The 52,685-nt window shown below is 66.9% G+C and carries 61 protein-coding genes and 2 pseudogenes; 21 read left to right on the forward strand and 42 right to left on the reverse strand.

Translation table 11 applies throughout. From position 1 onward, the window contains the following. Window positions 1-432: 432 nt before the first annotated feature. The gene (locus EZE58_RS01205) at window positions 433-1,125 is read right to left on the reverse strand and encodes an SOS response-associated peptidase (RefSeq protein ID WP_009379303.1); all 693 of its coding nucleotides are present in this window, start codon (window positions 1,123-1,125) and stop codon (window positions 433-435) included. A gap of 34 nt (window positions 1,126-1,159) precedes the next feature. Between EZE58_RS01205 and EZE58_RS01210 the strand changes: the two genes are divergently transcribed. The 5 genes from EZE58_RS01210 to EZE58_RS01230 all read left to right on the forward strand — a co-directional run bounded on the left by EZE58_RS01210 (window position 1,160) and on the right by EZE58_RS01230 (window position 5,991). Next, window positions 1,160-1,675 (forward strand): MarR family transcriptional regulator, encoded by a 516-nt coding sequence (locus EZE58_RS01210; RefSeq protein WP_040342047.1) that lies wholly within the window; start codon window positions 1,160-1,162, stop codon window positions 1,673-1,675. 151 nt (window positions 1,676-1,826) lie between these two features. Further along, window positions 1,827-2,993, forward strand: a complete 1,167-nt coding sequence (locus EZE58_RS01215) for an acyl-CoA dehydrogenase family protein (RefSeq protein ID WP_063249822.1) — start codon at window positions 1,827-1,829, stop codon at window positions 2,991-2,993. A 1-nt stretch (window position 2,994) separates the two neighbouring features. Next, complete coding sequence (locus EZE58_RS01220; RefSeq protein ID WP_167559649.1) at window positions 2,995-4,044, forward strand: enoyl-CoA hydratase/isomerase family protein; 1,050 nt, start codon at window positions 2,995-2,997, stop codon at window positions 4,042-4,044. Beyond that, on the forward strand, window positions 4,041-4,817 hold the full coding sequence (locus tag EZE58_RS01225) for an enoyl-CoA hydratase (protein WP_063249825.1): 777 nt from the start codon (window positions 4,041-4,043) through the stop codon (window positions 4,815-4,817). Before EZE58_RS01220 ends, EZE58_RS01225 begins: the two co-directional genes overlap by 4 nt. A gap of 157 nt (window positions 4,818-4,974) precedes the next feature. Continuing rightward, window positions 4,975-5,991 (forward strand): nitronate monooxygenase family protein, encoded by a 1,017-nt coding sequence (locus EZE58_RS01230; RefSeq protein ID WP_009379293.1) that lies wholly within the window; start codon window positions 4,975-4,977, stop codon window positions 5,989-5,991. 15 nt (window positions 5,992-6,006) lie between these two features. On the opposite strand, the gene EZE58_RS01235 is transcribed toward EZE58_RS01230, so the two are convergent. After that, entirely contained in the window at window positions 6,007-6,642 is a 636-nt protein-coding gene (locus EZE58_RS01235; RefSeq protein ID WP_063249826.1) for a helix-turn-helix domain-containing protein, read from the reverse strand. A gap of 184 nt (window positions 6,643-6,826) precedes the next feature. Between EZE58_RS01235 and EZE58_RS01240 the strand changes: the two genes are divergently transcribed. Beyond that, complete coding sequence (locus tag EZE58_RS01240; RefSeq protein ID WP_167559651.1) at window positions 6,827-7,783, forward strand: DMT family transporter; 957 nt, start codon at window positions 6,827-6,829, stop codon at window positions 7,781-7,783. Here EZE58_RS01240 and EZE58_RS01245 read toward each other — a convergent pair. Together EZE58_RS01245 and trpS are read right to left on the reverse strand one after the other, a co-directional pair. Continuing rightward, window positions 7,767-8,816 carry a phosphatase domain-containing protein gene (locus EZE58_RS01245; protein ID WP_009379290.1) on the reverse strand — a complete coding sequence of 350 codons (1,050 nt, stop codon included), beginning with the start codon at window positions 8,814-8,816 and terminating at the stop codon, window positions 7,767-7,769. The genes EZE58_RS01240 and EZE58_RS01245 overlap by 17 nt on opposite strands. Before the next feature lie 79 nt (window positions 8,817-8,895). Next, entirely contained in the window at window positions 8,896-9,894 is a 999-nt protein-coding gene (gene trpS / locus EZE58_RS01250) for a tryptophan--tRNA ligase (RefSeq protein WP_009379289.1), read from the reverse strand. 245 nt (window positions 9,895-10,139) lie between these two features. On the opposite strand from trpS, the gene EZE58_RS01255 reads away from it, so the two are divergent. The 4 genes from EZE58_RS01255 to EZE58_RS01270 all read left to right on the forward strand — a co-directional run bounded on the left by EZE58_RS01255 (window position 10,140) and on the right by EZE58_RS01270 (window position 13,417). Then, on the forward strand, window positions 10,140-12,362 hold the full coding sequence (locus tag EZE58_RS01255) for a carbon starvation CstA family protein (protein WP_009379288.1): 2,223 nt from the start codon (window positions 10,140-10,142) through the stop codon (window positions 12,360-12,362). Continuing rightward, window positions 12,359-12,601, forward strand: coding sequence for a YbdD/YjiX family protein (locus tag EZE58_RS01260; RefSeq protein ID WP_009379286.1), 243 nt, complete (start codon window positions 12,359-12,361; stop codon window positions 12,599-12,601). The genes EZE58_RS01255 and EZE58_RS01260 overlap by 4 nt, the downstream gene beginning before the upstream one ends. Window positions 12,602-12,713: 112 nt before the next feature. Then, a complete protein-coding gene (locus tag EZE58_RS01265; RefSeq protein ID WP_009379284.1) occupies window positions 12,714-13,091 on the forward strand; it encodes a multidrug efflux SMR transporter in 378 nt (125 codons plus the stop codon). Beyond that, window positions 13,088-13,417, forward strand: coding sequence for a multidrug efflux SMR transporter (locus tag EZE58_RS01270; RefSeq protein ID WP_009379282.1), 330 nt, complete (start codon window positions 13,088-13,090; stop codon window positions 13,415-13,417). Before EZE58_RS01265 ends, EZE58_RS01270 begins: the two co-directional genes overlap by 4 nt. Here the strand turns inward: EZE58_RS01270 and EZE58_RS01275 are convergent. Beyond that, the gene (locus tag EZE58_RS01275) at window positions 13,392-14,222 is read right to left on the reverse strand and encodes an exodeoxyribonuclease III (RefSeq protein WP_009379280.1); all 831 of its coding nucleotides are present in this window, start codon (window positions 14,220-14,222) and stop codon (window positions 13,392-13,394) included. The genes EZE58_RS01270 and EZE58_RS01275 overlap by 26 nt on opposite strands. An 84-nt stretch (window positions 14,223-14,306) precedes the next feature. Here EZE58_RS01275 and EZE58_RS01280 point away from each other — a divergent pair, with 84 nt between their 5' ends. Beyond that, window positions 14,307-14,792 (forward strand): GNAT family N-acetyltransferase, encoded by a 486-nt coding sequence (locus EZE58_RS01280; protein ID WP_009379278.1) that lies wholly within the window; start codon window positions 14,307-14,309, stop codon window positions 14,790-14,792. Window positions 14,793-14,873: 81 nt separating this feature from the next. On the opposite strand, the gene EZE58_RS01285 is transcribed toward EZE58_RS01280, so the two are convergent. Continuing rightward, entirely contained in the window at window positions 14,874-15,545 is a 672-nt protein-coding gene (locus EZE58_RS01285; protein ID WP_009379276.1) for a LysE family transporter, read from the reverse strand. Window positions 15,546-15,617: 72 nt separating this feature from the next. Here EZE58_RS01285 and EZE58_RS01290 point away from each other — a divergent pair, with 72 nt between their 5' ends. Continuing rightward, the gene (locus EZE58_RS01290; RefSeq protein WP_009379275.1) at window positions 15,618-16,550 is read left to right on the forward strand and encodes a LysR family transcriptional regulator; all 933 of its coding nucleotides are present in this window, start codon (window positions 15,618-15,620) and stop codon (window positions 16,548-16,550) included. Window positions 16,551-16,650: 100 nt separating this feature from the next. Here EZE58_RS01290 and EZE58_RS01295 read toward each other — a convergent pair whose 3' ends face one another. Beyond that, window positions 16,651-17,532 (reverse strand): bifunctional methylenetetrahydrofolate dehydrogenase/methenyltetrahydrofolate cyclohydrolase, encoded by an 882-nt coding sequence (locus EZE58_RS01295; protein WP_009379273.1) that lies wholly within the window; start codon window positions 17,530-17,532, stop codon window positions 16,651-16,653. Beyond that, the gene (glyA, locus tag EZE58_RS01300; RefSeq protein WP_009379272.1) at window positions 17,532-18,806 is read right to left on the reverse strand and encodes a serine hydroxymethyltransferase; all 1,275 of its coding nucleotides are present in this window, start codon (window positions 18,804-18,806) and stop codon (window positions 17,532-17,534) included. The genes EZE58_RS01295 and glyA overlap by 1 nt, the downstream gene beginning before the upstream one ends. A 159-nt stretch (window positions 18,807-18,965) precedes the next feature. Between glyA and purU the strand changes: the two genes are divergently transcribed. The 5 genes from purU to putP all read left to right on the forward strand — a co-directional run bounded on the left by purU (window position 18,966) and on the right by putP (window position 26,525). Further along, window positions 18,966-19,817: a formyltetrahydrofolate deformylase gene (gene purU / locus EZE58_RS01305; protein ID WP_040342043.1), complete on the forward strand. Its 852-nt coding sequence runs from the start codon at window positions 18,966-18,968 to the stop codon at window positions 19,815-19,817. A 187-nt stretch (window positions 19,818-20,004) separates the two neighbouring features. Next, window positions 20,005-21,651: a phenylacetate--CoA ligase family protein gene (locus EZE58_RS01310; RefSeq protein ID WP_009379269.1), complete on the forward strand. Its 1,647-nt coding sequence runs from the start codon at window positions 20,005-20,007 to the stop codon at window positions 21,649-21,651. Then, complete coding sequence (locus EZE58_RS01315; protein ID WP_009379265.1) at window positions 21,638-22,060, forward strand: hypothetical protein; 423 nt, start codon at window positions 21,638-21,640, stop codon at window positions 22,058-22,060. The genes EZE58_RS01310 and EZE58_RS01315 overlap by 14 nt, the downstream gene beginning before the upstream one ends. A gap of 2 nt (window positions 22,061-22,062) precedes the next feature. Continuing rightward, the gene (locus EZE58_RS01320) at window positions 22,063-24,723 is read left to right on the forward strand and encodes a hypothetical protein (RefSeq protein WP_009379264.1); all 2,661 of its coding nucleotides are present in this window, start codon (window positions 22,063-22,065) and stop codon (window positions 24,721-24,723) included. Window positions 24,724-25,004: 281 nt separating this feature from the next. Further along, window positions 25,005-26,525 carry a sodium/proline symporter PutP gene (putP, locus tag EZE58_RS01325; RefSeq protein WP_009379262.1) on the forward strand — a complete coding sequence of 507 codons (1,521 nt, stop codon included), beginning with the start codon at window positions 25,005-25,007 and terminating at the stop codon, window positions 26,523-26,525. Between the two features lie 46 nt (window positions 26,526-26,571). Here putP and EZE58_RS01330 read toward each other — a convergent pair. Next, window positions 26,572-26,958 (reverse strand): annotated as a pseudogene (locus tag EZE58_RS01330) (transposase); the annotation flags it as partial. A 438-nt stretch (window positions 26,959-27,396) separates the two neighbouring features. Here EZE58_RS01330 and EZE58_RS01335 point away from each other — a divergent pair. Together EZE58_RS01335 and EZE58_RS01340 are read left to right on the forward strand one after the other, a co-directional pair. Beyond that, window positions 27,397-27,582 (forward strand): hypothetical protein, encoded by a 186-nt coding sequence (locus tag EZE58_RS01335; protein ID WP_009379259.1) that lies wholly within the window; start codon window positions 27,397-27,399, stop codon window positions 27,580-27,582. Window positions 27,583-27,627: 45 nt separating this feature from the next. Then, the gene (locus EZE58_RS01340; RefSeq protein WP_009379256.1) at window positions 27,628-28,068 is read left to right on the forward strand and encodes a hypothetical protein; all 441 of its coding nucleotides are present in this window, start codon (window positions 27,628-27,630) and stop codon (window positions 28,066-28,068) included. An 87-nt stretch (window positions 28,069-28,155) separates the two neighbouring features. On the opposite strand, the gene EZE58_RS01345 is transcribed toward EZE58_RS01340, so the two are convergent. The 9 genes from EZE58_RS01345 to EZE58_RS01385 form a co-directional block, all read right to left on the reverse strand. Continuing rightward, complete coding sequence (locus EZE58_RS01345; RefSeq protein WP_227007192.1) at window positions 28,156-28,389, reverse strand: SDR family oxidoreductase; 234 nt, start codon at window positions 28,387-28,389, stop codon at window positions 28,156-28,158. A 344-nt stretch (window positions 28,390-28,733) separates the two neighbouring features. Then, on the reverse strand, window positions 28,734-29,324 hold the full coding sequence (gene rplQ / locus EZE58_RS01350; protein WP_040342040.1) for a 50S ribosomal protein L17: 591 nt from the start codon (window positions 29,322-29,324) through the stop codon (window positions 28,734-28,736). 23 nt (window positions 29,325-29,347) lie between these two features. Continuing rightward, window positions 29,348-30,346, reverse strand: coding sequence for a DNA-directed RNA polymerase subunit alpha (locus EZE58_RS01355; protein WP_009379253.1), 999 nt, complete (start codon window positions 30,344-30,346; stop codon window positions 29,348-29,350). A gap of 155 nt (window positions 30,347-30,501) precedes the next feature. Next, on the reverse strand, window positions 30,502-30,906 hold the full coding sequence (rpsK, locus tag EZE58_RS01360; protein WP_009379251.1) for a 30S ribosomal protein S11: 405 nt from the start codon (window positions 30,904-30,906) through the stop codon (window positions 30,502-30,504). 51 nt (window positions 30,907-30,957) lie between these two features. After that, window positions 30,958-31,326, reverse strand: a complete 369-nt coding sequence (gene rpsM, locus EZE58_RS01365) for a 30S ribosomal protein S13 (RefSeq protein ID WP_009379249.1) — start codon at window positions 31,324-31,326, stop codon at window positions 30,958-30,960. Window positions 31,327-31,515: 189 nt separating this feature from the next. Beyond that, window positions 31,516-31,629: a 50S ribosomal protein L36 gene (rpmJ, locus tag EZE58_RS01370; protein WP_009379247.1), complete on the reverse strand. Its 114-nt coding sequence runs from the start codon at window positions 31,627-31,629 to the stop codon at window positions 31,516-31,518. Between the two features lie 63 nt (window positions 31,630-31,692). Further along, entirely contained in the window at window positions 31,693-31,914 is a 222-nt protein-coding gene (gene infA, locus EZE58_RS01375) for a translation initiation factor IF-1 (protein WP_009379245.1), read from the reverse strand. A 432-nt stretch (window positions 31,915-32,346) separates the two neighbouring features. Then, window positions 32,347-33,579, reverse strand: a complete 1,233-nt coding sequence (locus EZE58_RS01380; protein WP_009379243.1) for an MFS transporter — start codon at window positions 33,577-33,579, stop codon at window positions 32,347-32,349. A gap of 157 nt (window positions 33,580-33,736) precedes the next feature. Continuing rightward, the gene (locus tag EZE58_RS01385; protein ID WP_009379241.1) at window positions 33,737-36,706 is read right to left on the reverse strand and encodes an alpha/beta hydrolase; all 2,970 of its coding nucleotides are present in this window, start codon (window positions 36,704-36,706) and stop codon (window positions 33,737-33,739) included. Window positions 36,707-36,904: 198 nt separating this feature from the next. On the opposite strand from EZE58_RS01385, the gene EZE58_RS01390 reads away from it, so the two are divergent. Continuing rightward, window positions 36,905-38,056 (forward strand): aminotransferase class I/II-fold pyridoxal phosphate-dependent enzyme, encoded by a 1,152-nt coding sequence (locus tag EZE58_RS01390; RefSeq protein WP_167559653.1) that lies wholly within the window; start codon window positions 36,905-36,907, stop codon window positions 38,054-38,056. Window positions 38,057-38,129: 73 nt separating this feature from the next. Here EZE58_RS01390 and EZE58_RS01395 read toward each other — a convergent pair whose 3' ends face one another. After that, window positions 38,130-38,975, reverse strand: coding sequence for a PaaX family transcriptional regulator (locus tag EZE58_RS01395; RefSeq protein ID WP_167559655.1), 846 nt, complete (start codon window positions 38,973-38,975; stop codon window positions 38,130-38,132). Window positions 38,976-39,120: 145 nt separating this feature from the next. Between EZE58_RS01395 and EZE58_RS01400 the strand changes: the two genes are divergently transcribed. After that, window positions 39,121-39,366 carry a hypothetical protein gene (locus tag EZE58_RS01400; protein ID WP_009379229.1) on the forward strand — a complete coding sequence of 82 codons (246 nt, stop codon included), beginning with the start codon at window positions 39,121-39,123 and terminating at the stop codon, window positions 39,364-39,366. 63 nt (window positions 39,367-39,429) lie between these two features. On the opposite strand, the gene map is transcribed toward EZE58_RS01400, so the two are convergent. The 23 genes and pseudogenes from map to rpsJ all read right to left on the reverse strand — a co-directional run bounded on the left by map (window position 39,430) and on the right by rpsJ (window position 52,019). After that, window positions 39,430-40,266, reverse strand: coding sequence for a type I methionyl aminopeptidase (gene map / locus EZE58_RS01405; RefSeq protein WP_167559657.1), 837 nt, complete (start codon window positions 40,264-40,266; stop codon window positions 39,430-39,432). Then, window positions 40,263-40,829, reverse strand: a complete 567-nt coding sequence (locus tag EZE58_RS01410) for an adenylate kinase (RefSeq protein WP_009379223.1) — start codon at window positions 40,827-40,829, stop codon at window positions 40,263-40,265. The genes map and EZE58_RS01410 overlap by 4 nt, the downstream gene beginning before the upstream one ends. A gap of 90 nt (window positions 40,830-40,919) precedes the next feature. Continuing rightward, the gene (gene secY / locus EZE58_RS01415; RefSeq protein ID WP_009379221.1) at window positions 40,920-42,221 is read right to left on the reverse strand and encodes a preprotein translocase subunit SecY; all 1,302 of its coding nucleotides are present in this window, start codon (window positions 42,219-42,221) and stop codon (window positions 40,920-40,922) included. A gap of 314 nt (window positions 42,222-42,535) precedes the next feature. Beyond that, window positions 42,536-42,988 (reverse strand): 50S ribosomal protein L15, encoded by a 453-nt coding sequence (gene rplO, locus EZE58_RS01420; RefSeq protein ID WP_009379220.1) that lies wholly within the window; start codon window positions 42,986-42,988, stop codon window positions 42,536-42,538. 1 nt (window position 42,989) lies between these two features. After that, complete coding sequence (rpmD, locus tag EZE58_RS01425) at window positions 42,990-43,172, reverse strand: 50S ribosomal protein L30 (protein ID WP_009379218.1); 183 nt, start codon at window positions 43,170-43,172, stop codon at window positions 42,990-42,992. Continuing rightward, on the reverse strand, window positions 43,172-43,840 hold the full coding sequence (gene rpsE, locus EZE58_RS01430; RefSeq protein WP_063249168.1) for a 30S ribosomal protein S5: 669 nt from the start codon (window positions 43,838-43,840) through the stop codon (window positions 43,172-43,174). The genes rpmD and rpsE overlap by 1 nt, the downstream gene beginning before the upstream one ends. After that, window positions 43,837-44,217, reverse strand: a complete 381-nt coding sequence (gene rplR / locus EZE58_RS01435) for a 50S ribosomal protein L18 (protein WP_009379213.1) — start codon at window positions 44,215-44,217, stop codon at window positions 43,837-43,839. The genes rpsE and rplR overlap by 4 nt, the downstream gene beginning before the upstream one ends. Before the next feature lie 2 nt (window positions 44,218-44,219). Then, window positions 44,220-44,756: a 50S ribosomal protein L6 gene (gene rplF / locus EZE58_RS01440; protein ID WP_009379212.1), complete on the reverse strand. Its 537-nt coding sequence runs from the start codon at window positions 44,754-44,756 to the stop codon at window positions 44,220-44,222. Between the two features lie 17 nt (window positions 44,757-44,773). Further along, window positions 44,774-45,172, reverse strand: coding sequence for a 30S ribosomal protein S8 (rpsH, locus tag EZE58_RS01445; RefSeq protein ID WP_009379210.1), 399 nt, complete (start codon window positions 45,170-45,172; stop codon window positions 44,774-44,776). A gap of 70 nt (window positions 45,173-45,242) precedes the next feature. Further along, window positions 45,243-45,812, reverse strand: a complete 570-nt coding sequence (gene rplE / locus EZE58_RS01450; protein WP_009379209.1) for a 50S ribosomal protein L5 — start codon at window positions 45,810-45,812, stop codon at window positions 45,243-45,245. Continuing rightward, window positions 45,812-46,180: a 50S ribosomal protein L24 gene (gene rplX / locus EZE58_RS01455; protein WP_009379207.1), complete on the reverse strand. Its 369-nt coding sequence runs from the start codon at window positions 46,178-46,180 to the stop codon at window positions 45,812-45,814. The genes rplE and rplX overlap by 1 nt, the downstream gene beginning before the upstream one ends. A 2-nt stretch (window positions 46,181-46,182) precedes the next feature. Further along, window positions 46,183-46,551: a 50S ribosomal protein L14 gene (gene rplN, locus EZE58_RS01460; protein ID WP_009379205.1), complete on the reverse strand. Its 369-nt coding sequence runs from the start codon at window positions 46,549-46,551 to the stop codon at window positions 46,183-46,185. A 151-nt stretch (window positions 46,552-46,702) separates the two neighbouring features. Next, entirely contained in the window at window positions 46,703-46,990 is a 288-nt protein-coding gene (gene rpsQ / locus EZE58_RS01465; RefSeq protein WP_063249169.1) for a 30S ribosomal protein S17, read from the reverse strand. Window positions 46,991-47,025: 35 nt separating this feature from the next. Continuing rightward, window positions 47,026-47,241 (reverse strand): annotated as a pseudogene (gene rpmC, locus EZE58_RS01470) (50S ribosomal protein L29); the annotation flags it as partial. Window positions 47,242-47,243: 2 nt separating this feature from the next. Next, entirely contained in the window at window positions 47,244-47,660 is a 417-nt protein-coding gene (rplP, locus tag EZE58_RS01475) for a 50S ribosomal protein L16 (protein ID WP_009379199.1), read from the reverse strand. A gap of 3 nt (window positions 47,661-47,663) precedes the next feature. Next, window positions 47,664-48,479: a 30S ribosomal protein S3 gene (rpsC, locus tag EZE58_RS01480; protein WP_009379198.1), complete on the reverse strand. Its 816-nt coding sequence runs from the start codon at window positions 48,477-48,479 to the stop codon at window positions 47,664-47,666. Then, entirely contained in the window at window positions 48,479-48,865 is a 387-nt protein-coding gene (gene rplV / locus EZE58_RS01485) for a 50S ribosomal protein L22 (RefSeq protein ID WP_009379197.1), read from the reverse strand. The genes rpsC and rplV overlap by 1 nt, the downstream gene beginning before the upstream one ends. Window positions 48,866-48,905: 40 nt before the next feature. Continuing rightward, entirely contained in the window at window positions 48,906-49,187 is a 282-nt protein-coding gene (gene rpsS, locus EZE58_RS01490) for a 30S ribosomal protein S19 (RefSeq protein WP_009379196.1), read from the reverse strand. A gap of 15 nt (window positions 49,188-49,202) precedes the next feature. Then, window positions 49,203-50,039, reverse strand: a complete 837-nt coding sequence (gene rplB, locus EZE58_RS01495) for a 50S ribosomal protein L2 (protein WP_009379195.1) — start codon at window positions 50,037-50,039, stop codon at window positions 49,203-49,205. Between the two features lie 30 nt (window positions 50,040-50,069). After that, entirely contained in the window at window positions 50,070-50,369 is a 300-nt protein-coding gene (gene rplW, locus EZE58_RS01500; protein ID WP_009379194.1) for a 50S ribosomal protein L23, read from the reverse strand. Next, complete coding sequence (gene rplD, locus EZE58_RS01505) at window positions 50,366-51,019, reverse strand: 50S ribosomal protein L4 (RefSeq protein ID WP_009379193.1); 654 nt, start codon at window positions 51,017-51,019, stop codon at window positions 50,366-50,368. Before rplD ends, rplW begins: the two co-directional genes overlap by 4 nt. Before the next feature lie 5 nt (window positions 51,020-51,024). Next, the gene (gene rplC / locus EZE58_RS01510) at window positions 51,025-51,699 is read right to left on the reverse strand and encodes a 50S ribosomal protein L3 (RefSeq protein ID WP_009379192.1); all 675 of its coding nucleotides are present in this window, start codon (window positions 51,697-51,699) and stop codon (window positions 51,025-51,027) included. Window positions 51,700-51,710: 11 nt separating this feature from the next. Further along, a complete protein-coding gene (gene rpsJ, locus EZE58_RS01515) occupies window positions 51,711-52,019 on the reverse strand; it encodes a 30S ribosomal protein S10 (RefSeq protein WP_009379191.1) in 309 nt (102 codons plus the stop codon). Between the last annotated feature and the right edge of the window lie 666 nt (window positions 52,020-52,685).

Consider the following 52,685-nt stretch of genomic DNA (forward strand, 5'->3'; position numbering starts at 1 on the left):
ATTTCTGGCATCACATTGTTCAAACAAACACGCTATTGGATTCTCAAACCACAAACACACACCCACACCACACACGAGAGGACTCGCGTGCTCGTTGGGGGCATCCACAGATTTCGCACTTTTCGCCTTGCGGCCCGCCGTACCAGCGGATGTCTACTCTACAGTGTCTTTCCGAACCGTGCAACTCGAAGTTCATCTTCGCGTCACTCGGATTCGTCATCGAACTGAAGCGTTCGCTGCCTCAGCAGCTCGATCTACTCTACACGAGTGCGATCCGCTCAGGCAAGGCCGAGAAGGGCCTTGCAGAGGTGATCTCGCTCACCGCGATCCCGGCGCCGGCCGCTGAGTGCCGGAACCCCGGCGAATTCATTCAGCTCCGCGCCTGCGTTCTCACGCCACCGGCGCGACGCCACCGATGCGACGGCAGCAGCCTCACGCCACCGGCGCGACGAGCTCGGGCGAGTCGTTACGGACGTTGCCGACGGCCCGGCCCACCTTGTGCCGCGTCACCGAGGCCGGGTCGACCTGGGCCAGGGTCGAGGCGAGCAGATCGGGAACCTCACCGCTCGGCACCGCCGGGTCGATCCAGTCGTCGAGGTGCTCCCGGGAGAGGAACACGGGCATGCGGTCGTGAACCTCGCGCAGGTGCCCGGCGGATTCCATCGTGAGGATCGAGGTGGAGACGAGCCACGCATCGTCCGGCTGCTTCCAGAACTCGAAGAGTCCGGCCATGAACAGCGGATCGGCTCCGGCCGCTGACATCATCCACGGCTGCTTACCGTCCTCGGTGACCTCCCACTCGTAGTAGCCCGGGATCGGCAGCGCGCAACGGCGGCGTTTGATCGCCTGGCGGAACATCGGCTTCTCGAGCACGGTCTCCGACCGCGCGTTGAAGGCCTTGAAGCCGATTCCCGGATCCTTCGCCCAACTGGGGACGAGACCCCAGTGAGCGGTCTCGAGGCGCCTCGTCACCTCCCCTTCGTCGTCGAGGCGTTCGACGACGATGGGGATGTCGGCTCCCGGAGGCACGTTGTAGCGCGGGGTGTAGTCATAGGAGACGACGTCGAGTCGCAGCTCGTCGGCGAGGTCCGCCGGATCCGAGGACAGATTGAGTCGACCGCACATGCGCCAATCCTCTCACTTCACTACACTGTCGACAATGGCGGCGGAGAAGAGCACAGCGTTGAGATTCGATCCCATCGAGGAGTCTCGGAAGCAGTGGCTCGCCCACGGGTGGGACGAGGCGACCGACGGAATGAACACCGTCATCTCGGTCATGCGCATCCATCAGCTCTTCCTCGCCATGGTCGACTCCGCGCTCAAGCCCTTCGCACTGACCTTCTCGCGGTACGAGGTCCTCACCCTCCTCTCCTTCACACGCGCGGGCACCCTGCCGATGTCGAAGATCTCCGCCCGGCTCCAGGTCCACGCAACGTCGACGACGAACTCCGTCGACCGGCTCGAGAAGGCCGGACTCGTCCGCCGCCGCAGCCACCCCGACGACCGCCGGACCACTCTCGTCGACCTCACAGAGGCCGGGCGGGAACTCGCCGCACGGGCCACCTCGGCGCTCAACGACGAGGTCTTCACGTCCCCGGCCTTCGCCGGCACCGACCTCGGCGAGCTCCTCCCCCACCTCGAAGCGCTGCGCACCAGCCTCGAACCCCGTCCCTGAACCGCGGGCACGGCAGACACCTGCTGCCACGGGACCGGACTCCCCCATTTAGTTGGACGTCCAAGTAAATCCTCCGTATCCTGGTGGAAACGGTGACCGCGGTCACCTCGGAACTGCGCGCTGAGCGCCCATTCGCCTTCCTGGAGGAACCATGTCCCGCAGCACTGCGACTGCCCTGCCGTTCGGACTCACCGAGGAGCAGCAGACCATCTCCGCGATGGTCCGCGACTTCGCCGACACCGAGATCGCCCCGCACGCCCTCGAATGGGACCAGCAGCACCACTTCCCCGTCGACGTCATCAAGCGCAGCGCCGACCTCGGCATGGGCGGCATCTACGTCCGTGAGGAGTCCGGCGGCACCGGGATGGGCAGGATGGACGCCGCCCTCATCTTCGAGGCGATGTCGACCGGCTGTCCCTCGGTCGCCGCCTACATCTCGATCCACAACATGGTCGCGTGGATGATCGACAAGTACGGCAACGAGGAGCAGAAGGAGAAATACCTGCTCCCGCTCGTCTCGATGGAGCACCTCGGCAGCTACTGCCTCACCGAGCCCAATGCCGGCTCCGATGCCGGGGCGCTGCGCACGACCGCCAGGGAGGACGGTGACCACTTCGTCCTCAACGGCGTCAAGCAGTTCATCTCCGGTGCCGGGTCGTCCGAGACCTACCTCGTCATGGCGCGCACCGGGCAGGAGGGGGCCCGCGGCATCTCCGCGTTCATCCTCGAGAAGGGCATGGAGGGACTGACCTTCGGCCCCAACGAGCAGAAGATGGGCTGGCGTGCGCAGCCGACCCGCCAGGTCATCATGGAGAACGTCCGGGTGCCGAAGGAGAACATGCTCGGAGAGCCGGGGCAGGGCTTCAAGATCGCGATGTCCGGACTCGACGGCGGCCGGCTCAACATCGGCGCGTGCTCCCTCGGCGGCGGACAGTCGGCATTGGAGAAGGCGATCGAGTACATGGGCGAGCGCCAGGCCTTCGGCACCGAACTCACCGGTTTCCAGGCCCTGCGCTTCGAGGTCGCCGAGATGCAGACGAAGCTCGAAGCCGCCCGGTCCCTGCTCTGGCGCGCCGCGAACGCCTACGACGCCGGGGATCCGAACACCTCACTGCTCTCGGCCATGGCCAAGCTCACCGCCACCGACTCCGGCTTCGATGTCGCCAATCGCGCCCTCCAGCTCCACGGCGGCTACGGGTATCTGACAGAGTATGGGATTGAGAAGCTGGTCCGTGACCTGCGGGTCCACCAGATTCTGGAAGGCACCAACGAGATCATGCGCGTGATCATCTCGCGCAAGAGCACAGGAGTGGGCTGATATGACGACACAGGCCTCGGCAGAGCCGAGCATCCTCACCTCGGACTCCGGCGGAGTCGGACGCATCGAACTCAACCGACCGAAGCTGATCAATGCGCTCAGCCTCGACATGGTCGCCGGCATCGACGATGCCCTGCGGGCCTGGTATGACGACGACGGCGTCGCGCTCGTCCTCGTCACCGGTCGCGGCGACCGCGGTCTGTGCGCCGGCGGGGACATCAAAGCCGTGTACACCGACATCGTCGCCGGCAGCGACGAGAACTCCCGGTTCTGGAACCGCGAATACCGGATGAACGCGGCCATCGCCGAATACCCGAAGCCCTACGTCGTCATCATGAACGGCATCACGATGGGCGGCGGCGTCGGGATCTCCGGGCACGGCTCCCACCGCATCGTCACCGATTCGACGAAGGTCGGCATGCCCGAGACCGGCATCGGCCTCTTCCCCGACGTCGGCGGCACGTACCTGCTCGCCCGCGCCCCCGGAGAGCTCGGCACCCACCTCGGACTCACCGGCACCGCCGTCGGCCCGGGAGCGGCGATCGCGCTCGGGCTGGCCGACCACTACGTGCCCGAGGCCGACATCGCCGACCTCATCACCGACCTTGAGTCCGGCGGGGACGTCGAGACCGTCATCGCCCGGTATGCGGCCGAACCCCCGGAGAGTGAACTCGCCGAGGCGGCCGCCTGGATCGACGAATGCTACCGCGGCGATGACGCCGAGGCGATCGTCGCGGCCCTGGCCGCCCACGACAGCCCCGACGCCCGCGCCGCCGCCGAGCTCATCCTCACCAAGGCCCCCACCTCGGTGAAGGTGACGCTGGCGGCCCTGCGGAAGGCGGCGACGATGACCCTGCCCGAGGTCCTCGAGCAGGACTACCGGACCGCCGTCGAGATGACCCGTCGCCCTGACCTCAGGGAGGGCATCCGCGCGCAGGTCATCGACAAGGACCGCAACCCCCAGTGGTCCCCGGCCACCCTCGCGGAGGTCGACGACGCCACCGTCGAGCAGATCCTCACCACCGAACAGGAAGCCAAGGTGTTCTCATGAGCGAATTCGCAACGATCCTCACCAGCGTCGCCGACGGCGTCGCGACGATCACGATCGATCGGCCGAAGGCCCTCAACGCCCTCAATCTCCAGGTCCTCACCGACATCACGGATGCGGCCACGGCCTTCGACGCCGACGACTCCGTGCGCGCAATCATCATCACCGGCAGCGAGAAGGCCTTCGCCGCCGGTGCCGACATCAAGGAGATGGCCGACCTCGACTTCGCCACCGCGTACCGGGCCGACTGGTTCGCCGGCTGGGAGCGGCTGACCAGCGTCCGCAAGCCGATCATCACCGCCGTCGGCGGCTACGCGCTCGGCGGCGGCTGCGAACTCGCGATGATGGGCGACATCCTCATCGCCGCGACCACGGCGAAGTTCGGCCAGCCCGAGATCAACCTCGGCGTGCTCCCGGGCATGGGCGGCTCGCAGCGTCTCACCCGCGCCGTCGGCAAGGCCAAGGCGATGGACATGTGCCTGACGGGTCGGATGATGGACGCCGAGGAGGCCGAACGCTCCGGGCTCGTCGCCCGGGTCGTCGCTCCCGAGGAGCTGCTGGCGACGGCGAACGAGATCGCTCGGACGATCGCCGGGAAGTCCCTCATCGCCTCGGCGATGGTCAAGGAGGCGATCGACGTCGCCTTCGAGACGACCCTCGAACAGGGTCTGCGCTATGAGCGTCGGCTCTTCCACTCGGCCCTGGCGACGAACGACCAGTCCGAGGGCATGGCCGCCTTCGTCGAGAAGCGCGACCCGAACTTCACGGACTCGTAGCCGCAGCCGATGCCCCGCAGGGCGCGGACGGGAGGCGATCCCGTCCGCGCCCTACGTCGTCTCCAGGCCCGCGAAGAGCGCCCGGATGGTGGGCCCTCACCGCAACCTAACAATCGTTCAGTTAGAGTGGGGCTGTTCGCTCATCCAAGGAGGCATCGTGAACCTGTTCGAGACGCTCGACCTGCGCCTGCGACTCCCCGTCGTCGGCTCCCCGATGTTCATCGCATCGGGCCCCGAGCTCGTCACCGCCCAATGCCAGTCGGGCATCATCGGCGGATTCCCCACGCTCAACGCGCGCCCGGCGTCGATGCTCGCCGACTGGTTCGCCGAGATCACGGAATCGAATGCGAACTGGACCGCCGCGCACCCTGAGCGTCCGGCCGCCCCGTTCGCCGCGAACCTCATCGTCCACCGCTCGAACAACCGCCTCGAAGCGGACCTCGCCGAGGTGGTCCGCCATGAGGTGCCGATCGTCATCACCTCGCTCGGCGCCCGCGAGGAGGTCAACGAGGCCGTCCACTCCTACGGCGGGGTCGTCCTCCACGACGTCATCAACAACCGCTTCGCGCACAAGGCCGTCGAGAAGGGCGCCGACGGCATCATCGCCGTCGCCGCCGGTGCCGGCGGGCATGCGGGAGCGCTCTCCCCCTTCGCCCTCGTCCAGGAGATCCGCTCGTGGTTCGACGGACCGCTGCTGCTCTCCGGGGCGATCGCGCACGGCCAGTCGATCCTGGCCGCGCTCGCGGCCGGCGCGGACTTCGCCTACATCGGCTCCGCGTTCCTCTCCACCCACGAGGCCAACGTCGTCGACGAGTACCGGCAGATGATCGTCGACTCGGTCGCCGATGACGTCGTCTACTCGAACTACTTCACCGGGGTCAAAGGCAACTACCTGCGCGGATCGATCGTCGCCGCCGGCCTCGACCCCGACGCCCTGCCGGAGGCCGACCCGACGAAGATGGACTTCGGCACCGACCCGGAGTCGGGCACGAGCGCGAAGGCGTGGAAGGACATCTGGGGCTCGGGTCAGGGCATCGGCGCCCTCGGACTCCAGTGCTCGACGGCCGACCTCGTCGATCGCCTCGTCGGCGAGTACGAGGCGGCCCAGGCGCAGCTGCGGACCCGCCTCGCCCGCACCCAGTCCGCACCGACGCAGGCGGCCGGCACCCTCTGAGGCAGACTCACGGACTCACGCGCAGTCGATGCCGAGAGCCGAAAACCGTTCGACGCCCAGCGGGGTGATCTCCAACGATCGCCCCGCCGGGCGCCTGCGCACCAGCGCGAGGTCTTCGCAGACGGCGAGCAGACGCCGCCCGAACCGGCCCGAGCAGTGGATCTCCCGCTGCGACCAGTCCATGCACGCTCCGATCCCCCGCCCGCGCCCGGGTGGGAGCTCGAGGCGGACGCCGAACATGTCCTCGAGCACGGCCTCGACCTCGTCGCCGAGGTGCAGGGGGCAGTCGGCACCGGTCACCCGATCGGGATCGTCGGGGTCGACGTCGTCGCGGTCGATGCCGCCGCGTTCGACGAGGACGCCGAGGAGGTCGACGCCGAGGCGACCCGCGAGGTGGTCATAGCACGTGCGTGCCCGTGACAGCGCCGCCAGCTCACGGTTGCTGTTCAGCGATGTCACCGCAGGAGGGGCGCAGAGCGCTCCGAGGTGCTCGATGACGACAGCGATGTCGGCCCGGACGCTCTCGGCGAGCTCGACATAGCGGTAGCGTCCGCTGCGCCGCACACTCACCCATCCGGCCTCCCGGGGCACGGAGAGGTGACCGGTCATCGTCTGCGCGCTCACGCCGCAGTAGCTCGCGAGATAGGACACCGGGGTGCGCGAGCGGTCGAGGAGGAGATCGAGGGCCTTCGCCCGGGTCGGGTCGGCGAGCAGCCGGGCGAGCTCCCAGAACGGCGGGACGACGACCGGGGCGGGAGCTGCGCTTCTGATGGTCGGAGTCTACGCCCAGGACACTTCGGCCGGCTCCGAAGTGTCCCGGACCTAGGCTTCGAGCATGCAGATCCTCGCCTCAGTGACCTTCGTCCTCATCTGGTCGACCGGCTTCATCGTCGCCCGAGCCATCGGCGATGCCCCGCAGACGTTCCTCTTCTGCCGCTTCCTCGGCGCGGCGCTCGTCCTCGGTCTCGTCTGCGTCGTCTGTCGCCACCTCGTCACCCGCTTTCCCCACCGTCTGCGACTGTGGAAGCCGGCGGCCGCTCTCGTCGGTGCCGAGTCCGCGGAGCCGGGTTCAGGAGTGCGCACGGTGTGGACGCTCCTCTTCATCGGTGCGCTGCAGAACGGCGCGTACCTGTGCCTGTCGTACTTCGCCGTCGTCGACGGCTTTCCGGCCGGGATCATGGCCCTCGTCGGCGGCTGGCAGCCGGTGCTCACCCTCGTCGTCACCGCGCTCGTCGTGCGCAGGCGCCCTGATCAGGCCGTTCTGCTCGGCGTCGGGGTCTCGCTGGTCGGCATCGCCTTCGTCCTCGTGCCCGGCGTTCTCGGGACCGCGGGCCCGGTGCGGCCGATCCACATCGTCCTCGCCTTCACCGCGGTCACGTGCCTGTCCGCGGGCACGATCTGGCAGAAGCGCGTCGCCGCCCATCCTCTGCTGCCGACCCTGGCCTGGCAGTCCCTCGGAGCGGCAGGCGTCGCCTTCGTCGCGGCGATCCTCACCGACGAGCGGGGCGCTGACTTCGGCTGGCCCTTCCTCGCCGGACTCGTGTGGTCGGTGTTGGGCATCTCGATCCTCGCGATGCTCATCATGGTCCACCTCGTGCGCGTGCGCTCCGCGGCCTACGTCTCGGCTCTCGTCCTCGGCGCACCCCCGCTGGCCGCCCTCGAGGCGGCGCTGCTCTTCGGTGAGCGGCTGAGCTTCGTCCAGTGGACGGGCACCGTGCTCACCCTCGTCGGGGTCGGACTCGTCGTCCTCGTCCCCCAGGGCAGCCCGCCGGAGCTCAGACGGTCGAGATGATCCCCCGCTCGGTCAGGCGGGACGCGAGACCGGCGCCGTCGGGCGCATAGATCCACGGCACGCCCTGGCCGCGGCCGTGGCGCTTCGAGCGACCGCCCGCCCACACGGCCTCGCCGACGGTGAGCTGGCGGATCGCGACGGCCGCGACGTTGTTCGGGTGGTTCTCGACGAACTCGCCGTAGATCTCTTCGTCGTTCTGCCCGTCGTCGCCGATGAGCAGCCACTTCATCCACGGGAAGTCCCGGGCGAGGCGTTCGAGCGTGTTGCGCTTGTGCTCCTTGCCCGAGCGGAACACGCGCGTCGTCGTCGGCCCCCAGTCGGTGAGCAGGAGCGGCCCGATGGGATAGAGGTTGCGGGAGAGGAAACGTTTGAGCGTCGTCGCCGAGTTCCACGCCCCCGTCGAGAGGTAGAGGATCGGGGTGTTGGGGCGCATATAGGTGATCCGGTCGTAGAGGACCGACATGCCCGCCACGGGTGAGCGGGCGTGCTCGCTGAGGACGAAGGTGTTCCAGGCGGCGAGGAACGGCCTCGGCAGCGAGGTGACCATGACGGTGTCGTCGATGTCGGAGATGATCCCGAACGTCGAGTCCTCCCCGATGATCCGCACCGCCGCGGAGTCGACGAGTGAGCCGTCGGTCCACAGCTCGATCTCCGTCTCCCCCGGGGTGAAATTGCCGGGGATGACCGTGTCGATGATCCCGCCGCGGTCGGAGGTGACCATGTGCTCTTCGTCGTTGATGCGCACCCACGCCGTGTCGTTGGGCAGCGGCACGCTGACGAACGACCGCCAGCCGCGCACGCTCGCCTGCGCGTCGGCCGACGGATGGCCGTCCGGGGTGAGGACGAGTCGGGCGAGGACCCGCACCCAGTCGGTGCCCCCGTACGTGTCGTAGGCGAGCACGGTGCGCTGGTAGTTCTGATCGGTCGCCCGATTCTGGATCCAGCGGTTGAACCGGTCCTCGAGCCGGGCTGCGGTGTGGAGCATGTCGGGTGTGAGGTTGAGCGGTCCCTCGTCGGGCTTCTTCTTGGCCACGGGTGATCCTCCGGCTCGCTGTCGTCAGGGTGTGGTCAGTGCTCTCTGCGACCGCCGGCGCCGATGCGCCGAGGTCGGATCAGATGAAACCGACCTTGTCATAGACTTCGCGCAGTGTCACCTCGGCGATGGCATTCGCCTTCTCCGCTCCGGCGTCGAGGAGGCGCTGCAGCTGGGCCCGGTCCGCGAGGAGCTCGGTGGTGCGCTCGCGCATCGGGGCGAGCGCCTCGACCGCCACCTCGGCGAGGTCGACCTTGAGGTGGCCGTACATCTTCCCCTCGTAGTCGGCGACGATGTCGGCGACGGGGCGACCGGTGAGCGAGGAGTAGATCGTGAGCAGGTTGGACACGCCGGGTTTGGCCTCGGGGTCGAAGCGGATCTCCGTCTCGTCGTCGGTGACGGCGGACTTGATCTTCTTCGTCAGGGCCTTCGGCTCGTCGAGGAGGTCGATGCGCCCGAGCGGGGACGGCAGCGACTTCGACATCTTCGCCTCCGGGTTCTGGAGGTCGTAGATCTTCGCCGTCGCCTTGAGGATCTGCGCCTCGGGCACGACGAAGGTCTGCCCGAAGCGGTGGTTGAAGCGCTCGGCGAGGTTGCGGGTGAGTTCGAGGTGCTGACGCTGGTCCTCCCCGACGGGCACCATCTGCGGGTTGTAGAGGAGGATGTCGGCGGCCATGAGCGCCGGATACGTGAGCAGGCCGAGGGAGACATGGCCCTGCTTGGCGGACTTGTCCTTGAACTGCGTCATCCGCGTCGCCTCGCCCATCGAGGTCGTGCACTCGAGCACCCAGCTCAGCCGGGGGTGCGCGGGGACCTGGGACTGGACGAAGATCGTCGACTTCTCCGGGTCGAGGCCGGCGGCGATGAACTGCGCCGCAGTGGTCAGGGTCCGCTCACGCAGTTCGGCGGGATCCTGCTCGACGGTGATCGCGTGCATGTTCGCGATGAAGTAGAAGGCGTCGTGGGACTCCTGATGGGTGACGAACTGCTGCAGGGCTCCGATGTAGTTGCCGAGATGGAGGGAATCCGAGGTGGCCTGGATGCCCGAGACCGTGCGGGGCAGTGAAGGTGTCGTCATGCCTCTATGATGCCTCTGACCTGCTCACCCCCGCCAATCGCGGGCGTGTGTGCGGCCCGTTCCCCACCGTGTCCGTCCCCTCGCCGAGGCGGGGGTGAGATCCGGACCACACCTGCGAGTACACTGGCGATGAAGGACACATGATTCGCCAAGGCGACTCTCAGGATCGGGTTCGCACCCGCTGCCTGCGACGACGCTGATCGACTTGTGACCGGAAGTGCCCCAAGCTCAATGAGGAGGACCGAGTGTCGGTTGAATACGTCAAGACGGAGGAGAGCCTGCCTCCTGTCGCGGTGGTCGAAAGGCCCCGGTGGACTCCGGCGAAGATCGTGCTGTGGGTGGCCATCGCGCTCATCGCCGGTGCCGGGTGGACGATGGTCGCCTTCGTCCGCGGCGAGGAGATGTCGGCGAGCTGGTTCGTCGCCGCCGCGGTCGGCAGCTACCTCATCGCGTTCCGCTTCTACGCGAAGTTCATCGAATGGAAGATCGCCCGTCCCGACCCCAGGCGGGCCACGCCCGCTGAGCTCAACGACAACGGCCGCGACTTCGCTCCCACCGACCGCCGGGTCCTCTTCGGCCATCACTTCGCTGCGATCTCGGGTGCCGGACCGCTCGTGGGCCCGATCCTCGCCGCGCAGATGGGCTACCTGCCGGGCACCCTGTGGATCATCCTCGGAGTCATCGTCGCCGGCGGCGTCCAGGACTACCTCGTCCTCTTCTTCTCGATGCGACGCAACGGACGCTCGTTGGGTCAGATGACCCGCGACGAGCTCGGCCGCACCGGCGGCATCATCGCCTCGATCGGGATCATCCTCATCATGGTCATCCTCATCGCGGTCCTCGGCGTCGTCATCATCAACGCGCTCGCCGAGAGCCCGTGGGGCGTGTTCTCCATCGCCATGACGATCCCGATCGCGATCTTCATGGGCGTCTACATGCGCTACCTGCGACCGGGCAAAGTTGTCGAGACCTCGGTCATCGGCATCGTCCTCCTCGTCGCGGCGATCGTCGCCGGCGGGTGGGTCAACAGCTCCCCGTACTGGTCGGAGGTCTTCCTCCTCGACAAGGTCACCCTCGCATGGTGCCTGATGATCTACGGCTTCCTCGCCGCAGTCCTGCCCGTGTGGGTCCTGCTCGCCCCGCGCGACTACCTCTCGACGTTCATGAAGATCGGCACGATCGTGCTGCTGGCCGTCGGCATCCTCATCGTCAACCCGACCGTGCAGATGCCCGCGTTCACGGAGTTCGCGTTCAACACTGCGGGCCCGGCCTTCGCCGGCGCACTCTTCCCGTTCCTCTTCATCACGATCGCCTGCGGTGCCCTCTCCGGATTCCACGCGCTCATCTCCTCGGGCACGACCCCGAAGCTCATCGAGAAGGAGTCGCAGGCCCGGCTCATCGGCTACGGCGGCATGCTCATGGAGTCCTTCGTCGCGATCATGGCGCTCGTCGCAGCGATCTGCCTCGACAAGGGCCTCTACTTCGCGATGAACGCCGCCGAACCGCTCACCGGCGGCACCGTCCAGGGCGCGGCCGACTTCATCAACAACTCGCTCGGCATGTCCGGGGTCGAGACGACCCCGGAGTACCTCCAGCAGGCGGCCACCGATGTCGGTGAGGAGAGCATCGTCTCCCGCACCGGCGGTGCCCCGACGCTGGCGATGGGCATGGCGCACATCCTCCACAACGTCTTCGGCGGACCGGCGTGGATGTCGTTCTGGTACCACTTCGCTGTGATGTTCGAAGCGCTCTTCATCCTCACGACGATCGATGCCGGCACCCGCGTCGCCCGCTTCATGCTCAGCGATGCGCTCGGCAACTTCGCCAAGCGCTTCCGGGATCCCTCGTGGACGCCCGGCGCCTGGCTGACGACGGCGATCATGGTCGGCGCGTGGGGTTCGATCCTCCTCATGGGCGTGACCGATCCGCTCGGCGGCATCAACACCCTCTTCCCGCTCTTCGGCATCTCGAACCAGCTGCTCGCCGCGATCGCGCTCGCCGTGATCTTCGCGATCGTGTGCAAGATGGGTCTGGCCCGGTATGCGTGGATCCCGGGGATCCCGCTCGCATGGGATCTCGTGGTGACGATGACGGCCTCGTGGCAGAAGATCTTCTCCTCCGACCCGAAGCTCGGCTACTGGGCCCAGCACTTCACCTACCGTGACGCACTCGCGGCCGGGGAGACCTCGGTCGGAGCCACGCAGGGGGTCGAGGCGATGAACGCGGTCGTGCGCAACACCTTCGTCCAGGGCACGCTCTCGATCGTCTTCGCCCTCCTTGTCGCGATGGTCGTCGTCATGGCGCTGTGGAAGTCGATCGAAGCCATCCGCAAGGGCTCGATGCCCACGAGTGAGGAGCCCTTCACGGAGTCGAAGCTCTTCGCCCCCGCCGGGCTCATCGCCCGCCGGGCCGAGCGCGAGGTCCAGGCGCAGTGGGAGGAACGATCGGGCACGGAGCCACGGCCATGACCGACACGCAGACCCATCCGCTCACCCGCCTCGTCAGGGACCCGTGGGGGTCGCTGCGCCGAGGCGGGGCCTGGCTGCTGTGGTATCTCAAGGAGATCATGGGCGAGAACGCCTACATCCACTACCTCGAGTCCTACGAGCGCAGGCACGGCACCCGGGAGGGAGCGATGGGTGAGCGCGAGTTCTGGCGCGACGTCACCGACGAGCAGGACCGCAACCCGAAGGCCCGCTGCTGCTGAGTCGTCCCCGCGGCTGAGACGACTTCGGCCGCGGGGACAGGGCTCTGTCACAGCAGAGCTCTGCCGCTGAGACGGATTGTCGTCGGCTCCTCCCATCGTCGAAGATGGAGGCATGCGGACGTGGTTGTTTCTTGCGGGGGCGATCCTCGCCGAGGTGACGGGGACGCTGTCGATGAAGGCCGCCCTCGAGCACCCCGCCCTCTATGTCCTCATGGCGCTGGGATACGCGTGCGCGTTCGTCTTCCTCAGCCTCACCCTGCGGTCGGGGATGCCCTTGGGCATCGCCTACGGGATCTGGGGCGCGGCCGGGGTCGCGCTCACCGCCGCCGCCTCGGCGGGCTTCTTCGGGGAGCCGATCACCCCGGTCATGGGCATCGGCATCGTCTGCATCATGGCCGGGGTCGTTCTCGTCGAGGTCGGCCATCGCGGTGAGGAGAAGCCGGCGTCGGCGCGCATCGACCTGCCGCCTCGGCGAGGGGAGGACGCATGATCGTCGGCTGGATCCTCCTCATCGGCGCGATCCTCCTCGAGGTCGCGGCGACGATCTGCCTGCGCATGGCCTCGGTCGGCGGATCGAAGGCATGGTACGCGGGCGTGGCAGGCGGCTACATCGTCTCCTTCAGCCTGCTCAGCCTCACCCTGCGCACCGGGTTCCCGCTCGGGGTCGCCTACGGGATCTGGGCGGCCACGGGCGTCGCCCTCACCGCCCTCGCCGGCCGCGTCCTCTTCCGGGAGCGGCTGACCCGGGTGATGATCGCCGGCATCGCCCTCATCATCGTCGGCGTCCTCCTCATCGAGGTCGGCTCGCAGATCTGAGCTCGGGGATCGCGTAGTCGATGACGAGCGGGGCGTGATCGGACCAGCGCTCGCCCCAGCTGTTCGCCCGGTCGACACTTGCTCCCCTGGCCGTCGCCGCGAGCCCCGGGGTCGCCATGTGGTAGTCGATGCGCCATCCCGCGTCGTTGTCGAAGGCCTGGCCGCGCATCGACCACCACGTGTAGGGGCCGTCGATGTCGCCGGCCAGCTGCCGGTGGACGTCGACGTAGCCGACCTCGCCGAAGAACCGGTCGAAGTAGGCCCGCTCCTCGGGCAGGAACCCGGCCTTCTTCCGGTTCGCCTTCCAGTTCTTCAGGTCCCGTTCGGTGTGGCAGACGTTGAGGTCGCCGGTGACGAGGACATGGTCGGAGGCGGCAGCGAGCTCGGGAAGGCGCTCGGTCATCCGGTCGAGGAACCGGTACTTGTCGTCCTGCTTCGGGGTGCCCGCCTCACCCGAGTGGACGTAGGCGGAGACGAGGGTGAGCACGGTGTCGTCGCCGAGGCGGAAGTCCGTCTCGAGCCACCGCCCGGCTCGGTCGAAGTAGCCGTCGGAGCCGATGCCCTCCCGCGTGGCGAGGGGTTCGGCCTTCGCCATCACGGCGACTCCGGCACGGCCCTTCGCCTCGGCGTCATGGCTGATCGTCGTGTACCCCGCACCTTCGAGGACGCCGAGGGCGATGTCGTTGGCGGCACGGACCTCCTGGAGGGTGATGAGGTCGGGGGCGGAGGCATCGACCCAGGTGGGCATCCCCTTTCGCCATGCTGCGCGGACACCGTTGACGTTGACTGAGGCAATGCGGATCATTCCTCTATGATGGCAGAGCGAAGTACTCTTCCGCGCACCGGCGTTATAGAGTGAGAGCACGAACGAACCACCTGAGGAGGGGCAATGGCTGATGAGAGATTCGATCCGGAAGAGCTGAGCATCAGTCCGCTCGATGAGGTCGACGCCCGCGAGATGCGCGAGTTCCTCCTCAGTGCGCAGGAGAACTTCTGGGGAGACCGCGACCTGCGGGCCGACCACGACGCGTACTGGTTCCGCCAGTTCGTCGCCTCCGGCCTCGTCGCCCGCTACCGCTCGGAGATCGTCGGCTACCTGCTCGGTGAGATCCCCGCCAGAGGGCCTGCCTACATCCATCTCGTCGCCGCCCGGTCGGACTTCCGCCACCTCGGCATCGGCCGTGAGCTCTACCGCGCGTTCTTCGACCACGTGCGCCAGTTCGGCGGCGATACGGTGCAGGCGACGACCGATCCTGAGCAGACCGGAGCGATCTCGTTCCACTCGTCGATGGGCTTCAGCGGCGAACTCGTCGAGGACTACGCGGGCCCCGGCAACCCGCGCGTGTTCTTCGAGCTCAAGCTCAACCAGGACTGAGGCGCCTCCCCCGGAGCGCCGCACGCGGCCCGGTCATCTCCAACGAGGTGACCGGGCCGTCGTCGTCCGTGCTCTCACCGCTCACCCCGAGGCGAACAGCCGCAGCGCCAGACCGGCGATGACCGCCGCGGAGACCATCGCAGTGATCCGCCGGCCGGATCCGGAGAGGAGCGCCTTCCCCGCACTGCGGCCGATGAGCACAAGCACGCAGTGCCACGAGGCCGAGGCGAGGACGATGCCCGTCAGGAGTGCGACGGCCTCGGATGCGGTGCCCGCGCTCAGCAGCCCCCCGGAGACGACCACCGAGACGAAGTAGAGCAGCGGCCACGGATTGAGCGCGGTGAGGGAGAAGAAGAGGAGCGCTTCACGCCAGGCGCGCCCGGTCGCGGGCGCGGTCCGAGGCGGTTGTCCGTCGCCGCACTCCGGTCCACCACCGGCGGTTCCGCGCTCGGGATCCCCCGGGTCGCGGGTGAGACCGTCGACCGCGATGCGGGCGGCCAGGACGAGGAGGACACCGGCACCGGCGACGGTGACCGCCGACTGCCACGGTGCGATGAGGCGGGCGGCGGCCGCGCCGCCGAGCAGCGCCGCCACGGCGTAGAGCGCATCCGCGGCCACGGCCCCGAGGACCGCCGCGAGTCCCTGCCGCAGCGTCGCGGACGCGCTGCGGTGGATGAGGAGGACGGCGACGGCACCGACGGGGATCGCCAGTCCGTAGCCGGCCCAGAGTCCGAGTCCGAATGCCTGCCACATACGGCCACGATGGCTCATCCGAACCGTTCGCGTCTATCGAAGATTTCGCCATTCATTGTGTAGTGTTTCACCATGATCGATCCGCGCCTGCGCACTCTCCGAGCCGTCCGCGAGGTCGGGACCGTCACGGGAGCCGCGGCCACCCTCCATGTCACCCCGTCGACGGTGTCCCAGCATCTCAAGCAGCTCTCCCGCCTCGTCGGTGCCGAACTCGTCGAACCCGTCGGACGGAATGTCCGTCTCACAGAGGCCGCGGAGATCGTCCTCTCCCATGCCTCGGCGCTCGACGCCGAATGGGAGCGAACGCTCGCGGACCTCGCGACCCTGCGCGCGGACGAGGGCGCTCGTCTGCGGATCTCCGGGATCGCCTCGGCGATCGTCTCCCTCATCTGTCCCGCCGTCGACCGCCTTCGCGACATCGACCCGCGGATCGCAGTGGAGATCCGCGAGGACGCGATCGGGGACCGGTTCCGGATGCTCGCGGACGCGGAGACCGACATCGTCGTCGCCGTCGCCGGCTCTCACCGTGTCGGGGCCGCAGAGGATCGGGGAGGCGAAGCGCACGATCTCCTCGTCGACCCGCTCGACATCCTCGTCGGGGAGGCCCACCCGCTTGCCGACGCGATATCCGTCGGCCTCTCCGATCTGGCCGACGAGACCTGGATCGGGGCCGGCGATATCCGCGACCAGCAGGTGGTGTTCGCCGACCTCTGCGCTCAGGCGGGCTTTCGCCCGCGCGTGCGCCACGACGCGCTCGACTGGTCGGCGGTCGCCGCGCTCGTCGGTCACGGCCACGGCATCGCCTTGTTCCCGCGCACCGCTTCCCTGCCGGCCGGTGCCGCCGTCTCGAGGATCCCGGTGACGTGGCCCGACTCCCCGTCCATTCCCCATCGGCTGCTGCGCGCCCACGTCCGTCCCGGCAGCGCCGCCCATCCGGTCATCGCCGCGGGACTCGACGCCCTGCGGGAGCAGGGCAGGCTCCTCGCAGGCCCGACTCCGGACTGAGCAGAGATTGCGAACGGCCCGGTCGCCTCATGAGAGGCGGCCGGGCCGTCTGCAGTTCCCCGGAACAATCCGGGCCGTTCTGCGTCGTCGGCTCAGCGTGTCACTCGGCGGAGCGCTGCGCGGTGTCGACGACGTTCTTGAGCAGCAGGGCACGGGTCATCGGACCGACCCCACCGGGGTTGGGCGAGACCCAGGCGGCCACCTCGGCGACACCGGGATCGACGTCACCGACGATCTTCGACTTCCCCGTCTCCGGGTCCTCCTCACGGGAGACCCCGACGTCGAGGACGATTGCACCGGGCTTGACGTCCTCGGACCGGACGATGCGCGGGGCACCGGCGGCGGCGACGATGACGTCGGCCTGCTTGAGCAGCTCGGGGAGGTTCCGGGTGCCCGTGTGGGTGAGCGTGACCGTCGCGTTGTACTCCCGGCGGGTGAGCAGCGAGCCGATCGACCGGCCGACGGTGACCCCGCGGCCGATGACGACGACGTGCTTGCCGGCGAGCTCGATGCCGTTGCGGACCATGAGCTCGATGACCCCGCGCGGGGTGCACGGCAGGGGTGTGGTGATCGGGCGGCCCACGTTGAGCATGAGCCGACCGAGGTTCGTCGGGTGGAGTCCGTCGGCGTCCTTGGCCGGGTCGATCCGCTCGAGGATCGCATCGGTGTCGATGTGGTCGGGAAGCGGCAGCTGCACGATGTAGCCGGTGCACGCGTCGTTGGCGTTGAGCTCGTCGATGACCTCTTCGAGCTCCTCCTGCGTCACCGAGGCGGGCAGGTCGCGACGGATCGACTCGATGCCGACCTCCGCGCAGTCGCGGTGCTTGCCGGCGACGTACCACTTCGATCCCGGATCGTCGCCGACGAGGACCGTCCCGAGACCGGGGACGATCCCCCGCGAAGCGAGCTGACCGACCTGCGCCCGCATCTCGTCCTTCATCTGCGCGGCGACGGCCTTGCCGTCGAGGATCTGCGCGGCCATCAGTACTGCTCCAGACCTTCGTAGAGCGGGAAGTCGTCGCTGAGCCGCTTCACCCGGGCGGCGAGCGCCTCGACGTCGGCACCGGGCTTGAGCGCCTCGGCGATGACGTCGGCGACCTCGGTGAACTCGGCGTCGCCGAATCCGCGGGTCGCCAGCGCCGGGGTGCCGATGCGCAGACCCGAGGTGACCATGGGCGGGCGCGGGTCGAAGGGCACGGCGTTGCGGTTGACGGTGATGCCGACCTCGTGGAGGAGGTCCTCGGCCTGCTGCCCGTCGAGGGCGGAGTTGCGCAGGTCGACGAGGACGAGGTGGACGTCTGTGCCGCCGGTGAGCACGGTCGCCCCCGCCTCGGCGACATCGGCCTCGAGGAGACGGTCGGCGAGGATCTGCGCGCCGCGCAGGGTCCGCTCCTGACGGTCCTTGAACTCTTCGGTCGCCGCGAGCTTGAACGCCACGGCCTTCGCCGCGACCACATGCATGAGCGGACCGCCCTGCTGGCCGGGGAAGACCGCGGAGTTGAGCTTCTTCGCGTACTCCTCCTTGCCGAGGATGAAGCCCGACCGGGGGCCGCCGATCGTCTTGTGCACCGTCGAGGAGACGACATCGGCGAACGGGACGGGGTTGGGGTGGAGGCCTGCGGCGACGAGCCCGGCGAAGTGGGCCATGTCGACCCAGAGCTTCGCACCGACCTCGTCGGCGATGTCGCGGAAGGCCTGGAAGTCGAGCTGGCGCGGGTAGGCGGACCAGCCGGCGACGATGACCTCGGGACGGTGTTCGAGGGCGCGCTCACGCACCTTGTCCATGTCGATGCGGTACGTGTCGGGGTCGACCTCGTAGGAGGCGACGTCGTAGAGGCGGCCGGAGAAGTTGATCTTCATGCCGTGGGTGAGGTGGCCGCCGTGGGCGAGCGAGAGGCCGAGCATCTTGTCGCCCTGGCGGGCGAGCGCATGCATGACCGCGGCATTGGCCGAGGCACCCGAGTGCGGCTGGACGTTGGCGTACTCGGCGCCGAAGAGGCTCTTGGCCCGGTCGATCGCCAGGTTCTCGGCGATGTCGACGAACTCGCAGCCGCCGTAGTAGCGCTTGCCCGGGTACCCTTCCGCGTACTTGTTCGTCAGCACCGAGCCCTGGGCTTCGAGGACCGCGCGGGGAACGAAGTTCTCCGAGGCGATCATCTCGAGCGTCGAACGCTGCCTGCCCAACTCGAGGTCGAGGACTTCGGCGATCTGCGGGTCGATGTCTGCAAGCGAAGCCTGCAGCGAGGTGTCGGACATATGCACTCCTGTGGCGTCGAGGACTGGCGGCACGGATCCGGCCCGCGCGCGTTCCGAGGCAATGCTAACAGCGTTGCCCCCGCCCGGCTCAGGCCGACCGCCTGCCGGATCCCGGACACGTGAGCGGCCGGCAGGGTCGGCGACGATAGGATTCCGGGCATGAGCCGTGAATGGATACTGTCAGTGACCTGCCCCGATGCGACCGGAATCGTCCACGCCGTGACCGGGGTGCTCGCCGGAATCGGAGCGAACATCACCGAATCCCAGCAGTTCTCCTCCCCCGACTCGCACCAGTTCTTCCTCCGCCTCTCCTTCTCCACACCGACCCCGGTCACCGCCGCAGACCTCGAAGGCTCGCTGTCCGAGGTGGCCGACCGTTTCGCGATGGAGATCGGCCTGCAGCCGGGCGAGAAGCGCACCCGCACCCTCGTCCTCGTCTCGAAGGCCGCACACTGCCTCAACACGCTGCTCTTCCAGCAGAGCGCAGGCCGCCTGCCCATCGACATCGTCGGGGTGGCAGGGAACCACGACGTGCTCCGTCCGCTCGCGGAGTTCCACGGCCACGACTTCCACCACATCCCCATCTCCCCGGAGACGAAGGAGAGCGCCGAGGCGGAGCTGCGTCGCCTCGTCACCGACCTCGACGTCGAACTCATCGTCCTCGCCCGGTACATGCAGATCCTCTCCCCCGACCTCTGCGCGGCCCTCGAAGGCCGCGTCATCAACATCCACCACTCCTTCCTCCCGAGCTTCAAAGGCGCCCGGCCCTACCACCAGGCCCACGCCCGGGGAGTGAAGATCATCGGGGCGACCGCCCACTACGTCACCTCCGACCTCGACGAGGGACCGATCATCGAACAGGACGTCGCCCGTGTCGACCACGACCACGACACCGCCGACTTCATCACCCAGGGTCAGGACGTCGAGGCGGCCGTCCTCGCCCGCGCCGTGCGCTGGCACGCCGAGGGGCGCGTCCTCATGGACGGTCACCGCACGGTCGTCTTCGACTGAGCGGAACGAGGCCCCGCTTCGGCGGGGAACGGGGCCCGCCTCGGCGGGGAACGGGGCCCGCCTCGGCGGGATGCGGGGGCGTGCGCCTCGGCGGGATCCGCACCCCCACCTCGGCGACGTGGTGCGGAACTGACACAAATCCCTCCGAGCCGGCCCGCGCGGGCCCGGGCTGGGCTACTGTCACTGTATGAGTGAGACTCAGCCCACAGGCCTGCGCCGCCTGCCGATCCCGCGCGGACCCGTCAACCTCGCCCGGCAGGCCCTGCTGCGGACCGCGAACCTCGGGCTGACGGCCGCGTACGGGACGTACCGGATGCACCCGGCGATCTGGCGCTTCACCGCCCGGCACTACTCGCCGAAGCTCGAGCCCTTCGCTCGGCTCAACGCGTGGATGATCTGCCAGCAGGCCTCCCTCGACGTCCCCGCCTACCAGGACTACCTCGCGCGCACCGGCTTCGCCTTCTCATGGTGGGACCTCGAGGCCTACACCCCGACGTCGAAGGACGCCTTCGTCCGGAAGTACTCTGAGGAGCACCGGTGCTGGGGCGGGAGGATCGAGCGGGTGGGCACGGTCGTCGACGAGTCCTCGGGCTCCTCGGGCACACCGTTCAACTGGATGCGCTCGAAGCGCGAACTCGACACCGTGCACAAGAACGTCGCCGGGTACGTGACGATGCTCTTCGGGGACAAGGACCTCTTCTGCATCAACGCGTTCTCGATGGGCGCGTGGGCGACGGGGACGAACACGGGTCTGGCGATGGCGAAGGTCGCGATGGTCAAGAACACCGGGCCCGACCTCGAGAAGATCCTCGACACGATGCGTCACTTCGGGCCCGACCACACGTACCTCATCAGCGCCTATCCTCCGTTCCTCAAGCATCTCGTCGACCGGATGGACTCCGAGCCCGGCGCCTGGGACGACTACCGGATGAGCGGCTTCGTCGGCGGTGAGGCGATGACCGAGGGGCTGCGCGACTACCTCGAACAGCGCTTCGACCGGGTCTACTCCGGCTACGGGGCCTCCGACCTGACGATCGGGATGGCCGGGGAGTCCGACCTCTCCGTCGTCATCCGCAGGGCGCTCGCCCATGACCTCGACTTCCGCGCCGAGGTGCTCGGACCCGACGAGTCCCGCGTGCCCATGGTCTTCCAGTACAACCCGCTCGAGACCTACCTCGAGACGACCGAGGACGGGGAGCTCGTCGCGACGATCAACTCCGCGTCGGTGATGAGTCCCAGGCTGCGCTACAACATCGGCGACGAGGCGAGACTCATCGACTTCCCGACGATGGTCGAACTCACCCGCCGACACCCCGACCTCGCTCGCGCATGCTCGCAGGCGTTCTCCGGCAACGGGATGAAGCTGCCCTTCGTCCTCCTCTTCGGCCGCTCGGACTCGACGATCTCGTACATGGGCGCGAACATCTACCCCCTCGACATCGAGAACGGCCTCTACCGGGACAACCCCCGCGCCCACCTCATCGAGTCCTTCCGGATCGAGCTGCGCGAACTGCCCGACCACGAGCACCGCCCGGCTCTGCACATCCAGCTGCGCGAGACCGCTCCGGCGCTTTCCGCCGGTGAGCGAGCCGAACTCGCCGAGACGATCCGGACCGGCGTCCTCGGCCACCTCGCCTCGGTCTCCCGGGACTTCGCGCAGAGCATGAAGGAGGACCCGACGACCGCGGAGCTCGAGATCGAGATCCACGACTTCGGCACCGGCCCCTTCGCCGAGACATCGACGAAGATCAAGAACGTCTACCTCCAGAAGCAGCCTGCAGCGTCCGCGTCCGCACCCGCAACTCAGTCAGGGGAGAGCAATGCGATCGAATGACTTCTCACAGGCCCCGCCGCAGGCCCGAGCCGGGGCGTACTTCCTCGGCGCCAACCGGTACCGCAGCCCGCTCGTCATGCTCGGCCAGCTCCGGCGCTGGCCGAAGCTCGCGAAGGCGCTGAGGCGGGCACCGGGCTACCTCTGGCATCGCAGCTACTACGAGTTCCCCGACCGCATCGGCCTCTTCGTCGCCTTCGCGACCCGAGACGACCTCCTGCGGTTCGCGCGCACCCCCGAACACGTCGAGATCATGCACTGGCTCATCGGCGACGGTGAGAAGTCGCCGGCCCGCGGCGGCTTCATCCGCCTCCTCGAGGCCGAGGAGTGGGGCTACACGAACGGCGAGTTCCGCGCCGAGGACGGCCGCCTCGCCATGATCGACTCCTTCACCCCGATCTCCGAGGAGTGAGCGTGGAGGCCGGAGGTCCACGGTCGGGACTGACGCGCCGCCGGGTGACGACGAAGGCCGAGCTGCGAGGCTTCATCGACCTCACCGCCTCGATCGCGTCCGCCCGGGGCGAGTCCGATCATGTCGTCCCCCTCGTCGCCTCGGACATCACCGCGTGGGCCTCGGGGTCCGGCTGGTTCGCCGAGGAGGTCGAGCTCTGGCTACTCACGGATGACTCCGGTGCGGCCGTGGGCCGGGTGCTCTGCCATCGGTCCCGTCTCCTCGCCGAACGGCTGAGCGACGGTCCGGGAGCGCAGGCACCAGAGACCCTCTTCTTCGGTGCGCTCGAGGCCCTCGATGCGGCCGTGATCGAGGAGATCATCGCCCTCGTCCTCGATCGGGCGGACGCGCTCGGCGCCTGCCGGGTCTTCGGTCCCGTCTCCCCGCTGCCCAATGTCACCGGCGGACTTGTCACGGCAGGCTTCGAGCATCCCGGATTCTTCGACACCGCATGGAATCCGGAGTTCATCGCCGAGGCCTTCGCCGCCGCGGGATTCTCGACATGGGGTCCCGCGCAGACATGGGAGGTCAGGCTCGACGCGGTCCCCCGCGCTCGCGCGACCGCAGTCAGCCCCGCCGAATGGTCCGAACACGGACTGCGTCGCCGGCCCGTCACACGTCTGGGCATGCGCGGGTTCGCAGCCCGGCTGCTGCCGACGCTCAACGCCGCGTTCTCAGCCCTGCCCTACTTCACGCAGATCTCCCCCGCCCAGCTGAGATCGCAGATGGCAGGGCTCTCAGTGCTGGCCGATCCCTCACTCATCGTCGATGTCGTCGGCGCCGAGGAGGGCGATGACGCGCCGTCGCGGTGCTTCGCCCTCGTCGTTCCCGACCCTGTCCCGGTGCTCCGTCGCCATGGCGGCCGGCTCGGTCCGGCAGCGCTCTGGGACCTGCTCCGTCACCGCTCCCGCCTCACCGACGCCGTGCTCATCATCCAGGGCACCGATCCCCGCTTCCAGGGTCAGGGTCTGCTCTCCCTCGTCACCAGGGAGGTGTACGCGGGACTCGTCGCCGGCGGCTACCGGCGTCTGCGGGTGACGTTCATCGCCGAGGACAATCCCGCCTCGGCGGCGGTCTTCGCCAAGGCCGGAGGCACGCCCCTGCACTCGCTCTGCTTCCTCGACCGGAGGCTCGAGTCCGCGCCGGAGGGAACGGACTTGGTCGTCGAACGGCCGGTGGCGGATGCCTCAGACACTGCGGCGACGGACGACGCGGACACGACGGGGTCGGACGCGTCCGACGTTGAGGGGGCGGATGCGTCCGACACGACCAGGACGGGAGCCTCAGTCACGGCGGGGTCGGGCACCTCTGTCACGGCGGGGCCGGGCCCGCAGTCGTCCCCCGGCATCAGCGCACGCCTGCTGACGTCGCTGTTCCGCACGGCCGGGCGGGCACCCTCGGCGCACAACACCCAGCCGTGGATGCCGACCGTCGCGGGCATCGCTGAGGACGGTGCCGTCGCCGAGGTGGGTCTCACCGTCGACCCGGACCGGACCCTGCCGGCCGGCGATCCCCGTTCCGAGGACCTCCACCTCTCGCTCGGGTGCTGGATCGAGGCGTTCGCGATCGCCGCCGCCGAGGCGGACCTCGCGGTCGACGTCACCTCCGTCGACGGGTGGGGACCGGGGCTCACTGTCGGACTCGACGTGCGCAGCGGAGCCGGCCGCCCGGGCGGCTCAGATTCCCCTGTCGCTGCCTGGCCGTCGTTCACGGTCGCCGATCTCGAGCACCGGCAGGTCGACCGCGGCCCCCTCGCCCGTGACGAGGCGGCCCTCGACTCCGCCGTCGAGACGGCCAACATCGCACTCGCACAGTCCGGGGCACGGCTCGTCGAGGTCACGGACGGACTGTGGGCGCGACTGCTCGACCGCGCCGAACACTGGTCATTCTCCACGCCCGCCGTCTTCACCGAGACCCTCGCATGGCTGCGCTTCGACCCGCGCGATCCGGCGTACCGCGAGGACGGACTCACCGCCGAGTGCCTGCGCATCCCGTCCTTTGGGGCACGAGCGGCGGCACTCCTCAATCGGGCGCCTTTGCGCCCATTCATCGCCCGGGCGGTCTCCGGTGCTCTCGCACCGATCGCGTGGTTCACGCGCCGCCCGCAGGGGCCTGCCGCCGAAACTCCTCCGAGGCGCACCGGCGCACCCCATCACCTCATCCTTGCCGCCGCTGAGGCTGCCGAGGACACAGAAGTCGCTGACGACGGAACGCCCGCGGCGAACCCGACGACGATTGCCTCGGCAGTTGCGGACTCTGGTCAGGCAGACTCTGCAAGCGCGGCCCGGGCGGATACAGTCCCGGCTGATACGGCCCCGGCTGACGTGAAGGCAATGGCTGACGTGGCGGGAATGGCTGCTGTGCGGGAGCTCCGTCTCGGACGCGATCTGCTGCGCACCTGGCTGCTCTTCGATCGGGCGGGCCTGCGCGTCGATGTCCACTCGGAGATCAAGGACTGCCCGGAGGCACACGCCTCTCTGCGCGACCTGCTCGGCCGACAGAAGTGTGCCGGCAGCGAAACTCTCCCCGACGGCAGCGCCAGGTTCACCCGTCCCATCGCCGCGTTCTCCGTCGGCCGGTCGACGACCCGGGTTCCCCGCTCGCATCGGCGCTCGGACGCCTGAGGAACAACACCCCGACCGGGACGGCCCACGGAACCGTCGCCCGCATCGGCGAGGTATCCGGACCACCTCAGCGGGACGGCACAACCGCCTCGGCGGGGAGTGCGGGACACTTCGCCGGGGCGGGACAGCCGCCTCGGCGTGGGCGGAACCGACGACAGCCCACCTTCATACCTGTCGATCGGACCGCGATTCCACCCCTGGGCGGATCTTCACACGGTATTCACACCCGGCTCATGCTTTACTGTAAAGTCTCCGGTGCTGATCAAAGGAGACGAAACCCCATGTCCGAGACAACGTTCCGCACCATCGCCATCATCCTCTACTTCGCGGGCATGCTCGCCATCGGCTGGTTCGCCTACCGGAAGACGAAGGACAGTCTCGACGACTACATGCTTGCGGGCCGGGGCCTGCGCCCGAGCGTCGCAGCGCTGAGCGCCGGAGCCTCCGACATGTCGGGCTGGCTGCTCATGGGCCTGCCGGGCGCGATCTACCTCTCGGGACTCGTCGAAGCCTGGATCGCGATCGGTCTCACCGTCGGCGCCTGGGTGAACTGGAAGTTCGTCGCGCCTCGGCTGCGCGCCTTCACGGAGACCGCCGGTGATTCGATCACCATCCCGAGTTTCTTCGAGCAGCGGCTCCAGGACCGCACGCATCTGCTGCGCATCGTCTGCGGCCTCATCATCCTCGTCTTCTTCACGTTCTACGTCTCCTCGGGGATGGTCGCGGCCGGGAAGTTCTTCGAATCGAGCTTCGGCCTCAACTACCTCGCGGGCATGCTCATCGTCGCCGCGATCACGATGGTCTACACGCTCTTCGGCGGCTTCCTCGGCGCCACGCTCACCGATGTTGCCCAGGGGCTGCTCATGTTCGCCGCCCTCATCGCCGTGCCCATCGTCGCCGTCATCAATGCCGGCGGACCCGCCGAGGTGATCGCCAACGTCCGGGAGATCGACCCGAGCCTGCTCAGCCTCTTCGGCTCCGGCTCGTTCTGGGCCGGAGGGACCTATCTCGCCGTCATCTCCTCGCTCGCGTGGGGTCTGGGCTACTTCGGCCAGCCGCACATCATCGTCCGCTTCATGGCCCTGCGCACCCCCGCCGACGCGACGGTCGCCCGGCGCATCGGTGTGGGCTGGATGGCGATCTCGGCGGCCGGTGCGATCGCCACGGCCATCGTCGGCATCTCCTACTTCTCCCAGCACGCCGATCAGGCGCCCACCGACCCGGAGACGGTCTTCCTCGACCTCGCGCAGATCCTCTTCCACCCGTTCATCGCCGGGCTCGTCCTCGCCGCGGTGCTTGCGGCGATCATGTCGACGATCTCCTCGCAGCTCGTCGTCACCTCCTCGGCACTCGTCGAGGACCTCTTCAAGATCGTCGCGAAGCGCGCTGGGTCGACGCGCACCCTCCAGGACAAGACGTACGTGCTGCTCGGCCGCCTCGGCATCCTCATCGTCGCGGTCATCGCCGTCCTGCTCGCAATCTCGCCGTCGAACAGCATCCTCGATCTCGTCGCCTTCGCGTGGGCGGGCTTCGGCGCCTCGTTCGGCCCGATCGTCCTACTCACCCTGTTCTGGAAGAAGCTGACGAACTGGGGCGCGCTCTTCGGCCTCATCTCCGGTGCCGTCGTCGCCTTCGTCTGGGGTCAGCTCAACACCCCGCTGACGGATTCGATCTACGAGATCATCCCCGGCTTCGCAATCAACCTCATCGTCGCGGTCGTCGTCAGCCTCGCAACCTACAAGCCGAACCCGGAGATCGACGCCGAGTTCGATGAGGGCGTGGAGCTTTCGAAGGTGAGGTGAGCGCCGAGGAGGTCGCGAGCTGATCCGCGCCTCGTTAGATTCGTTGTCAAGCAGCCGCCGGGGTCTTCGCCTCGTAGAAGACCCCGGCCTTGACTATCGCGAACACGACGTTGAGCCGGCGGCGAGCCAGACACATCACCGCAGCATTGTGTCGCTTACCCTCAGCCCGTTTCCCCTCGTAATACGCCTTCGACACCGAGTCATGACACGACGCCACCCACTCTGAGTGGAACAACGCGTTCTTCAACCTTTTATTGCCAGCACGCGACGGGAACTCACCCCGAATCGATGTCCCCGTCCGACGCGTCACCGGAGCGATTCCGGCATACGCAGCCAAATGTGCAATAGTCTTGAACGCGCTGAAATCACCGGCTGCCAGGAGGATCTGGTTTGCGGCCTTAACGCCGACTCCCGGCATTTACGTTGAGACCTGAAGAAAAGAGGGAGCGAGTCAGCCAGTTCCTCCGCTTCAGCCTCGATCTCGGTCTGCCATGACACCCGATGCTGGCACCCACGTTACGACGAGACCTCAGTACACCTGGGTCCAGCCCCTATCAGCAGTCAACGCGTGTCCTGGATTCCTTGCGGCAACACCCGCCGGATCATCAATGACAGGGCGAATCAGCCATGCCAGAACCAGCGACCAGGCCCCCTATGGGGCCTGCCAATAAATATAGGGCACCCCCGCAAAAATAGAGCGGTCGGCTCAACAACTGCGTCAGGGGCCTATGGGACACTAGATACTACGCACAGCCGCAGTAGTTGAAGGGAAGCAATTATGAGTGCGGAGCAACGAAGTGCCGCAGACGCCGTCTATGTGCTGAACGCGATAGCACGTCTTATGCGAGCCTCTCCCCATGCCACGGAAAACATGGAATGGACGGAGATGCACGCCGAGTACCTTGAAGAGATAGCCGGCGCGGTCCAACGTGACGCTGCTCTGGACCCTCACATGCTCGAAGACGGAGCAGCCTACGTTGGCCGTGAATGGGAACACGCTCTCATCCCAGTGTTCTACGGCCATGATCGTATCGAGGAGATCGTCGAACGGCTGTGATACAACCCCAGACAAGGATCGCTGAATCAAAGGAGCAGAGAAAACATGGATAGCAAAATACAATTCTTCGTGGATTCAACCAGTCCTCATTCTGAACCTCCCAAAGAGCTCGGTGACGGCAGACGAGTCGAGTGGTCCGAAGCGAGCGACGTCGTCATTACCCTCACGGATGGCACTATGCACAGGTACGCGCCTAGTTTTCAAGGTTCTGGTGAAACCAACACCTCTGAGGGCGGCCACGCATATGCAATTCTGGATGGCACGCTCCAAGTGCAGTCCTACAACCACGAAGCCTTCTTCGCAGACAGCAAAGTCAGCGGAATGGATTGGGAGACTGGAAGATATGGTTACTTGCAGTCCCGTGAGACGGTGAAGGTTCTGCGCACCTATAGCCAGGGCGCATGGGTTGAAGCAACCGGGATGACAGTGGAGCCAATCCATAAGACGAGAAGCAAGAAGACCTTCCAGGACGATCAGAACGACTGAGCCTTCTGCACTCTCAAGCGACTGACGCGAAAACGCGATGTGGGAATGGACAGAGGTTTCGGTACTAGTCATGCATCTCGCGCCCGTTCAGAGGCTGGAGCCGCCGGTGGTGTCTATCGTCTGCCCGGTGACCCAGTGTCCACGATAGCCGGCGAGGAAACTGATCACATCCGCAATATCCTCAGGAGTACCAATTCTGTCGAACGCGGAAACCTGCACGGCGCCGTCGCAGGCTCCGGGTGCGTCGATCCAATCGGCATCGGGGTCGGTGCCAATGGTGCCAGGCGCGACCGAGTTCACCGTGATCCCGCGTTTGGCCAGCTCGGGCTAGACCGCGTGCATGACATTACCAGGACCAGCGACCCAACCCCGTTCGAGATCTATAGATTTATATACGTGCACCCCCTCACCGGGCTGGCGGGCTGTTCCGCTTCCCAATCCCGCGGACACCGAGCCACTCGTGGATCGAGCGCGGTCTGACGGAGACCTTTTCGCTCGATCCACAGTTGCGCGGAAATCCGTGTCCCGGGCGACGCGGAAACCCGGCCAGGCGTGGACCGAGCAACGGCCTGCGCAACCGCGCGCCGACCCGTGAATGTACTGCAGGCGGGCACCCAGTGGGCACCCGCCTGCAGTATCGGGATCGGACCGACTCTAGATCAGAGTCACTTGTCCTTGCCGGCCTCGGGGTCGACGGTCTCGACGGTCTCGTCGACCTCGACGTTGCCTTCGGCATCCTCGGTGACCTTGACTTCGTCGACGACGACGTCGCCATCGGCATCCTCGGTGACGGTGACGTCGTCGGAGACGACCTCTTCGTCGGAGGAGTCAGTCGAGGCGGCAGCGGCGGTCGCGGTGGCCTGCTCGGCCTCCTTCACCGTGGCCTGCTTCGGCGAGTAGGGCTCGAGGACGAGCTCGATGACGGCCATCGGAGCGTTGTCGCCGTTGCGGGGACCGATCTTCGTGATGCGGGTGTATCCGCCCGGACGCTCGGCCATGGTCTCGGCGATCGTCGTGAAGAGCTCGTGGACGATCGACTTGTCGGCGATCTGGGCGAGCACGCGACGACGGGCGGCGAGGTCGCCCTTCTTCGCAGCGGTGATGAGGCGCTCGGCCACCGGACGGAGGCGCTTGGCCTTCGTCACGGTCGTCGTGATGCGCTTGTGCTCGAAGAGCTGCGCTGCCAGGTTGTTGAGCATGAGGCGCTCGTGGGTGGGCGAACCGCCGAGGCGGGGGCCCTTCGTTGGGGTAGGCATAGTGGAAAACTCCTAGGTCTTGATCAGTACTGTTCGTCTTCGACGTAGGACTGGTCCTCTTCCGCGAGACCGGATTCGAACCCGGCAGGACTGTCCTTGAGGCTGAGTCCGAGCTCGTTGAGCTTGGCCTTGACCTCGTCGATCGACTTCGAACCAAAGTTGCGGATATCCATGAGGTCGGCTTCGCTGCGGGCGACGAGCTCGCCGACGGTGTGGATGCCCTCACGCTTGAGGCAGTTGTAGGAGCGCACGGTCAGATCGAGGTCCTCGATGGCAAGCGCCAGGTCGGCGGCGAGAGCGGCGTCGACCGGCGACGGGCCGATCTCGATGCCCTCGGCTTCGACGTTGAGCTCGCGTGCCAGGCCGAACAGCTCGACCAGCGTCTTGCCTGCCGACGCGATGGCGTCGCGCGGGGTCATCGACGGCTTGGTCTCGACATCGAGCACGAGGCGATCGAAGTCGGTGCGCTGCTCGACACGAGTGGCCTCGACCTTGTAGGTGACCTTGAGAACGGGCGAGTAGATCGAGTCGACCGGGATCCGGCCGATCTCGGCATCGGCGTTCTTGTTCTGGGCGCTCGACACGTAGCCGCGTCCGCGTTCGATGGTGAGCTCCATGTCCAGACGGCCTTCGCCATTGAGCGTGGCGATGTGCAGGTCCGGGTTGTGGATCTCGACTCCGGCGGGAGCCGAGACATCGGCAGCGGTCACGGTGCCAGGGCCCTGCTTGCGCAGGTACGCAACGACAGGCTCGTCGAATTCAGACGACACGACCAGGGACTTGAGGTTGAGGATGAATTCGGTGACATCCTCCTTCACTCCCGGGACGGTGCTGAACTCGTGGAGGACGCCGTCGATCCGGATGGAGGTGACGGCGGCTCCCGGAATCGACGACAGCAGGGTGCGACGAAGCGAGTTGCCGAGGGTGTAGCCGAATCCGGGCTCGAGCGGCTCGATGGCGAACCTGGAGCGGTTGTCGGAGACGACTTCTTCCGTGAGTGTTGGGCGCTGTGCAATGAGCACGTGGGCTTCCTTTCAGCGAACATCCGCTATATGACGTTCGCACTGCACGTCATGGCAGTCGGCCATGAAGAACGGTTCGGTTTATGCGATGAATCCGTTCTGCCTCAGGCGGCGGGCACAGCGGCCCGTCGCCTGCGGCAGTTCCACGGAAAGGGTCAGCCGCGGCGGCGCTTGGGCGGACGGCAGCCGTTGAACGGAACCGGGGTGACATCCTGGATGGTGCCCAGTTCCAGGCCGGCGGCCTGCAGGGAGCGGATCGCGGTCTCGCGGCCCGAGCCCGGTCCCTTGACGAAGACGTCGACCTTCTTCAGGCCGTGTTCCTGCGCGCGGCGGGCGGCGGATTCCGCAGCCATCTGAGCGGCGTAGGGCGTCGACTTGCGCGAGCCCTTGAAGCCGACCTCACCGGAGGAGGCCCAGGAGATGACAGCACCGGTCGGATCGGTGATCGACACGATGGTGTTGTTGAAGGTGGACTTGATGTGCGCCTGGCCGGCAACGATATTCTTCTTGATCTTGCGGCGAGGCTTGCGCGCTGAAGCGGCGCGTGACTTGGGAGGCATAGGTTTTACTCCTGATCGAGGTGGTTGACGCCGGTCAACCGGGTGAGCATGTTACTTCTTCTTACCGGCCACGGTGCGCTTCGGTCCCTTGCGGGTGCGCGCATTGGTCTTGGTCCGCTGTCCGCGAACCGGGAGACCGCGGCGGTGGCGCAGGCCTTCGTAGCTGCCGATCTCCACCTTGCGGCGGATGTCGGCGGCGACCTCACGGCGGAGGTCACCCTCGACCTGGAACGTGCCCTCGATGTAGTCACGCAGCTGAACGAGCTCGGCGTCGCTCAGGTCCTTCACACGGGTGTCGGGGTTGATCCCGGTTTCCGTCAGGGTCTGGCGCGCACGCGTGCGGCCCACACCATAGATGTATGTCAGGGCGACCTCCACGCGCTTTTCGCGCGGGATGTCGACTCCGGCAAGACGTGCCATAGGTTCTTACTCCTGTTGATGTTTCGGAGGTGCTGATGCAGACCTGTCCTCAGTGACCTGAGGTCCTCGGCCCCCGACCGAAGGTATCGTCCTGCTCATGCCGGTCCGGCATGCGCAGGGGGCGAGGTCTGCGTGGGTGTGGTGCTGCTGGCAGCCCCGTATCGGGGCTCCCTCTGCTCGAAGAGCTGCTCAGCCCTGACGCTGCTTGTGGCGCGGGTTGGAGCAGATCACCATGACTCGACCGTGACGGCGGGTCACCTGGCACTTCTCGCAGATCTTCTTGACGCTGGGCTTAACCTTCATCGTTTTTCCTTCTCTCGGCCGGTCTCCCTTCCCAGGGAATCCGGCGCGAATGATCGAAGATCCTTACTTGTAGCGGTAAACGATTCGTCCACGCGAGAGATCGTAAGGAGACAGCTCCACGATGACTCGGTCCTCGGGCAGGATTCGGATGTAGTGCTGCCGCATCTTCCCTGAGATGTGCGCGAGCACCTTGTGCCCGTTGCTCAGCTCGACCCGGAACGATGCGTTCGGGAGAGCTTCGACAACGGTGCCTTCGATCTCAATGACCCCTTCTTTTTTGGCCATATCGTTCGCTAACCTCGTATTCCCGCGAAACCTTCGCGTTCGACGTAATCGTCGATCGTCGGTCGGCACCGACGATCCCCACAGACTGCTCCGGCCCTCCCCCACCACATGAAAGGCTGTGGATGGCGTGACGCCGCCCACAACCGTGAATGGATGAGTTGAGTGAGAACAGACCAATCATCTACTCTACACCACGATCCGAAGATCTTCCAGGCGGTCCTGGATTCCGCGCGTGACTTCCCCTACAATCCCGGCTCCCCTCGCCGAGGCGGCCCGCCGGATCGGCGTCACGTCCGTTCCGCACACCCCATCACCCCGCCGAGGCGGTGCCCCGAAGCGATGCCCACGTCCGTTCCGCACACCCCGCTCCCTCGCCGAGGCGGCCCTGCCCGACCGTCGTCCGGCCCCGAGTCCCTCGCCGGGGCGGGGCACTCACCCGCGGGCGCGTGCCCCGTAGCCGGTGCGGATGCCCATTGCCACGGCGACGGCGAGGACGAGAAAGCCGAGCACGGTGACCCATGCGAAGCCGCCGAGTGAGAGCAGCGGACCGGCGAGTGCGGCGACCGCGGCCGCTCCGAGGTTCATCCCCGCATCCGAGAGTCCCTGCACGGGGATCCGATGCGCCGGGTCGATCTCCTGGGTGAGCAGGGTCGAGCCGGCGATGAGGCACGCCGACCACCCGAGTCCGAGGAGGAAAAGCGCGAGGGAGAGCCGGACGAAGGAGGACTCGCCTGCCGCATCGATGAAGCCGAGGATGAGCGCGGCGGCGAAGAGCACCTGCCCGAGGAGGATGACGCGTCCGGGAGCGAACCGGTCGGTGAGGTAGCCGAAGACCGGAGAGAGTCCGTACATGCCGAAGATGTGCCCGGCGATCGTCACGCCGATGAGCCCGAGGCCGAACCCGTGATGGTCCATGTGGACCGGGGTCATCACCATCGTCACGACCATGATCATGTGCCCGCTGACGACGGAGAGGAGACCGAGGAGCGCACCCGGGGATCGGCGCACGGCCGCCCAGGTGCCGCCTCGGCGAGGGGCCGTCGGGGCGGCGACGATCCGGTCCGCCCCGACGCCGGGACGATCGGAGCGCGGGGTCCGGAGGAAGAGGACGCAGACGAAGGAGAGGAGGTATCCGCCGACGGCGATGAGGAAGGGACCGGCGAAGGGGTCGATGCCGAGCGAGCGCCCGAGCCGGGCACCGGGTTCGGCGAGGTTGGGTCCGAGGACCGACCCGACGGTCGTCGCCCACACGACGATCGACATCGCTCGGCCCTTGAGCTGCTCAGGCGCGGAGTCGGTGGCCGCGTACCGGCTCTGCAGGCCCGAGGCGGTCGCGGACCCGAAGAAGCCCATACCGACGAAGAAGAGCAGGGCGATGCCCGCGAGGATGGCCACGACGATGAGGAGCGCTCCGGTGAGGGCGAGTCCGTAGCCGACGGCGAGCGCCCAGCGGCGATTGCGCACCTGCGCGAGACGCGCGAGCGGCAGAGCGAGCAGTCCTGCGCCGAGGATCGAGGCCGTCTGCGCGAACCCGGCGAGCTCGGTGCGACCGGTGAGCTGTTCGGCGAGGATGCCGCCGACGGCGAACCCGGTGGCCACGCCGATGCCGGCGAAGAGCTGCGCCAGACACAGCGCCCACTGATTGCGCACGAACGTGTTCGCCACGCTCCCCTCCTCATATCCTCGGTCCGCATCGATGCTAGCCGAGACCCGCAGACGCCGAGGCGGCCGGGAACGGTGGTGAGATCCGTTCTCGGCCGCCTGCGGTGCTCGACCGGTGGTGTCAGGCCCGACGGTCAGGGCCGCCGAGCCCGGCCCGAGCTCAGTGCTTCGCGCCCTTTCCGCGCGTCATCCGGTAGACGACTCCACCAGCGGCGAGCAGGGCGAGCGCTCCGGCGAACAGGGGCCAGATGTCGGCACCGGTGCGCGGGAGGCTGCCGCCGGATCCGCTTCCGGATCCGCCGCTGCCCGCGCCGGGGGCGTCCCCGCCGCCCTTCGGGTTCTCGTCATCGCCGCCACCGGAGCCATTGCCACCGTCGGAGTCCTTGCCTCCGTCGGAGCCCTTGCCGCCCTTGCCGTCGTCGTCGCCGACGACGGTGAGCGTCGTGTTCGCCACGGTCTTGCCCTTCGCGTCGAGGAGCTGGACGACGTAGGTGCCCGGCTTCGCCTTCTTCGGGACGACGACCTTGCTCACGGCGTTTCCGCCGTTGTCGGTCGTCAGCGTGCCGAGCGTGCCTCCGGTCTCGAAGGCGACGGTGTAGTCGGCTTCCGAGGCCTGGTGCTTGACCGAGGCGATGACGCTCTCCCCTGCCGCGACCTTCTCCTTCTCAAGCGAGAAGTCATCGGCGCGGAACGTGTCCATCCGGCACCGGTTGGGCAGGGTGATCGTCTCCCCGCGGTCATCGACCGCGGTGTCCGGTGTCGGCAGCTTGGGTCCGAAGTCCCCGACCTTGGGCAGTGTGCCTGCGGAGAGGAACTCGTTGACCGTCTGGTCCGTGCACGCCTTGTTCTCGTCCCGCGACATGTACGAGGTGTGCGAGGCACCGGAGACCGAGAGCAGGCTGCCGTCGATCGTGCGGGCGAGCTTGACGCCCGAGGCGTACGGGGTCGCCGAGTCGTGGGAGGTCGAGACGACGAGGATGTTCGGCACCGCGGTGAGCTTCTCCGGCTTGGGCAGGGTGCCCTTGAACTTCCAGAAGTCGCAGTAGTCGTAGACGCCCGGCGAGACCGACGCCGCCTGGAACGGTCCGGCTTCGTCGTAGCGCTTGGCCAGGTCGCGCAGCTCCTCGATGTCCGGCTTGTTCCCGTAGCTGTTCTCATCCGTGCAGCGGATGTTCGTGAACGCTTGGAGCATCGGGTCGTAGTGGCCGGTCTCGTCGCGGGAGTTGTACGAATCGGCGAGCGTCATGAGCACCCCGGCGGTCTCTCCGGCCTTGAGTTCGGTGAGCCCGAGCGCGAGCTGCGCCCAGAGGTCCTCGGAGTAGAGGGCCTGGATGACGCCGGTGCGGGCATCGCCGAAGGTGACCTCGCGGTCATCGCCCTTGGATCCCGCCGGCAGCGGTTTGCCTTCGAGGGAGCGGAGGATCCCCTGCACGGCCGTGGTCAGCTCCGCCCTGTCGGTGATCCCGTCGCCGAGGGCGCACGTGAAGGGTGCGTTCTTGAGGTCGGCGAGCCGGTCAGGGTACTCGAGGTTCGGGTAGGTCTCGCCCCACGTCCTGCCCTCGGTGCCCTTGGCCGAGCAGTCGAGCGCGAACTGTTCGAAGGTGTCCTGGAAGCCGGCGATCTGCTTGACCGAGTCGTCGGCGTCCTCTTCGGCGTCGGCCTTGCTCACGAGTTTGCCGTCGGCGTCGAGGTAGGCCTGGGGGTCCTTGTTGATGTCCTTGAGAGCCTTGTACGCGGAGACGTTGCCGGGGTCGACGGCGCCGTCGAGGACGAGCCGGCCGACGCTGTCGCCGAACTTCTGCGCATAGACGTACCCGAGCCGGGTCCCGTAGGAGAAGCCGATGAAGTCGAGCTTGTCGTCGCCGCTCGTCGAACGGATGAGGTCGAGGTCGCCGACGGCGTCCCACGTCCCCAGGTGCTTCATGAGGTTCTCCTGGCCTCCCTCACCGAGGTCGAAGAGCTTGCCGGTGTTCTCGATGCAGTCACCGGCGAATCTCTCCGCCTGGTCGTTGAGGATGTCCTCGGCGTCCTCGCGGTCACCGGCCCACGCGTCCTCGGCGCGGTCGGCGTCGATCTGCTCATCGGTCGAGCACTGGGAGAAGGGCATCGAGCCACCCGTGCCACGCGGGTCGAAGCCGACGAGGTCGAAGTTCGCTGCGAGGTCGGGTTCGAAGAGTGCACCGGCGACGCCGAGCGTCATGCCCGAACCGCCCGGTCCGCCCGGGTTCCAGGCGACGGTGCCCTGCGGGGTGGTCTTGACGAACTTCCCGTCGACCATCTTGCCGGAGGGGACCTTCATCATCGCGATCGCGACGTTGCCGGCGGCAGGATCCTTCGCGTCGATGGGAGCGATGAGGTAGCCGCAGACCGGGGTGCGTCCGATGCGCTCGGTGTAGTCGGGGTAGCCGAGCTTGCCGCAGTTCTCGGCGCTGAGGTCGACCTTCTGGTTGTAGTACTTCTTCAGGCCCGCGGGGATGTTGCCCGCGCCCTTGCCGCCGCCCTTCGGGTCGGGGATGCGGTAGGTGCCGTCGTCCTGGCGGAAGAGCTCCTTCGCCAGCTGCGGGTAGTACTCGTCGAGGTCACCGGCCTGATTCGCGTCCTCGCTGGGCTCTTCCGTCGGCTCGCCGCTCGCACTGGGCGACTCGGTCGGAGTCTGCGTCGGGTCGTCGGTCGGTGTCGGTGCTGCGGTCTCGTCAGCGACGACCGTGAAGTCCTCGCTCGTCTTCAGTCCGTCGTCCGACTTGACGATGTAGGTGCCGGGGGTCAGTCCCGATCCGTCGAGTTCGGTCTCGACGGTGCCGGATCCGGCGGGGACCACGGCGTCCGTGCCGGCGACGGCTTCGTTGTTCGCCGCGTGGACGATGCGCAGCGTCGTCGCTGCATCGGAGGCGCGGACGGTGACGGGGATGACGAGCGAGGTCGAGGCGGTCACCTCGGCGTCGGTGCCGAGGACGATCTCGAGCTCGTCGACGTCTGTCGCTTCGTCGGCTGCGGGCTTCTGGATGGACTCTGCGGGTGACTCCGCGGGACCGGCGGCCGCGGCGGGCAGAGCCCCCGCGAACAGCAGAGAAGCGCCGATGATCGACGCTCCCAGGACACGCGAAGACCCTCTCAATGTGATTCGGGTCATGCTCGTCATCGTAACGCACAGATAACGGTCAGGAACTTTTCAAGGTTTTCGTTATCGTTTCGTGACCGTGGTCACAGTTGCCGGGCTCTCGCCGAGGCGGTCGCGGCTGTGACGGAGCATGTCGGACGGACGATCGCGGCCGGTGGGTCGACTGCTAGCGTGAGTGAGGTCGCCATCATCGAGGGGAGAGCAGGGACCATGGACGATCTGGACGCCATCACCGAGGAATCGCTCGTCGCGAAGGGCGGGCGGAAGTGGTCGACCTACCCCGGCAGCCTCGGTGCGTTCATCGCGGAGATGGACTTCGGGGTCGCTCCCGTCGTCCGGGAGGCGCTGACGGAGATCGACGACCGCGACCTCTACGGCTATGCGCCTGCGCAGATCGTCGCCGATCTCCGAGAGGCGACGGCCGACTTCTGCGCCGAACGCTACGGCTGGCGGTTCCCCGCCGCGCACGTCGAACCGGCGAGCGACGTCATCGCCGCGTTCATCGCCGTCCTCGACCTCCTCACCCCCGCAGGGACGCCGATCGTCCTGCCCACGCCTGCGTACATGCCGTTCTTCGACGTCGCCAGGGTGACCGGTCGCGAGCTCATCGAAGTGCCGATGCTGCGCACCGAGACCGGATGGTCGGTCGACCTCGAGGCCATCGACGCCGCGCTGTGCCCCGGTGCCACCCTCGTCCTGTGCAACCCGCACAATCCCATCGGCAAGGTCTACACGGAGTCCGAGCTTGCGGCACTGGCCGATGTGGTCGAAGCCAACGGTGCCCGTGTGTTCTCCGACGAGATCCACGCACCGCTCGTCTATGAACCGGCGCGCCACGTCCCCTACGCGAGTCTGAGCGAGGTCACCGCCGCCCACACGGTCACGGCGACCGCCGCGTCGAAGGCCTTCAACATCCCCGGGCTCAAGTGCGCCCAGCTCATCCTCACCTCATCCGAGGACCGCGCGGAGTGGAAGCGACGCGGACTGTTCGTCTCCCAGGCGGCGTCGAATCCCGGGATTCTTGCGACGACGGCCGCCTACACCCGCGGCGGTGAGTGGCTCGCTGAGATCACCGCGTACCTCGCCGGCAACCGCGACCTCCTCACCGAACTCCTCTCGGCGGAGCTGCCGAACATCCCCTTCCTGCCCCCGGAGGGCACCTATCTCGCGTGGCTCGACATGCGCGGCTACGGTTTCGACGACCACCTCACGAAGCACTTCACCGAGACGGCGAAGGTCGCGCTCACCGAGGGCCGGCTGTGCGGAGAGGTCGGGGCCGGACACGTGCGCCTCAACTTCGCCCTCCCCCGCCCCCTCCTGCGCGAGGCGGTCGAGCGCATCGCCGCCGCGACGAAGGGCTGAGGCGCAGACAGCTGAGGCCGCGGGGCGGGGTCAACGAGGGTCGAGGCACCGAGGGCTGAGGGATCGGCCCGGATCAGCCCTCGGGCAGCCAGTCGACGAGGTCGTGGGAGGGGCTTTCCGCCGCAGCCTCCCGGACCTGCTGGTCGTAGCGGAGGTAGTACTCGAGGTTGCAGCGGTCCATGACGGCCCGGAACCGCTGTGACGGCTGCTCCTCGCCGACGAGGTCGACAGGCAGCAGCGGATTCTCCATCACCGCGCGACCGACCCGGAAGTAGAGGTCGAAGAACCGGCCGATCGGCAGCTCCGGCAGCCCGGTGCCCGGTCTGCCCTGTTCTCCGGCGAGGAGCGCGAGTTCGGCCTCGAGGGTCTCGATCTCCGTGCGTGCACAGTCGAGGTCGAAGGCGATGGCCGTCAGCCGTTTCGCGGACTCGAGGTCGTCAGGGACGAGGCGCGTGAACTCGTACCAGCCGCCGTTCGTCATCTTCGGCAGCTGCGCGACGAGAGCACGGGCATGGTCGTGGAAGCCGATGAGCAGACCCGACCGCAGCTGCCGGTACCCGAGCATCCGCGCCGAGTACTGGAAGCGGTCGCGCAGCTGGCGGGAGGCCTCAGGGATCGTGTAGATCGCGGCGTGGAAATGCCCGTCGAACTCCGGCGCCGTCCGCTCTCCGCCGATGTCGTGGAACTGGGAGAGGATGCGTTCGCGCAGACGGTAGAGGGTCACCCGGCCTCGGCGCTCGGCGCTGACGAGCTCGCGCTGGACCATGCGGGTGAGCTGGTTGTGCACGCTTGAGGCCGAATACCCGTGGTCGGCGAGGATGCGCACGATGATCGGACCGGGCACGGCGCTCGCGCGCAGACACCCGAAGACGGAGATCACGTCGAAGGTGATCCTGGTCAGCCGGTAGCGATCGCCCACATCTGAGCTCCGTTTCGTGACATCTTGGACTCGGCCCACAGCCTGATCGTACCTTGAGAGCAGGCAGTCAGCCCCCGCGGATCCGGGGATGTTCCCTCTGCTCGGAACGCTTCCCCACCTGCGCCGATGTGAAGAGAGGTCAGTCATGGACGATGAGAAGCACACCCAGACCCTGCGCACCTACCACCAGGCCCGCACGACCGCCGCAATCGCCGGAGGAATCGCGACGTTCCTCGCGTTCGCGATCTTCCAGATCGTCGGAGCCGGGATCCTCGACACCGCCGCGTGGATGTTCGCGCTCGGGGCGATGACGTTCTCCGGCGTCTTCGTCGCCAGCTACCTCGGCTACGCTGCCGCCGGCAAGCGGACCCGAGTCGACGCGGCCGCCTGATCCGGTCCACCCCTGCCTCCCCTCGAGGCCCGGAGCCGCCCCTCTCGGCGACGAGGTGACGGGTCAGCTGCCCGCGGGCGGCACCGGCTCGATCCCGTACGGGGCGAGCCCGGCCGCGCCGCCGTCTTCCGCGGTGAGCACCCAGACCCCGTCTGCGTGCCGGGCGACACTGTGCTCCCAGTGGCTGGCCCGGGAACCGTCGGCCGTGACGACGGTCCAGTCATCGGCGAGCGTCACAGTCTCGGGGCTGCCGGCGGTGAGCATCGGCTCGATGGCCAGGCACATTCCGGGCCGGATCTTCGGGCCGTTCGACTTCGCCCGGTAGTTGAGCACCTCGGGTGCCATGTGCATGGCCGTGCCGATGCCGTGCCCGGTGAACTCCTCGACGAGGCCGAGCGCAGGCGCCGCCTCGGTGACGTAGTCGTCGATGGCGTCCCCGATGTCGCTCACCTTCGTCCCCGTCGCGAACGCCGCGATGCCCGCCCACATCGCGCCTTCAGTGGCACGGGAGAGGGCACGGTCCGCCTCGGTGCCGGCGTCGTCCCCGCCGACGACCATCGTGAACGCGGAATCGCCGTGGAATCCCTCGACGATCGCCCCGCCGTCGATGGAGACGAGGTCCCCGCGCTCCAGGACACGCTTCCCGGGGATCCCGTGGACGATCTCCTCGTTGACGGAGATGCAGAGGACCGCGGGGAACCCCTGATAGCCCTTGAAGTTCGACGTCGCTCCGGCGTCCGCGATCGCGCGTTCGGCTGCCGCGTCGACCTCCGCGGTCGTGGCCCCCGGCACCGCGGCCGCACGGGCCGCATCGAGAGCCGCCCTGGTGACCAGGCCGGCCCAATGCATCCGCACGAGCTCGGCGGGGGACTTGAGCTCGATCCGCGGACCGAAGATCATCGCAGGGCGGCGAGGATGCGGTCGGTGATCTCGGCGACCTCGCCGAGGCCGTCGACCTCGCGCAGGAGCCCGCGTTCGCGGTAGATGTCGGTCAGCGGCTGGGTCTGCTCGGCGTAGACGTCGAGGCGGTGGCGGATGACGTCCTCGCTGTCGTCGCTGCGCCCTTCCTTCTCCGCGCGCGCGAGCAGACGGGCGACGACCTCGTCGGTGTCGGCGGTGAGCTCGACGACGCCGGAGAGCTCGGTGCCCGCCTCGGCGAGCATCCTGTCGAGTTCGGCGACCTGCGCAGCGGTGCGCGGGTAGCCGTCGAGGAGGAAGCCCTCACGTGCGTCGTCCTGGCTGAGACGATCGGCGACCATCTTGTTCGTCACCTCGTCGGGGACGTACTCCCCGGCATCCATGTAGCGCTTGGCGAGCTTGCCGAGCTCCGTCTCCCCCTTGACGTTGGCGCGGAAGATGTCACCGGTGGAGATCGCAGGGATGCTCAGGGCCTCGGCCAGCCGTGCCGCCTGGGTGCCCTTGCCCGCTCCGGGCGGGCCGATGAGGATGATGCGTGAACTCATATCTGTCCTTCCCAGACCGTGATCGGTCTGTGCTTCCAGGGCCGTGACCGACGCCGGTGCGGCGCCGGAGGCCCTCGTGGTGGCGCGGGATCAGCGCAGCAGGCCCTCGTAGTGGCGCTGCTGCATCTGGGCGTCGATCTGCTTGACCGTCTCGAGGCCGACTCCCACGATGATGAGCAGCGACGTGCCGCCGAACGGGAAGTTCTGGTTCGCGTTGATGAGGACCAGGGCGATGAGCGGGATGAGCGCGACGAACGCGAGGTAGAGCGATCCGGGGAAGTTGATCCGGCTGAGCACGAAGCTCAGGTAGTCGGCGGTGGGGCGGCCGGCGCGGATGCCGGGGATGAAGCCGCCGTACTTCTTCATGTTGTCCGCGACTTCCTCCGGGTTGAAGGTGATCGCGACGTAGAAGTAGGAGAAGAAGATGACGAGCACCGCGTAGGCGGCGATGTAGATCGGGTGGTCGCCGCGCGTGAAGTACGTGTTGATCCACTCGACCCAGCCCGTCTGCGGGTCGAAGAACTGAGCGATGAGGCTCGGCAGGTAGAGGACCGAGGAGGCGAAGATGACCGGGATGACGCCGGCCATGTTGACCTTGATCGGAATGTACGTCGACGTGCCGCCGAACATACGGCGCCCGACCATGCGCTTGGCGTACTGGACGGGGATGCGTCGCTGCGACTGCTCGACGAAGACGACGAGGGCGACGAGGACGAGTCCGACGGCGATGACGATGAGGAAGACGTCGATGCCCTGCTCGCTGAGGATCGCCCCGAGCGAGGAGGGGAACGCCGAGGCGACGGAGGTGAAGATGAGGATCGACATGCCGTTGCCGACGCCGTGCTCGGTGATCTGCTCGCCGAGCCACATGATCAGACCGGTGCCGGCCGTGAGCGTGAGGACGAGGATCGCCAGACCCCACCATTCGTTGTTGACGATGAGGTCGGTGCAGCCCTGGATGTTGCCGAAGAGCGCACCCGACTCCACGGTGGCGACCAGTGTCGTCGAGTTGAGGACCGCGAGACCGATCGTGAGGTAGCGCGTGTACTGGGTGAGCTTCGCCTGGCCGGAGGCGCCTTCCTTGTGGAGGGCCTCGAAGCGCGGGATGACGACGCGCAGCAGCTGGACGATGATGCTCGCCGTGATGTAGGGCATGATGCCGAGAGCGAAGATCGACAGCTGGAGCAGGGCGCCGCCGCTGAAGAGGTTGATCATCGCGAACCCGCCGGAGTTCAGCTGCGGGGAGGCCACGCACTCCTGGACCTTCGTGTAGTCGATGCCGGGCGAGGGGATGAACGAGCCCAGTCGGAAGATGACGATGATGCCCAGGGTGAAGAGGAGTTTGTTCCTCAGGTCAGGCGTGGTGAAGGCCCTCCGAATTGCGCCGATCAAGCGTCCTCCTCAGTGGGGGATGGAAGTCAGGGTCGCTGTCACGACCTGGCGAATGAGACAAATACCTGCAAAAGACTACCAGGGTCGAGGGTCCAGACCGAAACCGGGCGGGCCCCTCTCCCCCGGTTTCTCGCCGTTCTCCCCGCCCCGCCGTGACCGGGGTCTCCGCGGGTGCCGGGTGCCGCCTCGGCGATGGTGTCCCCGCTCCCCCGCCGAGGCGGTGGCTGGGTGCGCAGGGACGACGAAGGGGACGGTCACCGAAGTGACCGTCCCCTCTCAGCCGTGGTCCGACTCAGCGCAGGGCGCCGAACGGATCAGGCCTCGGTGGCGTTGCCGCCCGCAGCCTTGATCTTCTCGAGCGCGGAGCCCGAGAACTTGTCTGCGGTGATGTTGATCGCCACAGTGATCTCGCCCGTGCCCAGAACCTTGACCGGCTGCTTCGGGCGCACAGCGCCCTTGGCGACCAGATCGGCGACGGTGACGTCGCCGCCTTCCGGGAACAGTGCCGACAGCTTATCGAGGTTGACGACCTGGAAGGTCACCTTCGCGGGGTTCTTGAACCCACGCAGCTTCGGCAGACGCATGTGCATCGGCGTCTGGCCGCCCTCGAAGCCGTGCGGAACCTGGTAGCGGGCCTTCGTGCCCTTGGTTCCGCGTCCGGCGGTCTTGCCCTTCGAGCCCTCACCGCGACCCACGCGGGTCTTCGCGGTCTTGGCGCCCGGGGCCGGACGGAGATCGTGGAGCTTGAGTGCGTCGTTGTTCGCCATATCAGTCCACCTCTTCCACAGTCACAAGGTGACGCACGACGTTGATCATTCCCCGGATCTCCGGACGATCCTCGTGCACCACCACATCGTTGATCCGCTTGAGGCCGAGCGAACGCAGCGAATCACGCTGGTTCTGCTTGCCGCCGATCTCGGACTTCTTCTGAGTAACCTTGAGCTTCGCCATCAGGACTTCGCCCCGCTTTCGGCGGCCGCACGCAGGAGAGCGTGCGGAGCGACCTCGTCGACGGGCAGGCCGCGGCGGGCCGCGACTTCCTCGGGACGCTCAAGGTTCTGCAGAGCCTTGATCGCAGCGTGGACGATGTTGATCGCGTTCGACGAACCCAGCGACTTGGACAGGATGTCCTGGACGCCGGCGGCATCGAGCACGGCGCGGACCGGACCACCGGCGATGACGCCGGTACCCGGAGCGGCCGGGCGGAGCAGGACGACGCCTGCCGCTTCCTCACCCTGGACGGGGTGAGGGATCGTCTTCTGGATGCGGGGGACGCGGAAGAAGTTCTTCTTCGCCTCCTCGACACCCTTCGCGATCGCGGCGGGGACTTCCTTCGCCTTGCCGTAGCCCATGCCGACCATGCCGTCTCCGTCACCGACGACGACGAGGGCGGTGAAGGAGAACCGACGTCCACCCTTGACGACCTTCGACACGCGGTTGATCGTGACGACGTGCTCGATGAACTGGCTCTTCTCCTCGCGGTCTCCTCGACCGCCGCGTCCACGGCCTTCGCCGCGTCCGCGACCCTGGCCGCGTCCGCCGCGGTTGTCACCGCCGCGGCTGTCGCCGCCGCGGTTCTCCGCAGTCTCCTGCGATTCCTTGTTCTCTTCAGTGCTCATAGGGCCAATCCTCCTTCACGGGCACCTTCGGCGATGGCCTGCACTCGGCCGTGGTAGGCGTTGCCTCCACGGTCGAACACGACGGCCTCGACGCCGGCTTCCTTGGCGCGCTGAGCAACCAGCTCGCCGACCTTGCGGGCCTTGCCGGTCTTGTCTGCTTCGAGTGCGCGCAGCTCGGCTTCCATGGTGGACGCCGATGCCAGGGTCTTGCCGACGGTGTCGTCGATGACCTGGACGAAGACGTGGCGCGTGGAACGGGTCACTGAGAGACGCGGGCGCTCGGCCGTGCCGCTGACGTGCTTGCGCAGACGAGCGTGACGACGCTTGCGAGCAGCTGCCCTGCCCTTGCCGTAGCTTTCCTTCTTGCCAAAGGCCATCTCTACTTACCAGCCTTTCCGACCTTGCGACGGACGTTCTCGCCGGCGTAGCGCACACCCTTGCCCTTGTACGGCTCAGGCTTGCGCAGCTTCCGGATGTTCGCAGCGGTCTCGCCGACCAGCTGCTTGTCGATGCCGTGGACGGCCACCTTGTTCTGTCCTTCGACGGTGAACGAGATGCCCTCCGGCGGTTCGACGGTGATCGAGTGGCTGTAGCCGAGAGCGAACTCGAGGTTCGATCCCTTCGCCTGCACACGGTAGCCGGTGCCGACGATCTCGAGGCCCTTGGAGTAGCCATCGGTGACACCGATGATCATGTTGTTGATCAGGGTGCGGGACAGTCCGTGGAGCGAACGCGATTCGCGCTCGTCGTCAGGACGGGCCACGGTCACGACGCCATCCTCGAGCGACACGGTGATCGGCTCGGCGATGGTCACGGACAGTTCGCCCTTGGGTCCCTTGACGGCGACATCCTGGCCGTCGATCTTCACCTCGACACCAGAGGGAACGGAGATCGGGTTCTTGCCAATGCGTGACATGCTCTTCTCTCCTTTCCTTACCAGACGTAGGCGAGGACTTCCCCACCCACACCCTTCTTGGCGGCCTGTCGATCGGTCAGGAGACCTGAGGACGTCGACAGGATGGCGATGCCGAGTCCACCGAGGACCTTCGGCAGGTTGGTCGACTTCGCGTAGACGCGCAGCCCGGGCTTCGACACACGGCGGAGGCCGGCGATCGAACGCTCACGGTTGGGGCCGAACTTGAGATCGAGGCGAAGGGTCTTCCCGACGGTCGCGTCTTCGACGCTCCACCCGGTGATGTAGCCTTCCTCCTTGAGGATCTCGGCGATGTTCGACTTCAGCTTCGAGAACGGCATGCTGACGTCCTCGTGGTAAGCCGAGTTGGCGTTGCGCAGACGCGTGAGCATGTCTGCGACTGGATCAGTCATTGTCATTGTGGGCTCATGCCCTTCCTCGTTACGGTTTCCGCCCGCGACGTGCGCGCTTGGACCTGCAACGTAGAGATCATTTGGTCTTGAACGGGAACCCGAGGTGACGCAGCAGAGCACGTCCCTCATCGTCGGTCTTGGCGGTCGTGACGACGGTGATGTCCATACCGCGGACGCGATCGATGCGATCCTGGTCGATCTCGTGGAACATCGACTGCTCCGTGAGACCGAAGGTGTAGTTGCCGTTGCCGTCGAACTGACGGTCCGAGAGTCCGCGGAAGTCGCGGATGCGCGGAAGCGCCAGGGAGATGACACGGTCGACGAACTCCCACATGCGGGCGCCGCGCATGGTCACGTGCGCACCGATGGGCTGGCCCTCGCGCAGCTTGAACTGGGCGATCGACTTCTTCGCCCGGGTCACGACCGGCTTCTGGCCGGTGATGAGGGTGAGGTCGTTGATCGCACCTTCGATGAGCTTCGAGTCACGCGCAGCGTCACCCACACCCATGTTCACGACGACCTTGGTCAGGCCGGGAACCTGCATCGGGTTCGCGTAGTCGAATTCGTCCTGGAGCTTACCGACGATCTCATCGCGGTAGACCTGCTTGAGGCGCGGCGCCGGACGGTTCGTGCTTGTCTCCGTCATCAGATCTCCTCCCCGGTGCGACGCGAGTAGCGGACGCGGACGGTCTTGGTGCGACCGTCCCGCTCGACCTTCTCCTCGCGGTATCCGACGCGGGTCGGCTTGTTGTCCTTGGGATCAACGAGCGCCACGTTGGACACATGGATGGGGGCTTCGTGAGTCTCACGGCCACCGGCGGTGCCGCCGGCCTGAGTCTGGGTTGCCTTCTTGTGCTTGATCACGCGGTTGACGCCCTCGACGAGGACGCGGTTGCGCTCGGGGTAGACGGCAAGGACCTTGCCCTGCTTCCCACGATCGCCGCCGCGCGACTGACGGGCACCTGCGATCACCTGGACGAGGTCGCCTTTCTTGATCTTGAGCTTGTTCGCCATGCTCACAACACCTCCGGTGCCAGGGAGACGATCTTCATGAACTTCTTGTCACGCAATTCGCGTCCCACGGGTCCGAAGATGCGGGTGCCGCGCGGTTCCCCATCGTTCTTGAGGATGACTGCTGCATTCTCGTCGAACTTGATGTAGGAGCCGTCCGGACGACGGCGTTCCTTGGCGGTGCGGACGATGACGGCCTTGACGACGTCACCCTTCTTCACATTGCCGCCGGGGATTGCGTCTTTGACGGTGGCCACGATGGTGTCACCGATCGAGGCGTAGCGCCGACCGGAACCGCCGAGGATCCTGATGGCCAGGATCTCCTTGGCTCCGGTGTTGTCGGCGACTTTGAGTCGCGACTCTTGCTGAATCACTGTTTTCTCCTGTCGTCGCGCTGGTTCTCACGATGGTGCTGCGAGCCTTGCGGAACGGATTCATTGACATACTCACCCCGTTCCCGGTAGCCGCCCATGGTCTCGCGGACGAGACCATGGGCGGGACCAGGAGGGAGGGGCGACGCCGGCTTTACTTGGCTCGTTCGACGATCTCGACGAGCCGCCAGCGCTTTGCGGCCGAGACCGGCCGCGTTTCGGCCACGACGACGAGGTCGCCGATACCGGCGGTGTTCTCCTCGTCATGAGCCTTGATCTTGACCGACTTGCGCATGACCTTGCCGTAGAGGCGGTGCTTCATGCGCTCCTCGATCTCGACGACGATGGTCTTGTCCATCTTGTCGGACACGACGTAGCCACGCGCAGTCTTGCGGGAGTTGCGCTCGGGGGTCGTCGCCTCGGGCTTGGTGGTCTCCGCCATCACTTGTCCTCTTCCTTCGCATCAGCGGGGTTCGGACGGATGTCCAGCTCCCGCTCGTTGAGCACGGTGTAGATACGAGCGATGTCGCGACGCACAGCCTTGAGGCGGCCGTGGCTCTCCAGCTGGCCGGTGGCCGACTGGAAACGCAGATTGAACAGCTCGGCCTTGGCCTTCTTGAGCTCCTCTGCCAGACGCTCGTTGTCGAAACCGTCAAGCGCGTCCATGGACAGGTTCTTCGAACCGATTGCCATGCTCACTCACCACCTTCGCGGGCCACGATGCGGGCCTTGAGCGGAAGCTTGTGGATCGCCAGGCGCAGGGCCTCGCGAGCAACTTCCTCGGACACGCCGGCGAGTTCGAACATGACCCGTCCCGGCTTGACATTGGCGACCCACCACTCGGGAGAGCCCTTACCGGAACCCATGCGGGTCTCGGCGGGCTTCTTCGTCAGCGGTCGGTCAGGGTAGATGTTGATCCACACCTTGCCACCGCGCTTGATGTAGCGCGTCATGGCAATACGTGCGGCTTCGATCTGCCTGTTGGTGACGTAGGCCGGCTCGAGGGCCTGGATGCCGTAGTCACCGAAGGCCACCGTCGTGCCACCCTTGGCGGCGCCGCCCCGCTTGGGGTGGTGCTGCTTGCGGTACTTCACTCGACGAGGGATCAACATGTCTCAGCCCTCCGTTCCGGCCTCAGCCGCGGGGGCCTCGGCGCTGTTCTCAGTGGTACGGGCCGAGTCGTTCCGGCGGGCTCCGCCTTCCTGACCGCGGCCACGGCCGCCACGACCGCGTCCACGACCACGGGGGCCGCGGGCAGCAGGAGCCTTCGCCTGCTCGGCGGCAAGCTCCTTGTCGGTCATGTCGCCCTTGTAGATCCACACCTTGACGCCGATGCGTCCGAAGGTGGTGTGCGCCTCGTGGAATCCGTAGTCGATGTTCGCGCGCAGGGTGTGCAGGGGCACACGGCCTTCGCGGTAGAACTCCGACCGGCTCATCTCGGCGCCGCCGAGACGACCCGAGCACTGCACGCGGATGCCCTTGGCACCGGCGCGCTGCGCCGACTGGATCGCCTTGCGCATCGCACGGCGGAACGCCACACGGCTCGCGAGCTGCTCGGCAACACCCTGAGCGACGAGCTGAGCGTCGATCTCGGGGTTCTTCACCTCGAGGATGTTGAGCTGGATCTGCTTGCCGGTGAGCTTCTCGAGCTGACCGCGGATGCGGTCGGCTTCGGCGCCGCGACGTCCGATGACGATGCCCGGACGGGCGGTGTGGATGTCGACGCGGACACGGTCACGGGTGCGCTCGATGTTGACCTTCGAGATGCCGGCCCGCTCGAGGCCCTTGGTCATCATCTGACGGATCTTGACGTCTTCGAGCACGTAGTCGCTGTAGCGCTGCCCCGGCTTGGTCGAGTCAGCGAACCACTTCGACTTGTGGTCCGTGGTGATTCCGAGTCGGAATCCGTTCGGATTGATCTTCTGGCCCATTAGCGGTTCCCCTTCCGGCTCTTGCGCTGAGGCAGGTCATCGCCGCTGGCCAGGACCACGGTGACGTGGCTGGTGCGCTTCTCGATGCGGAACGCACGTCCCTGAGCACGCGGGCGGAACCGCTTCATGGTCGGTCCTTCGTCCACGAACGCCTCCGAGATGACCAGGTCGTTCTCGTCGAACGCAAGGCCCTCCTCGTCGGCCTTGACACGCGCATTGGCGATGCCCGAGGCGACGAGCTTGTAGATCGGATCGGATGCGGACTGTTCTGCAAACTTCAACACTGCAAGTGCTTCGGTCGCCTGCTGACCACGAATGAGGTCGATGACGCGCCGAGCCTTGCGAGGCGTGACGCGCAGGTAACGCGCCTTAGCCTTGGCTTCCATCGCTTCCTTCTCTCTTGTCTAAGATCGAGAGTCCCCCGCCTCAGCGGCGGCGACCCTTGCGATCGTCCTTTTCGTGGCCACGGAACGTCCGTGTGGGTGCGAACTCGCCGAGCTTGTGCCCGACCATCGCTTCAGTGATGAAGACCGGCACGTGCTTGCGTCCGTCGTGAACGGCGATGGTGTGTCCCAGGAAGTCCGGGATGATCATCGAGCGACGCGACCATGTCTTGATTACGTTCTTGGTGCCCTTTTCGTTCTGACGAGCGACCTTCTGGTACAGGTGCTCATCGACGAAAGGACCCTTCTTGAGGCTACGAGGCATAAGTCAGTACTCCAATCAGCGCTTCTTGCCGGTCCGGCGACGGCGCACGATGTACTTGTCGCTCTCTTTCTTCGGCCGGCGAGTGCGGCCTTCTGGCTGACCCCAAGGGCTGACCGGGTGACGACCACCGGAGGTCTTGCCCTCGCCACCGCCGTGCGGGTGGTCGACCGGGTTCATCACAACACCGCGGACGGTCGGGCGCTTGCCCTTCCAGCGCATGCGGCCTGCCTTGCCCCAGTTGATGTTCGACTGCTCGGCGTTGCCGACCTCGCCGACCGTGGCACGGCAGCGGGCGTCGACGTTGCGGATCTCGCCCGAAGGCATCCGCAGCTGAGCGAAACGGCCGTACTTCGCGACGAGCTGCACGGACGAACCGGCAGAGCGGGCGATCTTCGCGCCGCCACCGGGGCGGAGCTCGACGGCGTGGACGACGGTGCCGACCGGGATGTTGCGCAGGGCGAGGTTGTTGCCCGGCTTGATGTCGGCGCCCGGTCCCGCTTCCACCTGTGCGCCCTGCTTGAGGTTGTGCGGGGCGATGATGTAGCGCTTCTCACCGTCTGCGTAGTGCAGGAGGGCGATGCGCGCGGTGCGGTTCGGGTCGTATTCGATGTGTGCGACCTTGGCGGGCACGCCGTCCTTGTCATGGCGACGGAAGTCGATGACACGGTACTGGCGCTTGTGTCCGCCGCCCTGATGGCGGGTGGTCACGCGTCCCTGGTTGTTGCGGCCGCCGCGCTTGGGCAGCGGGCGCAGAAGCGACTTCTCCGGCGTCGACCGGGTCACTTCGACGAAGTCGGCGACCGAAGAGCCACGGCGGCCCGGGGTCGTCGGCTTGTGCTTGCGGATTCCCATGAGTCTTGTCCTTCTCTGGCGAAGGATCGCTTAGAGCGATCCACCGAAGATGTCGATCGATCCGTCCTTGAGGGCGACGATGGCACGCTTGGTGTCCTTGCGCTTCCCCCAGCCGGTGCGGGTGCGACGGCGCTTGCCCTGACGGTTCAGGGTGTTCACCTTGGCGACCTGCACATCGAAGATCGATTCAATGGCGTTCTTGATCTCGGTCTTGTTCGAGCGCTGATCGACGATGAAGGTGTACTTGCCTTCGTCCATCAGGCTGTAGGTCTTTTCCGAGACGACCGGCGCGATGATGATGTCGCGCGGATCCTTGAAGTTGAGACTCATGATGCGTCCTCCGAATTGCGGTTTCCGCCCAGGAACGCGGCAAGAGCTGCCTCGGTGAACACGATGTCATCGGCGATCAGCACATCGTAGGTGTTGAGCTGATCGGAGGTGAGCACGTGGACGTGGGGCAGGTTGCGCACGCTGAGGTAGGTGACCTCGTCGTCGCGGTCGAGCACCACGAGGGTGTTCTTCCGGTCGGAGAGGCCGGCGAGCGCGAGCTTCGCCTGCTTGGTCGACGGGGCGTCGCCGGTGATGAGGTTCTTCACGACGAAGACCTGATCGAGGCGTGCGCGGTCGGAGAGGGCACCGCGCAGGGCGGCGGCCTTCATCTTCTTCGGCGTCCGCTGCGAGTAGTCGCGCGGCACCGGACCGTGCACGATTCCACCGCCGTTGTACTGGGGAGCGCGGATCGAACCCTGACGGGCGTTGCCGGTTCCCTTCTGACGGTAGGGCTTGCGACCGCCGCCGCGAACTTCGGAGCGGGTCTTGGTCTTGTGCGTGCCCTGACGGGCAGCAGCGAGCTGCGCGACGACGACCTGGTGGATGAGCGGCACGTTCGTCTGCACGCCGAAGACCTCGGCAGGCAGGTCGACCGAGCCGGTCTTCGCACCGGTGGCATCGACGACGTCGACTGTCTTGACATCAGACATATCGTTCAGGCCTCCTTCGCGGCCGAGCGAACGAGAACGACGGCGCCCTTGGGGCCGGGAACGGCGCCCTTGATGAGCAGGAAGTTGTTCTCGGGGTCCACGGCGTGGATCGTGAGGTTCTGGGTGGTGTGCTTGACGGCACCCATGCGGCCGGCCATGCGCATGCCCTTGAACACGCGACCCGGCGTAGCCGCTCCACCGATCGAACCGGGCTTGCGGTGGTTGCGGTGAGCACCGTGCGAGGCGCCGACACCGGCGAAGCCGTGGCGCTTCATGACACCGGCGGTGCCCTTGCCCTTGGTCTTCGCGGTGACGTCGACCTTGACTCCGGCCTCGAACGTGTCGACACCGAGCTCCTGGCCGAGCGAGTACTCGCCGGCGTCAGCGGTGCGCAGCTCGACGAGGTGGCGACGCGGGGTCACGCCGGCCTTCTCGAAGTGACCTGCGGTCGGCTTGTTGACCTTGCGCGGGTCGATCTCGCCGAATGCGATCTGCACGGCGGGGTAACCATCGGTTTCCTCGTCGCGGATCTGGGTGACAACGTTGTTTCCGGTGGCCACAACGGTCACCGGCACGAGCTTGTTCTGCTCATCCCACACCTGGGTCATGCCCAGCTTGGTACCCAGAAGGCCCTTGACCTTGCGGGTGGTCGGGAGAGCTGAGGAACGAGTGTTCGCCATTTTTCCCTCCCTTAGAGCTTGATCTCGATGTTGACGTCGTCAGCGAGGTCGAGACGCATGAGCGAATCGACTGCCTTCGGCGTCGGATCGACGATGTCGATCAGACGCTTGTGCGTGCGCATCTCGAAGTGCTCACGGCTGTCCTTGTACTTGTGCGGCGAACGGATGACGCAGTACACGTTCTTCTCCGTCGGCAACGGCACGGGGCCCACAACAGTCGCACCAGCGCGAGTGACGGTGTCCACGATCTTGCGTGCAGCACTGTCGATCACAGCGTGGTCGTACGACTTGAGCCGGATGCGGATCTTCTGTCCCGCCATGGCGTCGTCTCTTTCTTCAGTTCCTTCCGGCCATCAACCATCACCCGAGAATGCTCGGGCGTGGTCTGTGCCGGCTGACTATGACCGGCCCCCGCGGTCGGGCGTGTCGGCTGTTCCTTGCGGAGAAATCCTTCGATTTCCTCGCGCGGTCCGACGGCGCTTCTACTCATTGGCTGCTCGGTCCGAACCCGCAGTGAAGCAGATTCATCGATCCGATAGTGTTCCGGGCTGTTCGCGGCCGAAGGCCGCAGTGCAGGGGTCAACACCCGAAACGCAACCTGACCATCTTGTCACAGTCCCGGTGTCCCGCGCAATTCCGGGCTTCTCGCTTGTGAGAGAAGTCTCAGCGAACCACTCCGGCTCCCCCGCCGCCGACCCCCACGAGTGAGAAGGGTCTCAGCCCCGAACTTCTTCCGTCCCGAAGAGCGCAGCTCGCGCCCGACTGACTCACCAGTCCGCGATGCCTCCGTCGGGGTTCTTTCGGCCCGAAGTCGCGTCTGTGGTCGAAGAACCGTGGACTCGCAAGCTCACCGTCCCGTGAGTGGTCGCAAAACCGAGGACTCGCAAGCTGACCGGCCCGTGAGTGGTCGATAAACCGAGGTAAATACGCCGAAATCGCCGATTCGCCTCGGTTTATCGACCACACACGGGTTGGTTCGGCGCTGC

The organism is Brevibacterium sp. LS14 (assembly GCF_012027885.1).
Lineage (GTDB): Bacteria > Actinomycetota > Actinomycetes > Actinomycetales > Brevibacteriaceae > Brevibacterium > Brevibacterium casei.

What these genes read in the sequence shown, in the direction of transcription:
- EZE58_RS01335 (WP_009379259.1), top strand. Translation starts at nt 27,397, where the DNA reads ATGGAATGGACGGAGATGCACGCCGAGTACCTTGAAGAGATAGCCGGC.
- rplF (WP_009379212.1), bottom strand. Translation starts at nt 44,756, where the DNA reads ATGTCACGCATTGGCAAGAACCCGATCTCCGTTCCCTCTGGTGTCGAG.
- rplQ (WP_040342040.1), bottom strand. Translation starts at nt 29,324, where the DNA reads ATGCCTACCCCAACGAAGGGCCCCCGCCTCGGCGGTTCGCCCACCCAC.
- rpsK (WP_009379251.1), bottom strand. Translation starts at nt 30,906, where the DNA reads ATGCCTCCCAAGTCACGCGCCGCTTCAGCGCGCAAGCCTCGCCGCAAG.
- rpsM (WP_009379249.1), bottom strand. Translation starts at nt 31,326, where the DNA reads ATGGCACGTCTTGCCGGAGTCGACATCCCGCGCGAAAAGCGCGTGGAG.
- EZE58_RS01220 (WP_167559649.1), top strand. Translation starts at nt 2,995, where the DNA reads ATGACGACACAGGCCTCGGCAGAGCCGAGCATCCTCACCTCGGACTCC.
- EZE58_RS01315 (WP_009379265.1), top strand. Translation starts at nt 21,638, where the DNA reads ATGCGATCGAATGACTTCTCACAGGCCCCGCCGCAGGCCCGAGCCGGG.
- EZE58_RS01285 (WP_009379276.1), bottom strand. Translation starts at nt 15,545, where the DNA reads ATGTGGCAGGCATTCGGACTCGGACTCTGGGCCGGCTACGGACTGGCG.
- rplR (WP_009379213.1), bottom strand. Translation starts at nt 44,217, where the DNA reads ATGGCCTTTGGCAAGAAGGAAAGCTACGGCAAGGGCAGGGCAGCTGCT.
- rpsQ (WP_063249169.1), bottom strand. Translation starts at nt 46,990, where the DNA reads ATGGCGGAGACCACCAAGCCCGAGGCGACGACCCCCGAGCGCAACTCC.
- EZE58_RS01385 (WP_009379241.1), bottom strand. Translation starts at nt 36,706, where the DNA reads ATGACCCGAATCACATTGAGAGGGTCTTCGCGTGTCCTGGGAGCGTCG.
- rplV (WP_009379197.1), bottom strand. Translation starts at nt 48,865, where the DNA reads ATGGAAGCCAAGGCTAAGGCGCGTTACCTGCGCGTCACGCCTCGCAAG.
- rplB (WP_009379195.1), bottom strand. Translation starts at nt 50,039, where the DNA reads ATGGGAATCCGCAAGCACAAGCCGACGACCCCGGGCCGCCGTGGCTCT.
- rpsH (WP_009379210.1), bottom strand. Translation starts at nt 45,172, where the DNA reads ATGACAATGACTGATCCAGTCGCAGACATGCTCACGCGTCTGCGCAAC.
- rpsJ (WP_009379191.1), bottom strand. Translation starts at nt 52,019, where the DNA reads ATGGCGGGACAGAAGATCCGCATCCGGCTCAAGTCGTACGACCACGCT.
- glyA (WP_009379272.1), bottom strand. Translation starts at nt 18,806, where the DNA reads ATGTCCGACACCTCGCTGCAGGCTTCGCTTGCAGACATCGACCCGCAG.
- EZE58_RS01290 (WP_009379275.1), top strand. Translation starts at nt 15,618, where the DNA reads ATGATCGATCCGCGCCTGCGCACTCTCCGAGCCGTCCGCGAGGTCGGG.
- EZE58_RS01210 (WP_040342047.1), top strand. Translation starts at nt 1,160, where the DNA reads ATGGCGGCGGAGAAGAGCACAGCGTTGAGATTCGATCCCATCGAGGAG.
- EZE58_RS01280 (WP_009379278.1), top strand. Translation starts at nt 14,307, where the DNA reads ATGGCTGATGAGAGATTCGATCCGGAAGAGCTGAGCATCAGTCCGCTC.
- EZE58_RS01240 (WP_167559651.1), top strand. Translation starts at nt 6,827, where the DNA reads ATGCAGATCCTCGCCTCAGTGACCTTCGTCCTCATCTGGTCGACCGGC.
- EZE58_RS01275 (WP_009379280.1), bottom strand. Translation starts at nt 14,222, where the DNA reads ATGATCCGCATTGCCTCAGTCAACGTCAACGGTGTCCGCGCAGCATGG.
- rplP (WP_009379199.1), bottom strand. Translation starts at nt 47,660, where the DNA reads ATGTTGATCCCTCGTCGAGTGAAGTACCGCAAGCAGCACCACCCCAAG.
- rpsS (WP_009379196.1), bottom strand. Translation starts at nt 49,187, where the DNA reads ATGCCTCGTAGCCTCAAGAAGGGTCCTTTCGTCGATGAGCACCTGTAC.
- putP (WP_009379262.1), top strand. Translation starts at nt 25,005, where the DNA reads ATGTCCGAGACAACGTTCCGCACCATCGCCATCATCCTCTACTTCGCG.
- trpS (WP_009379289.1), bottom strand. Translation starts at nt 9,894, where the DNA reads ATGACGACACCTTCACTGCCCCGCACGGTCTCGGGCATCCAGGCCACC.
- rplE (WP_009379209.1), bottom strand. Translation starts at nt 45,812, where the DNA reads ATGACGGAGACAAGCACGAACCGTCCGGCGCCGCGCCTCAAGCAGGTC.
- EZE58_RS01340 (WP_009379256.1), top strand. Translation starts at nt 27,628, where the DNA reads ATGGATAGCAAAATACAATTCTTCGTGGATTCAACCAGTCCTCATTCT.
- EZE58_RS01260 (WP_009379286.1), top strand. Translation starts at nt 12,359, where the DNA reads ATGACCGACACGCAGACCCATCCGCTCACCCGCCTCGTCAGGGACCCG.
- rplX (WP_009379207.1), bottom strand. Translation starts at nt 46,180, where the DNA reads ATGGCGAACAAGCTCAAGATCAAGAAAGGCGACCTCGTCCAGGTGATC.
- purU (WP_040342043.1), top strand. Translation starts at nt 18,966, where the DNA reads ATGAGCCGTGAATGGATACTGTCAGTGACCTGCCCCGATGCGACCGGA.
- rpmD (WP_009379218.1), bottom strand. Translation starts at nt 43,172, where the DNA reads ATGGCGAAGCTCAAGGTTACTCAGAAGAAGTCCGAGATCGGCGGCAAG.
- rplW (WP_009379194.1), bottom strand. Translation starts at nt 50,369, where the DNA reads ATGAGTCTCAACTTCAAGGATCCGCGCGACATCATCATCGCGCCGGTC.
- EZE58_RS01205 (WP_009379303.1), bottom strand. Translation starts at nt 1,125, where the DNA reads ATGTGCGGTCGACTCAATCTGTCCTCGGATCCGGCGGACCTCGCCGAC.
- EZE58_RS01225 (WP_063249825.1), top strand. Translation starts at nt 4,041, where the DNA reads ATGAGCGAATTCGCAACGATCCTCACCAGCGTCGCCGACGGCGTCGCG.
- rpmJ (WP_009379247.1), bottom strand. Translation starts at nt 31,629, where the DNA reads ATGAAGGTTAAGCCCAGCGTCAAGAAGATCTGCGAGAAGTGCCAGGTG.
- EZE58_RS01295 (WP_009379273.1), bottom strand. Translation starts at nt 17,532, where the DNA reads ATGGCCGCGCAGATCCTCGACGGCAAGGCCGTCGCCGCGCAGATGAAG.
- rpsC (WP_009379198.1), bottom strand. Translation starts at nt 48,479, where the DNA reads ATGGGCCAGAAGATCAATCCGAACGGATTCCGACTCGGAATCACCACG.
- EZE58_RS01390 (WP_167559653.1), top strand. Translation starts at nt 36,905, where the DNA reads ATGGACGATCTGGACGCCATCACCGAGGAATCGCTCGTCGCGAAGGGC.
- EZE58_RS01270 (WP_009379282.1), top strand. Translation starts at nt 13,088, where the DNA reads ATGATCGTCGGCTGGATCCTCCTCATCGGCGCGATCCTCCTCGAGGTC.
- EZE58_RS01310 (WP_009379269.1), top strand. Translation starts at nt 20,005, where the DNA reads ATGAGTGAGACTCAGCCCACAGGCCTGCGCCGCCTGCCGATCCCGCGC.
- EZE58_RS01265 (WP_009379284.1), top strand. Translation starts at nt 12,714, where the DNA reads ATGCGGACGTGGTTGTTTCTTGCGGGGGCGATCCTCGCCGAGGTGACG.
- EZE58_RS01215 (WP_063249822.1), top strand. Translation starts at nt 1,827, where the DNA reads ATGTCCCGCAGCACTGCGACTGCCCTGCCGTTCGGACTCACCGAGGAG.
- rplD (WP_009379193.1), bottom strand. Translation starts at nt 51,019, where the DNA reads ATGTCTGATGTCAAGACAGTCGACGTCGTCGATGCCACCGGTGCGAAG.
- rpsE (WP_063249168.1), bottom strand. Translation starts at nt 43,840, where the DNA reads ATGAGCACTGAAGAGAACAAGGAATCGCAGGAGACTGCGGAGAACCGC.
- map (WP_167559657.1), bottom strand. Translation starts at nt 40,266, where the DNA reads ATGATCTTCGGTCCGCGGATCGAGCTCAAGTCCCCCGCCGAGCTCGTG.
- EZE58_RS01400 (WP_009379229.1), top strand. Translation starts at nt 39,121, where the DNA reads ATGGACGATGAGAAGCACACCCAGACCCTGCGCACCTACCACCAGGCC.
- rplC (WP_009379192.1), bottom strand. Translation starts at nt 51,699, where the DNA reads ATGGCGAACACTCGTTCCTCAGCTCTCCCGACCACCCGCAAGGTCAAG.
- EZE58_RS01410 (WP_009379223.1), bottom strand. Translation starts at nt 40,829, where the DNA reads ATGAGTTCACGCATCATCCTCATCGGCCCGCCCGGAGCGGGCAAGGGC.
- infA (WP_009379245.1), bottom strand. Translation starts at nt 31,914, where the DNA reads ATGGCCAAAAAAGAAGGGGTCATTGAGATCGAAGGCACCGTTGTCGAA.
- rplO (WP_009379220.1), bottom strand. Translation starts at nt 42,988, where the DNA reads ATGGCGAACAACGACGCACTCAAGCTCCACGATCTCCGTCCGGCCCCG.